A 57,671-nucleotide genomic window follows, 5' to 3' on the forward strand; every position below is an offset into this window, starting at 1 on the left:
GGCCGTTTATCGGAAGTGAATCTTGCACATAGGGTGTCGGCATGTCGCTGAGCCACATAACCCTCTCATCCGGACGTTCGATCGAGCTCACCGAGCTGCGAATGTCTTCGACCTATGGAGGGATGCTGGAGGGCTACCCGTGCAAGCCCATCAACGACATGAAGGTCAGGAGCCTTCAGCGGCAGGCTGAACGTGCGTTTCCCTCCACGCCTGTCCATCTGGTTCCTCCCTCCCGCGAGTACCAGGACCAGACTGCCGGCGCCTTCGGCCCGGTTGAGGTGCTGCCTTCCGTGGCCTGCATCGGCGCCTTCCGCTCGACAGCGGTCGCCGTTGAACTCGACCCGGTGCTGCACCGTTCCGCTCTCACCGTGATCTGGTTCCAGACCGGCGTGGATGTCCGGTCGGGCAAGGATGCCGACCTTGTGCTGCGCAGCATTCGCTGGGAGGAGCTGGCCCAGGACTAGGAGCTCTAGCGACGGATACCGATCACAGCCACTCGTTGATAGCGGCGATCAGGACGGTCGCCTCGTAGCGGACCGCGAGCTTGTCGTATCGCGTGGCGACAGCGCGGTGTCTCTTGAGCGGTTGATCCCGTACTCGACCGCGTGGCACTTGCGGTAGTCGGCCGGGGCGAAATGTGGTGGTCGGCCGCCGCGGAGCCGAGCTTCTGGCGGTTGCGGGCCTGGGCGGCCTTGTCCGGGATGGTGCAGCGGATCCCGCGGCGGCGCAGGTAAGCGCGGTTCTTGCGGGAAGCGTACGCCTTGTCAGCACGCACCCGATTGGGACGGACGCGTGGCCGGCCCGGTCCGATGCGGGGCACGCGGACTTTCCCCAGTACGGGTTCGAACTGCGGCGAGTCTCCGCGCTGCCCGGCTGTGATCACGATCGACATGGGCTTTTGGCCCTGCTCGACGGCCAGGTGCAGCTTGGTGGTGAATCCGCCGTGTGAGCGTCCCAGTCCGTGGTCTCCGGGCTCGGCGAAGACACCGCCCGGCGGTTCCTTCTGCAGGTCGCCCTGCCTTCGGGCTCCGGCCGCGTGCTGGTGGGCGCGGCAGACCGTGGAGTCGACTCTCAGGTCCCACGGGATCGCACCCTTCGCGTCAGCCAGGGACTGGAGCCGGGTGAGGATCCGGTGCCAGGTGCCGTTCCGCTGCCACCGGCGGAAGAGGTCGTAGACCCGGCCCCACGGTCCGTACGCGACGGGGACGTCCCTCCACGGAACACCTGTCCGCGACTCGGAACCGTATGCCGTCGATCAACCGCCGTCGAGATCAGACGGGGCGGCCTCCCCGTCTTCATTCCCTTCGACAGCAACGGCTCCAACACCGCCCACTGCTCGTCCGTGAGATCACCCCGCCCCATGAACTGTGATCATTCACAGCTCAAGATCCACAGAACGGGCAAAGGGGTTGGTGATCACGGATTTGGCGACGTTCTGTGATCGCTGAGGAGGCCTGTGCCTGTGCTGCCGTCATGACTGACCGAACCGCTCTGGGACCAATTCGCTGTCCTGGTGCCCGAGCGGCCGACGTACCACCCGAACCATCCACGTGACTGCCACCGCGATACCCAACCGCGACGACGAGTGGATGCCGCTCGGTGTCTTTGCCCGGCTCGAGTACATCGAGTTGGAGTCCTACGGGCGGGTCGTCCGAGCATGGACAAGCCACCGCTGGGGCGAATGCCCGAACCGCCAACCATGAGCCCACGCCTGTCCACGCGACCGCCAAGTTGGCACACCCGTCCGGGCGGGCGGCTGCCGCCTCAACCGATGTCGTCCGTCATGGTGGCTAGCCTGTCCACCACCGCCTGGTAGTGGGTCAGGCCTCGATCGACCCAGAACTGGGCACTCTCCCGCGCCGTCCTGTCGTAAGTGCCCGGCCGGTCCTCCACTCCCCGGTTCACCATGATGTCGACGAGTTCCGCGAGGTAGTCACCGGACACCTCGTGCTCGTAGTAACCAGTGACGGCGAGCAAGGCGTCCAGAGGATGGCTGTACGGCGCTCCGATGTCGAGCAAGAAGCGGGCCTGGTTCTTCAGTATGCGCAAATCCTCCTCGTAACCGTACGGGAGATGTGTGACGAGTGAGTCCACGCTCACGTTCCTGAGTTCCCGGCTGACCGCTCCCCGCTTCACGAGCCGCCGCACCTCCCCCTCCGGGTACGGTTGCGAGCTGATGGCCAGGTCCAGCAGGGTCTTGCCTGAGGTGTTGACGGCGTTGATATCCGCGCCCGCATCGAGCAGGGGCCACAGGACAGTCCAGTGCTCCTCGCCTTGGACCCGCCGGGAGACGGGGTGCGGCCGACCCTTGCGATCGGCGGCCGCGAACTGTGGCGCGTTTCCGAACGCCAGTTGGGCGCGCGGATCGGCACCCGCCGCCAGCAGCGCGTGGACGGCCTCGACGTCACACGCGGCCACGGCGTGGTGCAGGGGTGTCGCGCCATGTTCATCGAGGGCGTTGACGTCCGCACCGTCGCTGATCAAGGTGCACAGCGCCGTCGGATCTCCCGCAGCAGCGGCCAGCAGCAGAGCGCGGTCGCCCACCTCCGGCGTGCCGGCAGGCTGAAGTTCGAGAATCGCGAAAGCCAGCTCCTGGTTCGGCGGGGCGGCACTGGCGAGCATCACGAACCTCGCCCCAGGCAGATGCGCCGCCACGTGACCCAGGTAGACGTCCTCCTCGAAGTCCTCCCACACGACGTCCATCGGGCCGAAGCCACCGATCAGCAGGTGCGCGACAGCGCGGCGCCGCGGAGAGCGTATGCGTGTCAGGACAGCTGCTCTCTCGCTGCCGCGGTGCGCGTCCGCATGGCCGTCCTCATCGTCCTGCCCTTCCTGCCCGTCCATCCCGCCTTCGTCATCCTCGAAGTCCTCGTCGTCCTCGTCGTCCTCCAGGTCGAGTTCCTCGTCGAGCTCCGCCAGCGTCTCTTCGTCGCAGCCGAGCTCTTCACCGAGCACGTCCAGCGCCTCGTAGAAGGACGCGGCGATCCCGACGACGCCGAAGGAACAGCACTCTTCGTCACCGGCAGCTGCGTCTACCCTGTCGGCGCTCTCAGCCGGGTCGCCGTAGATTTCCGCGAGCTCCGCCGCACCGGAACCACCCCCAGGAACGTAAGTCACGACCAGGAACCGCCCGGAGGTCAGCTCTGGCCGCAGGTTTCCTGACTCGGCGTCCGCAAGGCATTCCAACAACTCGTCGAAGTCCATGCCGGCAGTCTGGCAGTCAGCACTGACACGGCGGCATGTAAGAGGTTGGCCTTCCGGCGTGCCTGGGCGATCAGGCGGAGCTGCGGGCCGTGTGGTAGCGGTCCTTGGTGACGGCGCACGCCCGTGTGATCCAATGGCCACGGAGCCGGGACCTCGCGAAGGGAGCACGAAGGAATGCCGACGGCCATACCCGTGCCCGACAACTGACGCCCGCTGTTCAGGAGTTGGGACGAGATCCGGCACGGCTACCACGCCAGGGACAAGGACGAGACGGTGCGCGACTGCGCTCACCGGCTCGATACGACGGCGCCGGGGCCGGAAGGCGATCCCGTGCTGTTCTGGACACTTGGCCTGCTGTTACTCGCCCCCTACGTGGCCTTCGGCAACCCCGGTCCGGGAGTCGAGGACAAGGTCGTCGCCGTACTGAGACGGGTCGCGCGCGGTGACGACGGCAGGGCATGCGCTCACGGTCGGCATCCGTACGAGGCCGCTGTGGACGATGTGCTCGAGCGCCTACCCGCCGTCCTGGAGGTGCTGAGCTCCCCCGCGAACCAGGCCCTCGACGATCTGTTTCCCGAGGATCTGCTCTTCGAGGCCTGTCTGGACGAACTCGAGGACGAGGAGGCCGAACCCGCGGACCTTTCCGGGCCCGAGATCCTCGCCCGCTGGCAGTGCCCGCGTACCGCACCGGGGTTCGCCCGCGCGGCCCTCGACTACCTGGGCGCAACCGTCCGCTGAGAGCGACGGCTTCTTGGGTACGAGCAGTCGAGCACTCACGTGGCCCCTGCTCCCCGACCTGCGCACGACCACCTTCAGGGCGGGGACGTATCGCCGTACCTCACCGGCTACGTCCGGGCGTACCCCGACAGCGGACGGCGTCATCTCGTGGGCGCGGCGGCGACAGGGAGGTGAACCTCCAGTACGACTGCTGTGCCGGCCACGGTCCGGTCCTCGTACATGCTGATCCGTTGGCCGGTTTCGACGTGCGCCCAGTGAGCGGGAGTGAGGGGAACAAGACGGACAGTGGCTCGGCCGCCCGGCTCCAGGACGGGCATGTCCTCAACCCAGAGTCCAGCGATGCTCACCGAAACACCCCCGGTGGGTGAGAGGTTCCCGATGTCCCACATGGGCCGCAGAACGCCGTGCCCGGAGATCGGTGTCCTGCGTCGCGCCTCCGCGGCCGGACGGAGCGTCAGATCCGCCCGGATCATTCCGTTTCGGATCTCGGAGGATCGCCAGTGGCACCACGCCGCGCTCCGTTCGAGGCCGAGCTGCTCAGCCGCCTCGGCAAGCTGCTCCCAGAACGTCAGAGGCAGCGGCTGCCCGTCCCCGAACTCCTCCAGCAGGCTCAGGGCGATCTGCCATTCGTCGTGGGCCAGGTAGTCCCAGACGTCTCGCACCGAGATGTCGTTCTCGGTAGCGGCCTCTTCCGGGACCAGGAGGGAAGCCGATTCAAGCAACTCGGTGACATCCATGCGGTCATGGTCTACCACACTGTCGTACCGCATCTTTCCCCTCTCGTTCGATGGCAGCAGGCCAGCGGGCTCTTGAAGCGGTAGTCGGACTGTTGGCGGAGATCACTTCTCAGCGGCCGAGGAGACGGTCGAGGACTGCGGTGGCAAGACCCCGTGCGTGTGGGAGAAGTCCGCACGGAGCGGCCAGGCCGGACAACACAGCCAACTCGGCGAGACCGCACACCGACCCGCACGCTGCTCCGGCCGTCTTCTAGGGTCGTCCCCATGATGATCGACACGGGGACCACCGGCTCGCTCTTCGACGGCCTCCGGACGGACGCCCTCACCAGCCCGGACCAGCTACGCGATCTCTACCCCCGACCGAACCCGAACTCGCTCCGCAAGGAAACCGACCGCCTGACCGAACAGACTCGCGCACTGATCGGCTGCTCCTCCCTGGTCTTCATAGGCAGCGCCGACGCCGAAGGCAGAGCGGACGTGACACCGCGCGGCGGCCCGGCCGGCTTCGTCTCCGTGCTGGACGAGCGGACCCTGGTGATCCCCGACGCGACCGGCAACAAGCGACTCGACACCATGCACAACGTGCTCCAGACCGGACGCGTCGGCCTGCTCTTCCTCATCCCGGGCCGCCCGACCACACTGCGCATCAACGGCCGCGCCTGCATCTCGGCCCGCCCGGAGCTGCTCGCACAGCTCACACCCGTCGGCAAGCCGCCCGTCACAGCACTGGTCGTACACGTCGAACAGGCCTACCCACACTGCCCCAAATCGCTCATGCGCGCCCATGCATGGCAGCCGGATGAGTGGGTGCCCACCGACGCGCAGCCGGCCAGCGCCGAAGTGACGCTGGCCCAACTCGACCTGCCGGGCCTGACGGTCGAGCAGATCGAAGAGGCCGAACGGGAGTCGCTGCGCCTGCGTTACGAGTGAACCGGAGTGAACTTCCTTACGGAGCGGGCCTGGTGGAGCGCCTCTCGCGCCGGGGAAGGCATCCGATTTGCGGACCAGGGCCTCCAGGCAACGGTCCTGACGACGGTCACGGACCATTGTGGCCACCACTGCCGCACGGCTCACACGTCACGCGCAGGCAGAGGTCAGTCAGTTCAGACAGGGTCCTGCCGGCTCATCGCGGTGACGAGCGTGGAGGAGATGTGGGCCAGGGCAGGGTCTGCGGCGATGAAGAACGTTTCGACTCCGGCCAGTTCGTGGTTCATGCGGGCCATCGGCATCTCGTAGTCCAGGTCAGGAACGCCACGGACTCCGCGGATGACGACGTCGATCCCGGCTCGGCGGCAGTAGTCGACCAGCAGGCCGCCGGTGTGGGAGTCGACCGTGACGTTGCTCAAGCCGGATGCTGCCGTGCGGAGCCGGTCCAGCCGTTCCGCGACGGGGAACCGGCCAACCTTGCTCGAATTGGACATCACGCACACAACGACCTCGTCGAACAGAAGGGCAGCGCGGCGGAGAACGTCCACATGCCCTTGAGTGACCGGGTCGAAGGATCCTGGGAAGAGGGCTCGCACGATCGGAGAGAGTAACAAACGACCACCCCTGGTAGGGAAGCAAGTGAAGCACTGGACAGCTCACGGTTGCGCTCGGCCTGCCAGTTGGCCGGCCGACCCCAGCCAGGCCCCGTGCGTGGCCGCCTTGTTCTGCTCTGCCTCTTGACGCACCGTTCCGTCACCAACCGTGCCGAGATCGGTCCCGCCCGGCTCAGGACACCGGGCCACGGCCTCCCGACCATGGGAGCATCTGAAGCGCCGTCACATAGGTGGCGAGCGCTTTGACTTGAGCGTGACGTAGCGTTGCCCCTTTGGGGGTGTTCGGAAGAGCACCGCAAGGCATCGTCGTGCCCTCAGTCATGGGGCACCGAGGGGTATTCGGATGAAGCTCTGCTTCCTCGTCGAAGAGCTGTACCGGCATGACAGCATGCCGCTTGACGTGGTCCGGCGACTGACGTCGTGGGGACACCAGGTGGACGTGGTGTGCCCCGGTGGCTCACTACTGCGGATCTCGGAAGAGGTGCGGGCGGGGACCCATGACGCCTGGGTACTCAAGACCGTGTCCGGCGGCCCCGGACTCACCCTGCTGGAGGCCGCTGCGGCCGTGGGCCTGACCACGGTGAACGATGCGCGGTCGATCCGCGCGGTGCGTGACAAGGTCCTCACATCGGTCATCGCGCGCCAGCACGGGCTGCCGGTTCCGGTGACCTATTCGGCACCCAGGGCCACGCTCTTCGCAGATGTCCCCGAGGACCTCTTCCCTCTGGTGGTCAAGCCCGCCGACGGAAGCTCGGGGCGCGGGGTCCGGCTCGTGTCGGACCCCGGGCGGCTGGCGGAGACGGAGCAGGCGGGCGAGGGTCAACTCATCGCGCAGCCCTACGTGTCCAACTCCGGCACCGACCTGAAGGTCTACTGTCTCGCAGGCGAATTCCACGCGACCTTGCGCCGCTCCCCGCTCCACCCCGACGGGCCGCTCAACGAGGGAACCGTCCCCCTGCCCGCCGAAGTCGCCGCGGTGGCGGCGCAGGTGGGCGCGGTCTTCGGCCTCGATCTGTACGGCATCGACGTGGTGCTCGGCCCCGACGGCCCCGTGATCGTCGACATCAACGACTTCCCGAGCTTCCGCCAAGTACCCGACGCCGTAACCCGGTTGGCCGGAGCCGTCCTCGACCTGGCCAGGGCGGGCGGCGCCGCCAGGACGGACGTACTCACCCCTGCTCCGCGCATTCTCACGCAGCCGCGGATCCCCCACGGACTGCCCCATCCGCACCCCGGCCTTGGCCCCGACCCCGAGGCGGGCATGCTGGCAGCCGTACCGGGAGCCGCGCAGCCATGAGAGTGTGCCTGCTGACCGACAAGCCGGACCATCCGCTGCTCGCCGCAACCTCCTCCGCGCTCATAGAGGCGGAGCACCGGGTGACGTTCCTGAACCCGGACGCCGGAACCGGATCCCCGTCGGAACTGGTGACCCCGGACGATCTCGCCGACGTCTACCTCCTCAAGGCCCATACCCCCCGGGCACTCGTGCTGGCCCGGTTCCTCGAGGCACACGGAGCCCGGGTGGTGAACTCCGCCGCCGCGACGGAGCTGTGCCAGGACAGAAGCCGGACGGCCGCCGTGGCGGAAGGCGCCGGCCTTCCGATGCCCAGGACGAGAACCCTGGACGCGCTGTCCGAAGCCCTCCACACAGCGGAGCGGCCGGAGAGCGGCTATCCGATCATGGTCAAGAGCCGCCACAACCGGCGCGCGGACCTGGTCGCCCGCGTCGACGGTCCGGCCGAACTCCGAGCCCTTGCCGTCGAGTGGTCCGACGAACCCGTCGTCCTGCAGGAGTTCGTCGCGAACAGCGGCTGGGACCACAAGCTGTGGGTGATCGCGGGTGAGGTGTTCGCGGGGGTGCGCCCCGCACCCGTGGGCGCCCCGTCAGGCGGCGCGCAGTCCGCGCCACTGATTCGTGATCTGCCGCAGTCCTGGACCCGACTGGCCCTCGACACGGGAGAGGTCTTCGGCCTGGATGTCTACGGTGTCGACGTGCTGGACCGCGAAGGGGCGCCCGTCGTCGTCGACATCAACGCCTTCCCGGGCATCCGCGGGCCGAAGGGCGCGCCGGCGGCACTGGCAGCCCTGGCACTGCGACGCCCCCGGCCCGGCCCTCCCGCCTAGGCAAGGCACCACAACTCCCGCTTCTCAGAAGGGTGGTGGGGGCTGTCTCGGCTAGCCATTGATCAACTACCTTGTGTCGTAGTTGAATCACTGACTTTGAGGGAGCCCCATGTCCACCGCGCAGCAGGTGCCCGACATCCTCTCGCCCGAGTTCGCCGCCGACCCCTACCCGGCGTACCGTCTGATGCGTGATTCTGCGCCCCTCATCTGGCACGAGGCCACACAGAGTTACATCATCTCGCGCTACGACGACGTCGAACGCATCTTCAAGGACAAGGACGGCGAGTTCACCACCGACAACTACGACTGGCAGATCGAGCCCGTACACGGCAAGACGATCCTCCAACTCAGCGGCCGTGAGCACGCCGTGCGTCGGGCCCTCGTCGCGCCCGCCTTCCGGGGCGCGGACCTCAAGGAGAAGTTCCTCCCCGTCATCGAGCGCAACTCGCGCGAACTCATCGACGCCTTCCGGGACTCCGGCTCCGCCGACCTGGTCGACGACTTCGCCACCCGTCTCCCGATCAACGTGATCGCCGACATGCTGGGCCTCGACAAGGGGGACCATGCGCGCTTCCACCGGTGGTACACGTCCGTCATCGCCTTCCTCGGCAATCTCTCGGGTGACCCCGAGGTGGCCGCGGCGGGCGAGCGGACCCGTGTCGAGTTCGCCGAGTACATGCTGCCGATCATCCAGGAACGCCGCGAGAACCTGGGCGACGACCTGCTGTCCACGTTGTGCGCCGCCGAGGTGGACGGTGTGCGGATGAGCGACGAGGACATCAAGGCGTTCTGCAGCCTGCTGCTCGCCGCCGGTGGCGAGACCACCGACAAGGCGATCGCCAGTATCTTCGCGAATCTGCTGCTCCATCCCGACCAGCTCGCCGCCGTCCGCGCGGACCGGGATCTGATCCCGCGGGCCTTCGCCGAGACCCTGCGGTACACCCCGCCCGTCCACATGATCATGCGGCAGTCCGCGACCGAGGTGAAGCTCAGCGGCGGCACCATACCCGCCGGTGTCACCGTCACCTGTCTGATAGGCGCCGCCAACCGCGACGAGAGCCGCTACCGAGACCCCGACCGCTTCGACATCTTCCGCGACGACCTGACCACCACGACCGCCTTCTCCGCCGCCGCCGATCACCTCGCCTTCGCGCTCGGGCGGCACTTCTGTGTGGGCGCGCTGCTCGCGAAGGCGGAGGTCGAGGTCGGCGTCAACCACCTGCTGGACGCCATGCCCGACATGCGCCTCGCCGACGGCTTCGACCCGGTCGAGGAAGGCGTCTTCACCCGCGGACCGCAGCGCCTTCCGGTACGGTTCACGCCCGTGACGGCCGCCTGAGCCGCCCGAACGCGCCTGAACCCGCCTGCTACCAGCACGCCACCGCCGAGGTGATGGGCCCCGTGTCAAGGGGCCCATGTGCGCGCCGCCTCACCACACCCCCGGGTGAGGCGCCCTGCCACGCAACCGGGCGCCTGCCCCACCCGGGTCGTCGGGCACCCGCCCTACTGCACCACCGGCGTGAACCGCACCGGCAGCGCCGTCAGTCCCCGCATCCAGATCGACGGACGCCAGGCCAGCGTCTCCGGGTCCACCGACAGCACCAGGTCGGGCAGCCGCTCCAGCAGCGTCTCGACCGCCGTCCGCGCCATCACGTCCGCCAGCAGCGGTGCCGGGTAGGGGCAGCGGTGCTCGCCGTTGCTGAATGACAGGTGGGCGGCGTTCTCCGCGCCCACGTGCCCCTCCGGCCAGATCTGCGGATCGGTGTTGGCCGCGGCGAGCCCCAGGACCAGGCAGTCGCCCGCACGGATCTGCCGCCCGCCCAGTTGGGTGTCCCGGACGGCCCAGCGCCCGATGAAATTCTGCGTCGGTGTGTCCAGCCACAGCGCCTCATTGAGCGCCTCGCCCACACTGAGCCGGCCGCCCGACACGTTCACCGCGAACCGCTCGTCCGTCAGCAGCAGGCGCAGGGTGTTGCAGATCCAGTTCGCGGTCGGCTGCTGCGCCGCGGCGATCACCGAGATCAGGTCCTGGACGATCTCCTCGTCCGTGAGCCCCGCCGGATCCAGCAGCATGCGCGAGGTGACGTCCGGACCGGGGCGTTCCCGCTTGTCCTTCACGAGCTGCCGCAGCCGCTCGCCCACACGCCCGTACGCCGCCACCGGGTCGTCGCCCTCCGCCGCGTCCAGCGAGATCCGCAGGTCCTCGACGAGTTGCTGGGTGTCGTCACCCGAGGTCGGCATCCCGCACATCTGCACCACGGCCCGCATCGGCAGGGCGTGCACGTATCCGGTCATCAGCTCCGCCTGCCCGCTGCCCGCGAAGCCCGCGATCAGCCGGTCGGCGATGACCTGGCAGTTGCGCGCCAGTTCGAACTGGTCGACGCCCTCCAGTGCCCGAGTGATCACTCCGGCGCGCCGCCGGTGCTCGTCGCCCTCGGTGAACAGCACCGACGGCTGGTAGCCGACGTACGGCAGCAGCGGCCAGTCCGCCGGGATGTTCTCCCACTGGTTCCAGCGCCGGGAGTCCCGCGCGAACAGCTCGTCGTGGCCGGTCACGTACGTGACCTCGGAATAGCCGAGCACCAGCCAGGCCGGGATGTCCCCGTCGAGCAACACCGGTGCGACCGCGCCGTGTTCGCGGCGCAGCGCGCGATAGAGCTGCGACGGCGTCTGCTGGTACTCGAGTCCCGCCAGGCGTACCGCGTCGGGGTGGGCGGGGCAGCCCGGCGGGGCCGGTCGCACCGCAGAGGGGTCGGTCATGGTGTCGCCTCCTGGGCCATCGCCAGTTCGTACAGGTGGTCCACGAGGGTGACCAGCACGTCCTTGCCGGACTGCCGGACCCGCGCGTCGCAGTCGAGCATCGGTACGTGCTCGGGCAGCGCGAGCGCCTGGCGGATCTCCTCCAGGGAGTACCGGTGGGTGTCGTCGTCGAACCGGTTGACGGCCACGACGAACGGCGTCCCGTGGTGCTCCAGCCGGTCTATCGCGTACCAGGAGTCGTTCATCCGGCGCGTGTCCACGAGCACCACGGCACCCAGCGTTCCGGAGAACAGCCTGTCCCACAGGAACCAGAAGCGTTCCTGGCCCGGCGCGCCGAACAGGTACAGCACCATGCGTTCGTTGAGGGTGATCCGCCCGAAGTCGAACGCCACCGTCGTGGTCGTCTTCGTCGCGACCGCGCTGGTCTCGTCGACGCCGACGCCGGCCTGCGTCATCACTTCCTCGGTGTTCAGCGGCCGGATCTCGCTCACCGAGCGGACCAGGGTCGTCTTGCCGACACCGAAACCGCCCACGACGACGATCTTCAGGCCGGTCTCCGCCGCGTCGTCCAGTGGCGTGCGGTGGGAGGGCAGCTCAGAGGTTACGGAGCCCATGGAGCACCTCCTTGAGAAGGGCGGAATCGGGGAGCGAGGCGACGGACTGCGCCGCGCGCGGGTGGCGGGCGGTGATGCGGCCCATGTCGAGCAGGTCGCCGAGCAGGATCCGTACCACCGTGATGGGCAGCTTCAGCTCCGCGGCGATCTCGACGACAGCCGTGGGGTGTTCGCACAGCTCCAGGATCCGGGCGTGCTCCGACTGCATTCCCGCCGTGGGCCGGCACTCACTGACGATCAGGGTGACCAGGTCGAAGGAGCCCTCGGCGTGGCTCCGGCCGGCTGTGACCGTGTAGAGCCGGTCGGGGTCACCTGTGTCCACGGGCCTGCGTGTCACGACGCGGCACTCCCCGGAACGGGCTCTCGGGGCTCGGCGCGCAGGTGCTCGCCGATCTGCTCCACCAGTTCCGTCATCTGATGGCCCACCACGCCGGGGTCGGCGTCCTCCTCGGCGAGGACGGCCAGATGTGCTCCCTCACCGGCCTCCACGATGAACAGCAGGCCGCCGTGGAACTCGGTCATGGACTGCCGGACGCCGCCGCTGCCGTCGCCGAACTCCATGGACGCGCCTTGGGCGAGGGCCTGGATGCCGGAGCAGATCGCCGCGAGTTGGTCGGCCTGGTCGAGCGTCAGGTGTTCGGTCCAGCACAGCTTCAGGCCGTCCCGGGACAGGGCGAGAGCGTGCCGGGTGCCGGGGGTGCGCTCCAGGAGGTTCTGGAGAAGCCAGGTGAGGCTGTTGTCGGTGGTCTGCATGAGGGGTGATGGGACGGTGGTGCGCGGTTGACCGGTCACCGGCCCGTTCCTCCAATCTCAGGAACTCGAGCGGGTAGTGGACGCAGGCGCCCCGGGCGCCGTACGGGAATGAGGGCCGACGTTACGGGGCGACCGGCGGCTCGGACCCGGGCCGGGCATCCGGTTCGGCGGTGCCGCCCGTCTCGGGCCGGGCGTCCGGCTTGGCGATGCCGCCTGCCTCGGAGCGGGCATCCGGCTTGGCCGCGCCGATCGCCGACCGGCGACCGCGGTGGAAGGCGCCGAACCGCGCGCCGGCGTCGCGTGCCGGGCGCTGCTCCCCGGCGCCGCTCTCCGGGCGGTCTTCGTCCGCCGTCCTGGACACCGACCGGCGCTGCTCGCGCTCCCGCTCCGCCTCGGCCATGGTGCGGCCGGGCGCGCGGACGGGCAGGCCGTTCGGTGTGGAGTCGGTGGCGCGCCGGGGCTGTCGCTGCTCGGGCAGCTCCGGCCGGGCGGCGGGCCGCTCCGGTACGCCGGGGCGCGAGGTGGGCTCGGGCGCCGGGGCCGGTGCGGGGGCGGGGGTGGGGTGGTCGGTCGCTGCGCGTGACACCGACTCGCGCTGCTGGGCGAGCAGTTGCGGGGGCAGCAGGACGACGACGCCGGTGCCGCCGCGCGACGAGGGGCGGTAGTTGACGCTGATGCCGTACTTCGCCGCGAGCCGTCCGACCACGGCGAGGCCGAGCCGGGTGCCCTGGAGCGAGGCGAGGTCGGTCATGCGGCCGGACACCGCCTCCTCGGCGTGACGCATGGCCGCGTCGGCCATCTTCAGGCCGCTGTCCTCGATGGTGACGACCATCCCGGCGCTGCGGTCCTCGACGTAGACGTGCACCTCGTCGATGGGCGGGGAGAAGTTCGCGGCGTTGTCCATCAGTTCGGCGAGCAGATGCATGACGCCTTCGGCGGCGAAGCCGGAGATCGCGGCGGTGGTGGAGCAGTGCAGGCGCACCCGCTGGTAGGCGGCGATGCGGCCGACGGCACCGCGCAGGATGCTCTCCATCACGATCGGCTTGTTCCAGGCGCGGCTGGACCGGCCGCCCATGAGCAGCGCGAGCCGGTCGGTCATCAGGCCGAGTTGAGAGGTGCTGTGGTCCAGCTTCAGCAGGTCGCCGAAGACCTCCTCGCCGTGCCGTTCCTGCATGTCCCGCAGGTCGGCGAGCATGCTGACGGACTTGGCCTGGACGCGGCTGAGCGCCTTGGCGGAGGCGGCCTGTCCGGCGGCGGCGCGCCGCTCGCTGCGAGCGAGTTCGCGGATGAACGACTCGGCCGGGATGCGGACCATCGGCAGCCGCGGCAGGTCGAGTTCGGCGAGCACCGTGTCGGCGGACTGGCCCTCGCGCAGTCGGGCGACCGCGGCGAGCAGGGTCTCCTGCGTCAACTGGTCCAGTGCGGCGGCCACCTCGTTCAACTCGCTCCGGGCCTGCTGGCGTTCGCCTTCGAGGGCGACCGCGTGTCGTACGTCTTCCTCGACGGCGGCGGCGAAGGTGTGCACGATCCGGCCCAGCAGCGGGTCGGACGGCAGGGGCACGCTGCTCAGCACGTCGGCCGCGCTCGTGCCGTCCCGTAGCTGCTGGGCCACGGCGGGCAGTGTCACGTTGGCCAGGCTCGTGATCTGTGCCAGCATCTGCGCCGACTGCGCCTTGAGTTGGCCGGTCTCGGAGGTCTGCGCGGCGGCCGTGCGCCGGGCCCGCTGGACGAGCTGGTGGCTGACGACGACGGTGGCGGCCACGCACACCCAGGCGACCGCCGCCACGGCCAGCGCCCAGGTCCGGGCACCGGACGGCGCCAGGGCGACGGCCCCACCACCGGCCGCGGCGCTTACCACCAGCACGGCCAGGGGCGTGGTCGGCGAGGTGCGCGGCGCCTTCGCCGGCCGGTGCTGACTGGGCGGTGCAGGCACTGACATTCCGCGGGTCCCTCGGTCCATGAGATCAGAAGAATCGGGCCGGCCGGCGCACGGCGGCCTCAGGTCGGAGAAGGGGTCGCCACGAGGACGACGATCTTCCGACCCGGTACCCGTTCATGCTAGCCACAGTGCCGCGCGAGAAGATCTGACTGACTGCATAGTGCGCCGACGACTTGAGTTCGTCGTGAACCAACCGGCTGAATGTTCGCCTGTGATAGGAGGAGTGACGCCGCATCAGTCAGGTGACGTACGGGGACAGCTCACCCAATACTGACGGCATGTCACGCCTGACGAACGTCGCCTCCACGTCAACTCCGTACACCAGTAACTGTTTTCAGCCAAACATACGCAGGTCGAAGCGAAACCGGCTCAACTTCCGGGGCTCACGGGCGAGTTGCCGCAGCACACGCAGCGTCGATCGGGAAGGGCGTTCTGGGCATGAACGCCGGCTCCTCGCTCAGCGGTGCGGTGTCGGAGGCAGGGGCTAGGGTGCGTCGCCGTGGACGCTACTGATCTTGACTACCGGGCCCGGACGCAGACTGGCTGTATTCCTCCGCATCTGGTCTCCCGGCTTCTCGAACTCGGCCATGCCGAGGTGGTGGAGAGCTGGGCCGGCCGTGGGGAGTGGTTCTGCGCACAGGAGTGGGCGCGGCTGCTCGGTGAGCGGGGCCGGCAGGCCGAGGCGCCGGCGGTGCTGGACCCGTACCTCGCGACCGGCTGGTGGACGGCCGTCAAGGCCACCGCCGAGCTGCTGGAGCTCTGGGGCCGGGCCGAGGAAGCGATCGCGCTCACCCGTGTCCGGATGGAGGCGGGGCACCCGGTGGCGCTGGAGTTCTACGCCCGGCTGCTCGCCCGCCACGGCCGCGGTGACGAGGCGTTCACCTTGCTGCGGCCACACGTGGACGACTGGTCCCTCGCCAGGGCCTTGGTCGAGGTCTCCGCGGGCGCCCGCCGCGACGAGGAGGCCGCCGTGCTGCTCGCTGCCCGGATCCCGGCCGAGCACCGGTGCGACTCTCCGTGGTGCTGCCGCTCCCTGGACCCCGACCTGGCGATCGGCTTGCTCGCCACGATCCGCGAGCGCCAGGGCCGCGTCGACGAGGCGACAGCCCTGCTGCGCACGCGCGACAAAAGCTCGTTCAACGGCCGTGACCAACTCGCCGACCTGCTGGCCCGGCACGACAGGATCGCGGAACTGCGTGCCTACGCGGCGGAAGACGATCTCGGGCACGCGGTGCAGAGGCTCGCGGAGCTGCTGGAGGAGCGCGGCGACGTGGAAGGCGCGATCGCGGCGTACCGGCAGGCCGACGGATCTTCTCCCCGCCGGCCCCACACGGAGGTGCTGCTCGCGCACCTCCTGGCCCGGCACGGCCGGGGCGACGAGGCGATCGACGTGATGCGCGCGCTGGCCGACGCCCGCAACGGCGACGACTGGATCCTCCATACCTGGAGCACCCTGTGCATGGACCAGAACCGCCCCGAGGACGGCCTGGCCCACCTCGACGCTCTGGCCGCACGCCGCGGCAGGGAGGAAGCGTGGGACCTGTTCTGGATACGGCTGCCGCTGATGGCTGCTTGTGGTCGCGTCGACGAAGCGGTCGAGCGGGCCCGTGCCCACCCCGAGGGCTCCACCTCGTACGCGGCGCCGCACATCGCCGAGCTGCTCGCCGCCGCCGGACGGACCGAGGAGGCCGTCGCGGTCCTCGAACAGCACTCCCCGGCCAACCGCCACGACCTCGCCGACCGTCTGATCAGCCTCGGCCGCGTCGACGACGCCCTGGCCGTCCTCCAGCAGACCAGTCCGCGCCCTCCCGCCGGGGAACCGGTCGGCTCCTGGCACGACGAACCCCCGTTCTGAGGTCCTGCCCGGCACGACCCGTGGGCCGGACAACCTGCCGTGCGCAGTACTCGGTCGGGTGAGCGCGGTACTCGTCGCTGTCGGCGGTGTCAGCGCGCGTCAGACGGCCGGCTTCCGTACGGAGGTCGGCTTGGTGGCGAGAAGCGCGGTGATCTCGTCCGCGAGGTGCGGGCCGAGTCGGCCCCAGCCGTCCTTGTAGCCGTAGACGCTGGCCAGCGTGCGGGCTTCGTAGTCGCCGTTCATGATCTCGATGTCGTCGGCGGTGATGAGTGCCGGGTGGGCGACACCGACAGCCGCCGAGACCTTCATCAGCTCCATGCGCAGGGTGCGCAGGTAGACAGCGGCCCGGGTGGCCTTCGAGGCCGGGTCGAGGCCGCGGGCCAGCCACGGGTTCTGGGTGGCGATGCCGGTGGGGCACTTGTCGGTGTGGCACTTCTGGGACTGGATGCAGCCGATCGACAGCATCGCCTCACGGGCCACGTTGATCATGTCGGCGCCCAGCGCGAAGGCGACCGCGGCGTTCTCGGGCAGGCCCAGCTTGCCGGAGGCGATGAAGGTCAGGTCGTCGGTCAGTCCCAGCTCGGCGAAGGTGCCGTAGACCCGGGAGAAGCCCATCCGGAAGGGCAGCGACACCGAGTCGCTGAAGATCAGCGGCGCCGCCCCGGTGCCGCCCTCGCCGCCGTCGATGGTCACGAAGTCGACGCCACGGTCACCACGCGACATCAGCGTGGCCAGCTCCTGCCAGAAGCCCATCTCCCCCACCGCGCTCTTGATCCCGACCGGCAGACCGGTCTCGGTGGCGAGCAGTTCGACGAAGTCGAGCATCGAGTCGACGTCGCTGAACGCGGTGTGCCGTGACGGGGAGGCGCAGTCCTCGCCGACCGGGATGCCGCGGATCTCGGCGATCTCCGGGGTCACCTTCGCGCCCGGCAGCATCCCGCCCAGACCCGGCTTGGCGCCCTGCGAGAGCTTGATCTCTATCGCCTTGACCGGAGCTCCGGCGACCACGTCCTTGAGCTTGTCGAGGTTGAAGGTGCCGTCCTCGTTGCGGCAGCCGAAGTACGACGTACCGATCTGGAGAACGAGGTCACCACCGTTGCGGTGGTACGGCGAGAGGCCGCCCTCGCCCGTGTTGTGCATCGTGCCGGCCAGCGCCGCGCCCTTGTTGAGCGCCGTGATCGCCGCACCGGAGAGCGATCCGAAGCTCATCGCCGAGATGTTCACCACACTTGCCGGCCGGAAGGCCTTGGCGCGCCCGCGCGGCCCGCCCAGCACCTTCGCCGAGGGCAGCGGGGCCTGCGGGTCGTGCATGTCAGGCAGGACGTCGGTGGCGAAGGTGCGCTGCTTCAGGTAGGCGTGCCCCTGCATGTGCTCGACGTCGTTGTCGGTTCCGAAGCCGAAGTAGTTGTTCTCCCCCTTCGCCGACGCGTAGATCCAGGTGCGCTGGTCACGGCTGAACGGCCGTTCCTCGTCGTTGGAGGTCACGATGTACTGCCGCAGCTCCGGGCCGACCATCTCCAGCAGGTACCGGGCGTGCCCGATCACCGGGAAGTTCCGGAGCAACGCGTGCTTCTTCTGGACAAGGTCACGGGCGGCCACCAGCGCCAGTGCTGTTGCGGTGGCCGTGGCGATGCTCCGGGCGCGCATGTACGGTCCTCTCCTCGATGCTCGACTCCATCGCCAGGCGGTGGACGTCGTCGTGCCGTGTCGGGCGTTGGGCGTTGGGCGTTGGGCGGCGGACATGATCAGCGGGTGTCATCGTTCGCCGGAGAACGCGCAATGATATTAGAGGCCCGCGGGGAGGGGTGGCGGGGCGAGGGCGATCGGGCAGTTGGACCGGCCCCGGATTGTTGATCCTCCGGAGGCGTCACGGGAATCCCGGTTGCCCGCGGTGCGACGCGGAGCGATGATCCTGCTCATGTTGGATGCTGCGTCTACGGGTTCCGGGCTGCGGCCGTATCCCAAGGTCCCCGCGGTCTCCGCGGCCTCCGCGAGAGGAGGGCTTGGTGTGTCCGGGGTCCGGGAGTGGGTCGCGGTGGAGAAGGTGCACGGAGCGCACTTCGCGGTGGTGTGTGACGGCACGGGGGTTCATCCGGCGAAGCGGCGTGAGCCGTTGGACGACGACGCGCTGGACGGCTTCTTCGGCGTGAGCCGAATCTGGCCGGTGGTGTCGGTGGCGGCGGCCCGCTTCGCCTCCGCACTGCGCGGTGTGCGGGGTGACTCCGCGGTGGTGACGATCTACGGTGAGTTGGCCGGTGGACGCTACCCGCACCCGGATGTTCCCGCTGTTGCCGGGGCCGAGCCGGTCCAGACGGGCGTGTGGTACGCGCCGGGCCTGCACTGGCTGCCGTTCGACGCGTCGGTCGAGAAGGCCGAGGGACGCTGCTGGATCTCCGACCGTGCTGTGCGCGAAGCCGCGGCGAGCGCAGGGCTCATCTGCCCTCCCGTACTCGGGTACGGCGCGTTGAACAAGCTCCAGGAGCTGCCTTGTGCTTTCCCTACAAGAGTTCCGGCTCTCTTCGGGCTGCCCGAACTGGCGGACGATCTCGCCGAAGGCTACGTCCTCAAACCGGCCGGTGAGTGGCTGGAGGCGGGTTCCACAGACACGGGCATGCGCCCGGTGGCCAAGGTGAAGCAGCGGGCTTTCGCGGAGGACGAGCGGTTCGACGGAGCACGTCCCTACTTACCACCACCGCAGGGAGCCGCCGGAGTTCCCTCCTGGCTCCTGGCCCATGCCTCGGCACTCCTCACGCCCGCTCGCGCCGCGGCCGTAGTCAGCAAGCTGGGCCCCCGCGCTCCGGTGGATGCCGTGGCCGAGGAGATCACCCGGGATGTTGCGGAAGACCTCGCCGAAGCGTTGGGAGGCCTGGAGGATGCGCTCTTGCGCTCTCTGGAGCAAGCGCTTCTCCAGGGAGCACGGTCCCTGGCGGTGTTCGACGCCAAGGACCGCGTTCCCTCCAGGAGAGGCAAGGAAGGTACGCGGTGACGACAGCAAGCAGTCGCCTCGGGGGCGCGGGCGGGGCTGGTGGCAACTCCTGGACTCGGCGGCCACGTTCACCGGGAGCCCCGGGATCTCGGGCTCCCGTGCGCGCGGCCGTGCGTGGCGTCAGCGTGCGAACTTCTCGATGGCCGCCGGGGTGACGGGGGTGAAGAAGTTGACGAGGTTGCCGTCAGGGTCGCGGAACAGCAGCGACCGGTTGCCCCAGGGCATCGTGGTGGGCTCGGTGACGAAGTCGGTGACGAAACTGGTCAGGTTCTGGTGGACGCGGTCCACGTCGTCGACGAGGAACTCGGTGATCACACTGTGGTTGTCCGCCGGGCGGGCAGAGCCCGGGGCGAACAGCGGGACGGTGCGGGTGCCGGCGATCGCGAGGGTGGCGCCCGTGGTCTTGAGTTCGGCGAAGTCCTCGGTGGCCCACGTCGCCCGCGCCCCTGTGGCTCGCTCGTAGAAGTCGACGAGGCGCGCCACGTCGCTGGTGATGATGCGGATCGAGACGAAGTCCATGGGAATCTCCTTGGCCGTGCTGAAGGTGTGCACGTCGCAGGCTAGGAGGAATAGTGGACAGAATCGGTCCTGTATTCGCGCTAGGCTGCGGATGTGCCTCGACCCACCGGCCGCGTGCTGACACTCCTGGAACTGCTGCAGTCGGGCGGCACCCGGACCGTGGCCGAACTCGCCGACCGGCTCGGCGTCGAAGGGCGCACCGTACGGCGGTATGTGGACCATCTGATCGATCTGGACGTGCCCGTGGAGTCGGTGCGTGGCCGCTACGGCGGGTACCGGCTGGCTCCCGGGTACCGCTTGCCCCCGCTCATGCTCAGCGACGACGAGGCGCTGGCCGTGCTGCTCGGCCTGGTCGCCGGCCGCCGAGCGGGGCTGACGACGGCGGAGCGCACGGCGAGCGAGACGGCGTCGGCGAAGATCCGGCGGGTGCTGCCCCAGCACGTCGCCCGTCGGCTCGACGCGCTGCTGGAAGCTCTCGCCTTCACGGATCAGCCCGGCGAGTTCGACGCGCCGGACGCCGGGGTCCTGCTTCCGATCGCCGATGCGGTGCGCCACCGCCGGCCGGTCTCGATCCGCTACACCGACCGTGACGGACGGCGCAGCGAGCGCACGCTGCACGCGTACGGGATCGTCGCCCATGCGGGCCGGTGGTACGTCACGGGCAAGGACACCGAGGTCGGCGAGGACCGAACCTTCCGGCTCGATCGCATCGCGGACGCGCGGACCCTGCCCGGTTCGTTCGAAGCGCCCGTGGGTCCCGCTCCGGCACAGCGCGTGTTGTCAGGATTCGCCACGGCCGAGTACCGGCACGAGGTGACCCTACGGATCCACGGGACAGTAGAGCAGATCCGCGCCCATCTCCCGGCCGGCGTCGCGAGGCTGGAGGAGTACGAGTCCGCGGCCGAGGAGGACCAGGCGACCGAGCGATGGCTGCGCGTCGAGCTGCGGGCCGAGCGGCTCGACTGGTTGCCTCCGGTACTCGCCGCTCTCGACCGGCCGTTCGTCATCGAGCGCCCCGATGAACTCCGCGACCTCGTCATCGCGTTCGCCGACCGCCTCACGTCCCGTGCCCGCCGAGCCTGACAGCGAGGAGCCCATGTCACGAGATGACAGCCGCTCCGGCTCCGAGACCCGCTTGCCCTCCGGCACATTCAGCCGTGCCGCCAGCGACGACGCAAGCGGGGCGGCGCGAACCCCTCGTTCACAGCGAAGACATGGGCGCGTCGGTTGTCGGACGCGGGGGCTAGGGTCGGCGGCGTACGACCAGCAACAGGAGACCCCATGCCGTCAGGGGCACACACAGCAGGACACCGCTCACGCCCGGTCGACCGGGCCGCGCCCCCTGGCGCCGATCCCGTTCGAGGTCGAGGCGGTCTTTCCGGAGCTGGCGGGTACGGCCCGCGAGGTCACGCTGCTCTACCCCCGGGCCGGGCAGCCGGGCCCAGGTGACAGCTCCATCGGCGGACCACTGCTGTGGCCGGCCGACGAGCCCTGGCCGCTGTGCGCCGAACCGGACCACTACAAGCCGCTCAGCGCGCCCGTCGGGCCCGAGCCGGTCGCGATGGTTCCCGTGGGTCCAGCTGTACGCGCGGGATGTGCCCGGCCTCGAATTCCCCGCCGGTACCGACCTGTTGCAGATCCTGTGGTGCCCGCTCGTTCACATGGACGATGAGTACGCGGCCAACCCCCGGCTCCACTGGCGCAGTTCGACCCTGATGGCCGCCGCCGCTACCGAACGACCGCCCCGCCCGCACACAGCGGAGGAGGACTACCTGCCCCGCCCGTGCACGGTGTCCCCCACACCGGCGGTGGAATACCCCAACTGGGACCTGTCGGAGGAACTCGGCGAACTGCTCGACGAACGGTTCGAGGCCCTGAAGGAGGAACGGGGCTACGACTACTACGAGGTGGCCACCACGCAGCAGAGCAAGGTAGGCGGCTATCCGGGGTGGACCCAGCCGCCCGACTGGCCCGACTGCACGGGCTGCGGCACCCGCATGGAACACCTGCTCAGCGTCACCGCCACAGAACCGGGCATGGGCCGCTGGCTCCCCTTGGACGACCGGGACCCACGCCAGGACGGTGCCGCAGTGCCGTCCTGGCAGGCCGAGGCGAACCGCGCCACCCTCGACACGTTCGGGCACGACATGTGCCTGGGCGACCTCGGCGGCATGTACTTCTTCATCTGCCGCGTCTGCCCCGACACCCCGTACACCCACCGCTACGACTGCTGAGCCCGCCCCAGTCGGCTCGCGCAGAGAGCAATGCGGCCTCGAACGGCGGTCGTACGGGGTTCGCTCAGCTAGGCGCCACGGGCTGTTCGAGGAGTTCGCCCGGTCCGTCGAAGCCGCAGCGCCGGTGGAGCGGCGTACTTCGTTCGGACGGCCACACGATCAACGTGTCCAGGTGGTGAGCGTGCGCATAGCTGCTCACTTCGTAGAGCAGGGCTCTGCCCAGGCCGCGATTGCGCTGTTCCGGGGTGACGTAGGAGTTCGTCACGTAGCCGAGGGCATCGGAGCCCGGGTAAGGGCTCGGAACCTTCTCCACAAGGCACACGAACACGTGGCCACACGCACGCCCGCCCACTTCCTCGAGCCAGACACGCCACGGCCCGGCCATCCGGGCACGCAGCCACCGCGCGCATTCCGTGGTGAACTCCGCCTCGTCCCGCGGAACTTCGTCACCGTCCTCCTCCACCTTGAACTGCCAGCGCATGGCCGCCGGCGCAGGCGACGTCGTCAAGCCCGGCTCGACGGATCACGACATCACTCATGACCACACTCTCGCAGGCCGAACCGACAGAGGCGAAAGCGATTTACGAGCATGCGGCGACCCCTTGGGATGGGCCATCCAGGCGTCCGGTGAGCCGAGTTGACGCGAGGTCGGCCGCGCCGTATGCACGGCTCCGACGCGACTGGTCTGTCGCCCTGGGAATTCCAGCCGTGTTCGAGACACCAGGCCATCACCGCCGTCAGCAGCAGCAGCAGCAGCAGCAGCAGCAGGAAGACCCTTCCACCTCGCGGCGGACTGATTCAGATACCCGCAGATTCGACCGGACAGACCTCCAAGTCGGCCGCGGAGTAGCGCTTCCTGATCTTGCGACCGGACTCGTCGCGGAGGAAGAAGTACCACCGCTGATCCCTGTAGTGCCATACCTTCTCGCCGACGGTGCCTCGATGAGGCGTGTGGTTACGGTCGTTGACCACGACGTGGACGCGCTGGCCGTGTTGGAACTCGGGTGCCGGGAGCTTGGCACCGTCGCCGGCCAGTACGGCTGCGCGAGCCTGGTCGGTGAGCCGGTCCCCGTCCAGGGCTGCCCTCAGCAGCGAACCGGCGGCTGACGCGTCGTGGACGGCTCCGCAGGGAAGCAGGTCATGGAGGTCGAAGCGGCGGCCCTGCTCCTGGTCGAGCCGGGCAGAGCCGTACATGTACATCGGTATCTCGGTCCAGCCTCCCGAGGGAAGCTCTCGGTACACCTCGTCCGATCCGCCCATCGCGGCCAGAACCTCGTACCGGGCCAGAGGATGACGGACGTAGGTCTCGACCACATGCAGGCGCAGATGCTCGGGGATGCGCCGACACAGGGAGACCAAGTCACCAGGCCTGGTGATCAAGTTGATGTACGTGTGATCGACGAACCGCTGCACATCGAGCCTCTGCGGATCGAAGTGCTGCTCCTGGCGTTCATGGAGGAGGTCGATGGCTTCGGCGAACACCTCCGCGAAGAGGTCCTCGTAGGCCCAGAGCCGGAAGGCGTGCATCCGGTCGCCGAGCAACCGGTACCTCTGGCGGCTCGGCAGCGACATCAGGTCATGGACGTCGATGTTTCCACCTCGTTCGTCGCGCTGGAGCTTGTCGGCTGTCTGGAGTGTAGGTGATCGGACGGAACCGTCGCCGTCCTGTCCGCGGGTCCTGAGGCCCTCCGCAGTCGACCGCGTACGCGCCACCCTCCGCCTCGAACTGCGTCAACTCGCCTGCGGCATCACCTACTTGAGGAAGTCCCGGACCTCGTTCTGAAATGGCCATTCAGAGCCGTCAGTTGTTCGTGCCAGGTGCAGCGTGCAGGAGGCCGTTCTCGTAGGCGACCACGACCGCGTGGGTGCGGTTGTTCGCATGCAGCTTGGCGAGGATGTTGGTGACGTGGGTCTTGACGGTCTCGACGCTGACCGCGAGCCGTCGGGAGACCTGTTGGTTGGAGAGGCCCTCGGCCATGAGGCGGAGGGTGTCCTGTTCCCGTTCGGTGAGCGCGGCGCCCTTGGGCGTGCGGTCCCGGCGCGCAGGGGCGGCGAGGGGTGGGCGACGGGCCGCGAGGCGGCGGAGGGTCTCTGGGAAGATGAGCGCATCGCCGGTGGCCACCGTACGGATGGTCTCCGCGATCTGCGTCGAGGGCGCACGCTTGCGGATGAACCCCGCGGCCCCGGCCAGCAGCGCGTCCCACACGTATTCGTCGTTCTCGAAGGTGGTGATGACGACGACCTTCGGCGGTTCGGGGATCTCGGCGCGCAGCCGCCGGGTCGCCTCGATGCCGTCCGGGCGTGGGATACGGACGTCCATCAGCACCACGTCGGGTCGCAGCCGCCTGGTCAGCGGCACGACGTCGACGCCGTCGGACGCCTCCCCCACCACCTCGATGCCGGGGCGGGCCGACAGCAGGGTGCGCAGTCCGGCGCGCGTCAACTCCTCGTCGTCCACGACAAGTACGGATACGGCTGCCGTGCCGTCGGGCGCCGTCATGCCGAGCCCGCCGGGGGCAGCGGCAGGACGACGGACAGGAGCCACTGCCCGTCCGGTGCCGGTCCGGCCGACAACTCCCCGCCCAGCAGCTCGACTCGCTCGCCGATACCGGTCAGCCCGTGCCCGGTGCGTTCCGTGCCGGACCGCGCGGCGGAGGTGGTGGACTGTCCGGGCAGTGGGTTGGTCACCTTCAGGCGCAACCGACCCGCGGAGGCGGTCACGCTCAGGCGGACCGCTGAACTGCCACCGTGCCGCAGCGCGTTGGTGAGGGCCTCCTGGAGAATCCGGTACGCCTCCCGTGAGGTGGTGGCGGGCAACCGCGTCAGGTCGCCCTCCACCTGAGTGGTCAGGTGCGCGCCCGCGCGCTCGGCCTGCGCGGTCAGTGTGTCGAGGGCGGCCAGGGTGGGTTGCGGCCGGGTGAGGGTCCGCTCGTCGCGCAGGGCGCCGACGACATGGTCGAGGTCGTCCATGGCGGAGCGGGACAGGACCTCGATACTGCTGAGCGCGCGTTTGGCCGCCTCCGGGTCCCGGTCGACCAGTTCAAGGCCCGCGGCGGCCTGGATGGTGGAGGCCGTCAGCGTGTGCCCGATGGAGTCGTGCAGGTCCTGCGCGAGCCGGTTGCGGTGCTCCAGCCGTCGCGTACGTTCCTCCGCGGCGGCGAGCCGTTCCGCCGGGCTGTGGCCCAGGAGCGACGCGGCGAGACGGCGCAGTACGAGGGTGGCACCCGCCGTCAGGTAGCCGACCGTCAGGAGGCAACCCGCGCTCAGTACCGGTGTCCACGCGCCCCGCCAGCCGTGCGGCGCGGCGGCGGTGAACCAGCCGAGGGCGATCTCGCCGCCGTCGGACAGCCAGATCCCGGGGAACACGAACGCCGCGAACAGGCCGAGCCCGGTGCCGCACATCAGCACGCCGCCGATGAGGGTGTGCGCGAGCAACCACGCCGCCGTACGCAGCTGGTCGCCCCAGGACGTGCGCGGGCGGGCCACGGGTACGGGGAGTCGGGCGTCCAGCAGCGCGCGAGCCAACGCCGCACTGCCGCGCCTGACCCAGCGGGGCAGCGCCATGAGGGCGATCGCCACGATGAACCCCAGCGGGAGAAGGCCCGCGACGCTCGACGCCGGTGCCCCGGGGCCGAGTACGGCCGCGGTGGTGGCCACCGCGAAGGCGAGCGGTGGCAGGCCCGCCACGGCGCCCAGACACGCGAGGGCCCACCCTCGGCACGAGGACCGGCTCACGGCCGGAGCAATCACGTTGCGCATGGGCGGCACTCTAGACACCGCGTCGTACGCGTACCTCCCCCAAAAGAGCGAGCGGCGCCTTACCGCAACGAGCTACTCCTCACTCGCTCCGACCAGCGATGTGCTCTCGCGTCCCGGCCGCCACGGTTGTTCCAGGCCTCCCGATCACCCAGGACCGCCGCGGCGGACGGCAGTCGGGAGATCGGTCCATCGCACCGCACGCACAGGAGGAACGGCACCATGACGAGCACCACTCGCCCCCCGGCCCAGCAGGGCAGTCCGCCCTCCTCCGACGACCGGGCGACGCGACGCAAGGGCACGATCGTCTTCCTTGCGCTGTCCTTCGGTGGTACGTGGCTGTGGCTGCTGTTCGCCTCGGCCGTCCTCGGACTCTCCGGACTGCACCCGCTGTTGCAGCTCCCGGCGTTCTGCGCGCCAGGGATCGCGGCCTTCGTCGTACGACGCTGGGTCACCAAGGAGGGCTTCGCCGACGCGGGCCTGCGGCTGCGACTGCGGGCGGCCTGGCGCTGCTACGTGGCCGCGTGGGTCGGCCCTCCCTTGCTCGCCTGGAGCACGCTGGCGCTGGCCGCCGCGCTGGGTGTGTGGCACCCGGACCTCTCCGGGCCCGGAGGGATCCTGCCCGGCGGCGACGAACTGTTGTCCCTGATCGCGATGATGCTGATCGCGCTGGTACTCACTCCGGTGTATCTGGGTGAGGAGTTCGGCTGGACCGGCTATCTGCGGCCCCGCCTGTTCGGCGGCGCGCTCGTGCCCTCCAGTATCGCGACGGGGCTGATCTGGGCGGTGTGGCACTACCCACTGGCCTTCACAGGGTACGTCGAGTTCTCCGACCTGGCGCTGGGGCTGCTGGTTTGGACGGTCTCCTTCCAACTCCAGGAGATACTCCTGCTGTGGCTCTACAAGTGCAGCGGCAGCATCTGGGTGGCCGGTCTCGCGCACGCGGGCAACAACATGGTGCTCTTCCTCATCCTGGGAACGTACTTGGGCGACGAGGACGGCGGGATCGGCACCATCTGGCCCATGGCGCTCTTGGCGGTGCCGATGGCCATGATCTGCCTCTGCCTTTGCCTCTGGCTCGTGGCGAGGCGCGCACTGGGCGCCGACACGACGGACGACCGCTACTGAATCGGCCCACGCGCCACGGACCGTGTCCGTGGCGGATTCAGCCCCTCGCATGCCCCGCGCTTCGGCCGCGTCCGCGTGCGTGCCGTAGCGTGATCGGCGGCCGTAGCCGTTCAGTGAAGTCCTGGGAGCTCGGGGCGAGTTGATGCCTGAGGTCGGCCGCTCCGGAAGCAACTTCGACGTCCGAAGGACTGATGGTGAGCAAGTACGCCGGCCCACAGATCGATTCGGCAGGGGAACGGGGACGCGAGCCGTTCAAGGGGCCAAGGCGCGGGTCGGGCGGAGCCTCGCACGCGGTGCGGCTGAGCGGGGTGAGCAAGATGTACGGTGGCGGCCGGAACAGTGTGGTGGCTGCGCGGAGTTGGCGTACGGCTCCTTCACGGCCGTGATGGGGGCCCTCGGGTTCGGGCAAGAGCACGCTTCTGCACTGTGCTTCGGGTCTGGACCGGCCGGATCGGGGCACGGTCGAGATCGGCGGGCGGGACCTCCACGGGCTCAGCGAGACGGCGTTGACGAAGCTGCTGCGCGAGCACGTCGGATTCGTCTTCCAGGGTTTCAACCTGCTGTCGGCGCTGACAGCCGAACAGAACATCACGCTGCCGGTGCGCTTGGCGGACAGAGCGCCATCATCACCGCCCAGGTGAGCTGTCCAGCGGCCAACAGCAGCGCGTGGCCGTAGCGCGTGCCCTGATCACCCGCCCCGACGTGGTGTTCGCGGATGAGCCCACGGGTGTCCTGGACACCTCTTCCGGCAAACGGATCCTGAAACTGCTACAGGGACTGGTCGACGACAGGGGCAGACGGTGCTGATGGTGACACGACCCGGTGGCCGCCTCGTACGCGGACGCGGTGCTGCTGGCCGACGGGCGTCTCAGCGACGTCATGCCGCGACCGTCGGCGGAGGCGGTCGCCGGCTCACCGCGAGCGCGACAGCCGCACAGGGCCGAGCGGAGATGACCTCCTTCGTCATGCCCTTCGGCTTCATCTGCCTGTTCGTTGCCACGTTCGTGATGGCCGGGACGTTTTCGCTGTCCGTGCAGCAACACATCCGGGAGATCGCCCTTCTGCGCGCCGTCGCCGCCACCCCGCGGCAGATACGAGCGGCTCATCGCGTACGAAGCGACCCTGGTCACCGTCATCGCCGCGGTGCCCGGAGCGGGCGTGGGGATCTGGCTGGCCGATGTGCTGCGGGCGTGGCTCGTCGGCCGGGGCTGGGTGCCGGACGCCCCTTCCCCTGGGCTTCGGGCCGCGGAGCATGGTGTCGGCGGTGGCGATCTGCTGGGTGACCGCCCAGCTCGCCGTCCTGAGGGTGCGTGCGGTGCGGGCATTGGGAGAGGCGGTCGTGCCGCGCCGGAGCGTGGGCGTGGTGCGTACGGGGTTGGGTCTGGCGGCGTTGGGCGGTGGTGTCTGGGGGTTGATGGCGATCGGCGGCTCCACGGGCTCCGATGCAGCCGATACGGCGGTCTCCATGGTCATGGTCCTGATGGTCGCCGTGGCTCTGCTGGCTCCGTGAACCGGGAAGCTGACAGGTCCGTGATGGGTGTGTCATGTCTGGCCGTGTTGCCTGTGCTCGGTCCCGTGGTCCGGGCGAACCTCGCCGCCGGTCACCGCAGGCTGGGCGCCGCGGCCGTTCCGCTGGCTCTTACCGTCGCTGTCGCCGCGGTCGCCCTGCTCGTACCGCAGATGAAGTGGCGGGAACTGGACCGGCAGGACCACGGACGGCTGACGGCCGACTACCTGGTGGAGGCCACCGGGAAGGGGCCGCCGGGGACAGCCGCTCGGCGCGTGGGAGAACTGCCGGGCGTCGCCACGGCCGTCAGCGCCCTGAGCACGTAGGCCGAGATCGTCGTGGGCGATGATCCAGAAGGCGAGGGAACGGGGGAATCGCCGACGCGGTCACCGACTGCCCGCTGAACCAGGTCCTCGACCTCGACGCGACGAAGCGCAGCGTCGCCGAACTCGGCCACCACGAGATCGCGTTGAGCCGTTCCTTCGCCCGTGAGGCACCTGTACGGGCGGGCGACGACGTGTTGCTGCGGCTGGACGACTTCCGCACCGAACGGGTTCGCTGCCGTCTACGGCCGTGATCCGGGCCTCGGCTCCGTGGTCATCCCCTGGCGGATGGCCGATGCCCACCGGGGCGACGAGCCGTCGACCCTCGACACGGTGTATGTACGTGCCGAGGCGGGACAGCAGCGTGAGACGGCGCACGCACTGGCTTCCCTGCACGGGAATCATCCCTCCTGGCGGGTGATGGACCGATCCGCGCGGATCGCTAGACGTAGTGCGGCGAACGAAGTCCGCTACAAGGTCCGGGCCCGTACCGCTTTGCGGTCCTCGTACTCGGCGCACTCGCGGCGGATGCCGTCGCCGCTGCTGCTGGGTACCGCCGGTGGAGGACCGGCCAGGCGGAGGACGAGGAGGCCTCGGATAACATGCCGTTCATCGTAGGACGGTAGGCAGCCACGTCCCGAGCCCCCGGAGTGATCACCCCTGCATGGTGTGCGAAGTACCTCCGAGAGGAGGACATCGTGGTCGACAACTCCCCGGATCGGCGGACGACATGTTGAGGGTCGAAGAGCTGGAGGCCGCGCTTCCATCGATGACACGGTGGCGCGTGCCTGGTGGGCGCAGCGTGGACTGGGCTGTCCTTGAGGCCGACCTCGGGACGGCGCTGCCCTCCGACTTCCGTTCCCTGGCGGAGGCGTACCCGGTGCTGGTCATCGATGACTTCCTGATGGTGTCCGTTCCGCTACCTGGTGCCGAGGCATCGTGGGCGTCCGGATGCCGGGAGGACGAGATCCTTCAGGATCTGTACGAGATGGGCGACACCGAGGGCTACGTTCCCTTCCCCCGGCCGGGAGGCCTGATCGGCTGGGCGGAGTCCTATTCGGGGGACTCCTTCTACTGGAGGACGAGTCCCGGGGATCCGGACGCATGGCCGGTGGTCGTCCGCACCGACAACGGAGACTGGTTGGAGTTCCCGGTCGGTGCCGTCGAGTTCCTGGCGGGCGTCTACCGGCGGAGCCTGTACGTGCCCGGTATGCCCAGGGACTTCCCCGGCGACAACGCGAAGGTGTTGGGCCTGAGCGACAACATCGACTGATCTCCAACTCAGGGGGAACCTGTGTGAGTTGGTGCCACAACGGGGCGTCGGCCTCAACGAATGCCGCCATGCTCTGCTGGTACGCCGGACGGTCCGGCAGCTTCGCAGACGACGGCGGGGGGCCACGGATCGGGCGCCATGGCCGAGGGCGAGATGCCCGCCGGCGTCCCGTTCGACGGCGGCTCACCGGCCCGCCGACTCTTCTCTCTCGCCCGGCCCTTCGACGGCAACCGGCCCGAGGTGGTGGTGCAAGGCTGAACCGGACCGCGCTCCGGCCGAACTCGCCGCCTGGGCCTGTCGCCACGGTCGCATGGGCGGGCCTTCGTCGGCGCGGGAGCGCCGGTGGCTCGGCGGTCAGTCGGTCGGTGCTGCGGCGAGTTGATCGGCCCAGTTCCGCTCGTGCGGTTCCAGGTTCAGTCGTGTGCGGCCCCACAGGTCGAGGTACAGCTCCTCGGCGGTGGCCGCGATCTGTGCGTCGTGCGGTTCGCCCGGTGTCGCCGCTCTGGTGTGCACGGTGGCCGTGGTGAGTTCCACCAGCCAGCGGTCGTCCGTGTCGGTGCTGTGCACCTCGATCCGGCCGGTACGGGTGAAGCGCCCACCGTCGCGGACCCCGGCGGCCAGGTGGACGGTGAGGATCTCGTCCACGCCGTCGGCGGCGACGTCCGCGGGGATCTGCAGTGACTGCCCCACGGCGTCGGCGACGTCCCGGCCGTGGACGAACGCTTCGTGGGTGAGGCATCGCGGCCAGAAGGAGACGACGTGCGGCCGGGTGGACCAGTTCCACGCGGGGGCCAGGGGGTCGGCCGCGGCGAGCCGGTCCAGCACCCGGTCCCACTCCTCGGCGGCCCACGGGATCAACTGGTCGTCGGGGAGCATCTCGGCGTCGGTGAACTCCGGTTCGCCGGCCCCTTGCTCGACGCAGGCGTGGATGAAGAAGGCGACGTTGCCGAGGTGGTGCACGACGTCGCGGATCCGCCACTCCGGGCAGGCGGGGACGGGGTCGTCGAGATGGTTCTCGGCCATGCGCCATACGCGCGCGCCCACCGCTCGGTTCGCCTCGATGTGGCGTGCGGTGTCCAGGAGGTTCATCGGGTCGTGTCTTTCGAAAGCGGGGGTTCGGTAACCGGTCGGGGCGAGTCGTTCGAGGACGGGGTCCGGCGTCCGAGGCGCTGGGCCACGGCCTTGCCGCCGACGATGAGCACCACCGCGCTGACGATGACGGCACCGCCGAGCAGCAGGTTCGGATCGAGCGCCTCCTGGCCGAGCAGGGCTCCCAGCGCGACCGCGACCACCGGGTTGACGTACGCGTAGGTGGCCACCGTGTCGTTGGGCAGCGTGGAGTTGGCGTAGCCGTACGCCGTGAACGCGATCATCGAGCCCGCGACCACCAGCCACAGGAACCCGGCGAGCGAGCCGGCGGAGATCGCCGCGAGGTCGAGGCGGCCGAACTCGCCCGTCACCGCGGCGGCGGTGATCAGCAGCAGCCCGCCGGCGATCATCTCCAAGGACGCCACCACGAGGGGGTGCGAGGGCAGTGGGGCACGGCGGGCGTAGACCGAACCCGCTGCCCAACAGAGCGATCCGATCAGCACGACGACGGCGCCGCTGATGTCGACGCGGGCGCCGGGACCGCCCACGAGCACACCGACCCCGACGGTCCCGAGGACGAGCGCCAGCATCATCGTGACCGTGATGCGAGTCCTCGTGACCGCCGCGTTGATCAGGATCATCCAGATCGGCACGGTCGCCACGATGAGGGCGGCCAGACCGGAGTCGACGCTCGTCTCGCCGACGCTGAGCAAGCCGTTGCCGCCGACCAGCATCAGTGCGCCTATGACGAGCGTGGAGCGCAGATGACGCGCGGTCGGGCGCCGGGCGCCGCGCGCATGGCGTGGTCCGACGAGCGCGAACATGACCGTGCCGGCCGTCAGGAACCGGAAGCCGGCCATGAGGAGCGGCGGGATCGTGTCGACGGCCAACTGGATGCCGAGGTACGTGGATCCCCAGACGATCCATACAGTGATCAACGCCAGCCAGGGGAGCAAGGGGCGGCGTACAGACGTCAAATTAGGCTCTGCTGGCATCTGAACTCATTTAGTGAGGTAAACCAGTAGGATGGTTTTCGAAAGATTAGGCTCATCGGTCGTGGAAGGCAAGCTCTCATCATGAGGCGACAGTTGGACGACATCGACCGGACGATTCTGCGGATGATGACGGCGGACGGACGGCAGACCGTCCGGGCGCTCGCTCGGGCGGTCGGGCTGTCCGAGCCGTCGGCGCGGGACCGCCTGCAGCGGCTCGAGCGCGACGGAGTGATCACCGGATACCGCGCGGACCTCGATCCCCCGAGCGTGGACGCGACCACGGCGGCGTTCGTCGCGCTGCGTTTCGATCCCGGTGAGGCCGCGCGGGCGGTGATCAACGAGCGGCTCGCACTCGAACCCTGCGTACTGGAGGTGCACGAGGTGGCGGGCGACGACTGCTACTGGCTGAAGGTGCGCGTGTCCGGGACGGACGCGCTCGCCGAGGCGCTCGACCGCATCCGCGCGATCCCTCCCGTGCACAGCACGAGCACCACCATCGTGCTGCGCACGGTTCTTGAACGACCGCTGGGTCCGGACACCGCGCATCCTCGGTGACGTACGCCGGGCTTCCTCTCGCCGGAGCCATACGGGCGCGCGCCCCGGAACACCACCGCGCTCCTCAACCGGAGTCCAGCGGGCGGGAGTTGATCCCAGGACCGAGGTCCTTCGCCAGAGCCACCGCGAGCGCCCGGAAGATCCGTACCTCCGGGTTGTCGTCATCGGCCCGCACCGCGAGATAGCTGCTCTCCCACGGAGCGTCGAGGACGGGTACGAAGACGGCGCCCGGCCACGCGTAGTACCGCGCGAAGGAGCGCAGGCCGGAGCCCGCGGCCCGCCCGGTGACGACTCCGGTCAGCACCTCCTGCGGGGTGACGGCGAATTCGGAGCTGCGGCGCTGGGCGCGGTCGTCGAAGTACAGATACTCGGTGAACGTGTGCGGAGTGTGCCCCGGGACACGGACCAGCGGCAGGTCGGCGAGGTCCGCGACGCCGACCCCGGACGTCCGGGCGTCGGCCAGGGGCGAGCGCTCGTGCACGACGACGATCCGCTGCTCGGTGGTGAGGACGTCCGCTATGAGCCGCTCGTCGTGCGGGCTCGGCCGTACGAACGCCACGTCCACCCGGTCCTCCACCAGCGCGGTCACATGCTCGGTGAAGTCCAACTGCCGGATCTCCACCCGTACTTCGGGCCGGGCTCGCCGGTAGGCGTTGATGGCCGCGGGCGTCAGCTCCGCCGAACCGTGCCCCATGATCCCCACCCGCAGCGGCCGCCCGCCGTACGTCTCCCACGCGACGTCCGCCAGGTCGTCGAGCGCGGCGTTCGCGGCGTCGAGGAGCGTGCGCGCGTGCCCGGCGAACCGCACCCCGGCTGCCGTCGGCACGACGGGAGAGCCGGACCGGTCGAGGAGTCGCGCGCCGACCTGGCTCTCCAGGCGGCGTACGTGCTGGGTGACGGCGGGCGGCGACAGGTACAGCCGCGCTGCGGCCCGTCCGAAGTGCCCCTCCTCGACGACCGCCAGGAACGACGACAGAAGCCGCAGGTCAAGCGCCATACGACCAGGGTAGACGGGAGGCCGGGCAGACGGCGCGGGCCGTTCACGAATCGTGAACGTGCGGCGCGGGCCGGACGGTCGGGCACGTACGAAGGGGCGCATGACCGCATCACCCGCCACCGCACCTGCCACCGCCGTCCCCGCGGCCACCGGCGCCCGGGGCGCCCGCGCCGCCTGGATCATGCTGGCCTCCGGCTGGAGCGCCAACCAGTTCTCGGCCCTGCTCGGCGCCTACCGCGGCCACCTCGGCCTCACCGAGTCGACGACGACCGGCCTGTTCGCGGTGTACGTCGTCGGTCTGATCCCGGCGCTGCTGATCGCGGGCCCGCTCGCGGACCGCAGCGGACGGCGCCGGGTGGCGCTCTCGGCCCTCGCCCTCAATGTCCTGTCCACCCTGCTCCTGATGACCGGCGGCGCGTGGGGCCTCACCTGGCTGTTGCTGTCCGGGCGCTTCCTGACCGGTGTCAGCGCGGGCGCGCTGCTGGCCGCGGGCAGCGCCTGGATCAAGGAACTCTCGAACGCGCCGCGCCGCTCCGGCATGTTCGTCTCCGCGGGCTTCGCGACGGGCGGCCTCGCGGCGGCGCTCATCGCTCAGTGGGCTCCCTGGCCGATGGTGACGGCGTACGTTCCGCACGTCGTTCTCGGGGCGGCGGCGGGCTTGCTCGCGTGGGCCGTGCCGGAGACGGCCGGGTCGGCCCCTACCCACAGCTCCGGAGCCGCCCACGCGCACAACAGCCACTGCTTCCGGCGTACCGTGCTGCCCCTGGCTCCCTGGGCCTTCGCCGCCACGACCATCGGCTTCGTCACGTTGCCGAGCACCCTCCACACCGGCCTGATCCTCACAGGCGTCGCGACGGCCGTCGTCCCCGGTACCGGGCTGCTCACCGCACGACGCGCCCGGTCCACGCCCACCTCGGGGCTCCTGGTCGTGGCGGCCGGCACGGCGACCGCCGCCGTCGCCGCCGCGACGGAGAGCGAGCCCCTGGCCCTCCTCGCCGCGATCGTTCTCGGCGCGGGCTACGGACTGGCCCTCGCCCACGGCCTCACCCGGACGGCGGCCCTCGCCCCGCCTCACCGACTCGCCCGCTGGACGGCCCTGTTCTGGACGGTGACGTACCTCGGCATGTTCACCCCGTACGTCCTCACGCTCCTCGGCCACGTCACGACGACACCGGTCCTGCTGGCGGCCGTCACGCTGCTCGCCCTGGCGCACGCCGGGTTCGGCGCGTATCAGACCGTACGGCCGACCCGGCACCGTACGCCGTGACTCGTTCCCGCGGTGACACCGGAGAAGCAAGGTCCGCCACCGCGTCCCACGGCGCGTCATCGCTCGCGCTCTTCGGGGCGCTCGCCGCTCAGGGTGGGGCCGTGACCCGAGACCGGGGGCACGTCTCACTGGCGTGACGACATCACCGCAGTGGCGTCCGCCTGGCGAGCGGTGTTGCTGAGACACCCCTGGGCCGCCGCCGTCCCGGCACGCCGCCGCCCGGCCATCGGCCCGAACTTCCTCGCCGGGATGGAGCTCGTGCAAGCGACGCTCGTGCGCGCCGGATTCACCGGGAAGACTCTCGGCGGCGACGTGGGCCCTGTACAACCACGTCATGGGGTCGGCGTCCGCCGAGTCCGCCGTGTACATCACCGACGAGGAACGCCGCGTGGGCCAGGAGCAGGTTGGCCGCACAGCGCGACCGCTACCCGACTCTGGCGGCCAACGGCTACCTCTACGACAACGACTGGGACGGCAGCTTCACCGACGGCCTCGACCACCTCCTCGACGGCCTCGAAGCACAGCTCGACGCCACCGAGCGGGCCGACCGGGCTCCCGCCGACGGATGAGTGCCCGGGGCCGGGCGCGGCGGCCCGGCCCCGGTACGTGGACTCACCCCGGTACGGGAGCCGGTCCCGCCGCCAGATGCCCGGCCCGGTGCAGTCGCGTCACCAGCCACGCGCACCCCAGACCCGTGGCGGCCAGCACCGCCCAGGGCAACCAGCGCACCCCGGTGTCGAACAGCGCTCCGACGGCCAGGTTGCCCAGGAAGACGGCGATGCCGGAGACGGTGTTGTAGGCGCCGTAATACGTCGCCACGAGCCGGTCACCGGAGAGCCGTACGACGGTGTCCATCTCGAAGGGATAGAGCAGCGCGCCGCCCCAGGCCAGCAGGGCGGCGCACAGGACGAGTGCGAGGACGCTCGCGGTGCGGCCCAGGGTTCCCGGGTACGGGCCGGGCAGCAGCGGGGCGAACGCGGCCCCCATCACCATGAGGCCGTAGGCGATGGCCTGCGGTCCGGCCAGGGTCCGTTGCGCCCACGTGGTCAGTCTCAGTTGACCGGACAGCGCGGCCAGCGCGGAGACGGCGAAGACCGCGCCGGTGACCATCCCGGTCCGGTCGCCGAAGAGAGCGCGGGCTCTCAGCGGCAGCGCGAGATAGACCTGGAAGGCCAGAACGTACGAGCCGGTCATCGCGGCGGTGAAGAGCAGGAAGGGCCGGTTGGCGACGACGGTGCGCCAGTCGGCGGCCACCGCACGCCAGGCCGGCTCCGCGCCCCGGTCGGCCGGGGCGCGGGCGGGCAGGGCGCGGGCCTGGAGCATGGCCAGGACGCCGAAGACGGTGGCAGCGACCGTGCACACGGCGGCGAAGTCCCAGGCCAGCAGGGCGAGTCCGGCGAGCGGGCCGACGAGGATGCCCGCCTGGTAGAAGACGTTGAAGGCGGCGAAGGCTGCCACCCGCCGCTCTTCGCCCGCGTCCGCGGCGAGATAGGCACGCACGGCGGGGTTGAACAGCGCCCCGGCCAGACCTGTCAGTGCCGAGGCGCCGATGAGGGCGGGTAGGGAACCGGCCACCGCCAGCAGCCCGAAGGCGGCCGTGCGCAGCACGCACCCGGTCAGGATCATGGGCTTGTAGCCGTAGCGGTCGGCGAGGGTGCCGCCGATCAGGAACATGCCCTGCTGAGAGAAGTTCCGGACGCCGAGGACCAGGCCGACCGCCCAGGCGGCGAGCCCGAGCCCGTGGGCGAGATGGTCGGCCAGGTAAGGCATGAGCATGTAGAAGCCGAGGTTGATGGCGAACTGATTGGCCATCAACAGACGTGCCGGCCGGTCGAACGAGGCCACCTGGGCCCGCAGTCCCCTCATCGCGGGCCCGCCTTCGTCACCTTCGCCAGATCGCGACCCAACGGGTCGCGGACCTGGCCGCATCGGGTCCAACGGGTGACCACACTCGTGCCCGGCTCGGCGATCTCGTCGGGTTCCTCGGACGGTTGCCGGCCGAGGAGTCGGTGCTCGCGGCACCAGGCGTCGTTGTAGACGGTCTCCAGGTAGCGGTGCGGGCCGTCGGGGAAGACGGCGACGATCCGGGTACCGACCGGGAACGTACGTGCGACCCATCCCGCGACGAGCGCGACCGCGCCCACGCTCCAGCCGCCGGAGGCGTAGTGGCGCCGGGCGAGCCTGCGGCAGGCCCACACCGCCTCGGCCGGGGCCACCCAGTGGACCTCGGCGAAGGCGCCGTAGTCGACGTTCTCCGGGTGGATGCTGGAGCCGAGGCCACGCATGAGCCGGGGAGCGGCGGGCTGCCCGAAGATCGTCGAGCCGACCGAGTCCACCCCGATCAGCCTCAGCTCGGGAAGGGACGCGCGCAGCGCGGCCGTGACACCGGCCGAGTGGCCGCCCGTGCCCACGGCCGCCACCAGGACATCGATGCGACCGAGTTGAGCGAGGAGTTCGGCGGCCAGTGGGCGGTAGGCGGCCACGTTGTCGGGGTTGCGGTACTGGTCCGTGCAGTACGCGCCCGGGGTGCGCGTCAGCCATTCGGCCACGCGCTCGCGGCGGGCCTCCTGCCAGCCGCCCTCCGGATGCGGGGCGGTGACCTGGTCGACGCGTGCGCCCAGGGCGGCGAGGAGGCGGACCACGGAGGGTTCCATGCCGGGGTCGGTGACGACGGTGACCGGATGGCCGTAGGTCAGCGCGGCCAGGGCCAGGCCCAGACCGAGTGTGCCGCTGGAGGACTCGACGATCGGCGCACCCGGCGCGAGGTCACCGCGCCTGCGCGCTGCGCAGACCATGTGCAGGCCGGGACGGTCCTTGATGCCACCGAGGTTGGCGCCTTCCAGCTTGGCGTAGAAGCCGCGGCCGGGTGGGGCGAAGGGTTCGTCGATCCACAGGACGGGGGTGTTGCCCACGAGTTGGGCGGGGCGGCGGGCGATCACAGGCAGCGGGGCGTGCGCCCCGAGGGGTTCGAGCAGGGGGAGATGCATGTGCGTACGGCTCCTTGGCACCGCGCCCCGTTCAGGCGGGTGCGGTCGTGGCTGATTCAGCAGGACGTGCGGGCACGCCTCGACCACGAAGTCCGTGCGAGGTCGGGGCGTGCGGGCGGTGCCTACTGACGCAGGACACAGTGGAGCGCGAGGGTGGCGCGGCCGTCCGGTACCGGGAAGAGACGGGGCGGAAGGGTCCAGGCGGCGTGTGCCGCCTCAGCCCGTGCCGTGGTCGGTGGTGCCGTGTCCGGTGTGTCGTGTCCCGGTTCGCTGACCGCGCCGTCGACAGTGTCCCGGGGCCGGTCCACGGCGTGATCGATGTGGCCGTCGGCCTTGTGGTCGTGCCCGGGAGCCGGATTGAACCCGTGATCGGCGTCGGCTGTCGCGGGCCGAGAGCGGTCGACGTCCGCGCTGGCCGAGTGGGGCCCACCGAAGGAGGCGGCATGGATCGAGCCCGCCAGATGAGCGGTGACCAGCATGACGAGCCCCAGGAGCAGGCCGATGCGGCCCGCCCGCCCGGGGGGCCATGTCTGCAACCGCACACCGATCACGCACGTAGGGTATTCGATCAGTCGCGGAACGTCACTCCTGAGCGCCACCGGCTCGCTGACCCCACTGCCCCCGCCATCCCTGCCGGGCGTGAGCGCACAAGCCCCCGGGCCGCCCAACGGAATCGCGTACGGTCATGCCGTGGGCGCGGCGCTCGCCGATCGCTCATCTGCCGAGCGCACGACCGGTTCGGCTGAAGTGGCAGCTCGCACTGCGCCGGGACAGCAGTTCGGTCATCCTTCTGCCGGGGACCGCCAAGGGCGCGGCCCGCGCCGTGGCGTCCGACTACGACACGGGTCCGCTCGCCTTCCCACTGGAGGGTGACGCGCCCGTGCGAACGCCTGTCCGTCGACGCCTCGCTCCCCGGCGCACTGTCCCGATTCGCCGACTTGACGGAGGTCGTCGTGCAGGGCGACCGGCTGGTTGTGTCGAGCGAGGCGGACCACGGCCTCGCCGCGTTCCCGTACGCCCCACCGCGGTGAGCCCCCACCGGCCGGCACCCTGTGGGGTGCCGGCCGGTGTGTCCTGTCGACGGCTCTCGGCCCGATCAGAGGGCCGCCTTGGCGAGGTCGGGGGCGGTCAGGCGCAGGATGGTGGGCAACTCCCTTGCCGTGGGCTCCAGATGGAGGCGCTGCAGGCCCTCCATGTCCGCCGCCGGGATGGTCGCCCGGCAGTCGCAGGACTGGTCGTCGAAGCCCGCGAAGCGGTAGGCGACCTCCATCATGCGGTTGCGGTCAGTGGGCCTGAAGTCCGCGACCAGGTGGACTCCTGCCCGATGGGCCTCGTCCACCAGCCAGTTGAGGAGGGTCGCACCGGCACCGTAGGACACCACCCGGCAGGAGGTTGCCAGCAGCTTGAGGTGCCAGAGGTCAGGGTGGCGCTCCAGCAGCAGGACGCCCACCGCGCCGTGCGGGCCGAACCGGTCGGCCATGGTGACGACCAGGACCTCGTGCCGCGGGTCGTCGAGCAGATCGCGCAGTTCGGCGTCGGAGTAGGGCACCCCGGTGGCGTTCATCTGGCTGGTGCGCAGGGTCAGTTCCTCGACGCGGGCGAGTTCCTCCTCGGTGGCGCGGCCGATGCCCATCTCCAGTTCCAGTGTGCGCAGGAACTCCTCGTCCGGGCCGTCCGACCGGGCGCGCTCGGCTTCGCGCCGGAAGCTCGCCTGGTACATCTCGCGGCGGCGGCGGGAGTCCACGGTCCGTACGGGCGGGGTGAATTCCGGCCGGGAGAGCATGCCGGACACGTCCTCGGCCGGGTAGCAGCGGACCTCCGGCAGATGATGGGCGACCTCGGCACGTTCGGCGGGCTGGTCGTCGATGAAGGCGATGGCGGACCGGGCGAAGTTCAACCGCTCGGCGATGGCGCGCACCGCGTCCGATTTCGGGCCCCAGTTGATGTGCGGGAGGATGAAGTAGTCGGCGATGCCGAGTTCTTCGAGCCGGGCCCAGGCCAGGTCGTGGTCGTTCTTGCTGGAGACGGCTTGCAGGATGCCCCGCGCGTCCAGCTCGGTCACCACCCGGCGCACCTCGTCGCCGATCCGGACTTCGGGGTCCTCCAGCAGGGTGCCCTGCCACAGGGTGTTGTCCAGGTCCCAGACCAGGCACTTGACGGTCACTGTCATATCGATCCGTTCACCGCGTGCTCGGCCAGCATCAACTGGCACATCTCATGGCTGCCTTCGATGATCTTCATCAGCTTGGCGTCCCGGTAGGCGCGTGCCACCAGGTGTCCGTCCCGGGCCCCGGCCGAGGCGAGCACCTGGAGCGCCGTTTCGGCACCGCGTGTCGCCTGGTCGGCGCTGACATGCTTGGCCAGGACGGTCGCCATGACCTGCTCGGGCGAGCCGCTGTCCCAGCATCGGCTGGCGTGTTCGGACACCCGGGTGGCGAGCTGCTCGGCCACCAGCAGCTCGGCGAGGTGGCGGGCGACCAACTGGTGTTCCGCCAGCGGCTTGCCGAACTGCTCGCGTGTGGAGGCGTGTTGAGCGGCGGCGGTCCGGCAGCCGCGCAGGATGCCCACGCATCCCCAGGCCACCGAGATCCGTCCGTAGGCCAGGGCCGTGGTCACCAGCAGTGGCAGCGACAGGCCGACACCGCCGAGGACGGCGTCGGCCGGCAGCCGTACGGAGTCCAGGGTGATGCCCGCGTGCCCCGCGGCGCGGCAGCCCAGCGGATCGGCGACCCGCTCGACGCGCACCCCGGGGGCGTCGCTGGGGACCACCACGGCTGCGGCCCCGTCCTCGTACCGGCCGAACACCACCAGCAGGTCGGCGTAGTGGGCGGCGGTCACCCAGACCTTGCGCCCGTCGATGACGACCGAGTCGCCGTCGCGGCGGATGCTGGTGGCGATCGCGGACAGATCGCTGCCCGCGCCCGGTTCGCTGAAACCGGCAGCCGCCAGCTCGCCGCCGGTGAGCCGGGGCAGCCAGGCCGCGCGCTGCTCGGCGGTGCCCAGCCGTTCGATGGTCCAGGCGGCCATGCCCTGGGAGGTCATCACGCTCCGCACAGAGCTGCACAGGCTGCCGACCCGGGCCGTGAACTCGCCGTTCTCCAGGCTGCTCAGTCCCCGGCCGCCGTACTCGGCGGGCACTTGGGCGCACAGCCTGCCGTCGGCGCCCAGCTTGCGCAGCAGGTCCACCGGCAGCAGGCCCGCCCGGTCCCAGTCGTCGGCCTGGCCGTCGATGAGCCCGGTGACGGTGTCCCACGCGTGCTCGGTCATGTCACTCACCGCCGCTCCCGGTGGCCGCGTCCGTGAGGCGGAGCACCAGGGCCGTCATCGCCTGCACGGTACGGAAGTTGTCGAGCCTGAGGTCGGCGCCGCGGATGGCCACGCCGAAGGACTTCTCCAGGTGCACGACCAGCTCCATGGCGAACAGGGAGGACAGGCCGCCGGAGGCGAACAGGTCCTGCTCCGGTTCCCAGGAACGCTTGGTCTTCGTCTCCAGGAAGCGCAGCACCTCCTTCGCCACGGCGTCGGCGTCCGGGGCCGCGGTGCGGTGGGTGGCGTCCATCAGTTCTCCTCCTGGTAGTCGTAGAAGCCCCGGCCGGTCTTGCGGCCGAGTTCGCCGCGCCGGACCTTCTCCAGCAGCAGCTCGCAGGGGCGGCAGCCCTCGTCCCCGGTGCGCTCGTAGAGCACCTGGAGCGAGTCCGCCAGGTTGTCGATGCCGATCAGGTCGGCGGTGCGCAGCGGGCCCGTGGGGTGTCCCAGGCAGCCCTCCATGAGGGCGTCGACCGCCTCCACACCGGCGGTGCCTTCCTGCACCACCCGGACCGCGTCGTTGATCATCGGGTGCAGTACCCGGCTGGTGACGAAGCCGGGGGCGTCGCGGACCACCACGGGCTGCCGGTCGAGCACGGTGAGCAGGGAGCCGATCCGGGTCATGGTCTCCTCGCCGGTTCCGGTGCCCCGGATGACCTCGACCGTGCGGATCAGATACGGGGGGTTCATGAAGTGGGTGCCGACCAGCTCCGCCGGTCGGTCGACGAACTCGGCCAGTTCGTCGACGGGGATGGACGAGGTGTTGGTGATCAGCGGGGTGCCGGGGGCCACCCGTGCCGAGACGTCGGCCAGGGCCTTGGCCTTCAGCTCGGTGTTCTCCGTGATGGCCTCGATCACGGCGGTGGCCTCGGCCACGCCCTCGGGCGAGGTCGCCGTCGCCAGCTCGCCGAGGATCCGCTCGGCCGGGATCCTGCCCATCAGTTGGGCCATTCGCAGCTCGTCGTCGATCCTGCGGCGGGCCCGGTCGAGTTGGGCGCCGTCGATGTCGATCAGCAGAACGGGCAGGCCCTGCGCGAGGGCCAAGGCGGTGATCCCCACGCCCATCACTCCGGCTCCCAGCACGGCAAGCCGGTGCGCACCTGTGGTCATGCGGCGCTCCTCATGTATGTGACTCTCATTCATTACTGGTCTCTGTGGAAGGGGAGTTGGGGTCTGCGGCGGGAGGGGGGCCGAGGACGGTCTCCAGCCAGCGGGAGACCGCTTGCCCGGTGGTGGCCACGTGTTGCTCCATGAGGGAGAAGTGGTCTCCGGGCACGTCCACCACCTGCTGTGCGGTGGGCCAGGTGGCGCGCCAGTCCGGGGCGTCGGGGGCGGGTTCACCGAGGGGGGTGGAGGCGCGGACGAGCAGGACGGGGGCCTGGACGGCCGGTGGCTGCCAGTCGTCCAGGAGCCGGAAGTAGCGGCCCATCGCGGTCAGTCGGGTGCCGTCCATGGGTGCGCCCCTGTTCTCGCGGGCGAACATCCCGCCGACGAGGGTGTCGTTGAACTGGGTCATGCCCTTGTTGTCCGAGAGGTAGGTGTCGAGCAGCACCACGGCAGCCGGTCGTACGCCTCGTCGCTCCAGGGTGGCCGCCACACCGTGGGCCACGGTTCCGCCCGAGGAGGAGCCCATGAGCACCAGCGGACGGTCGCCCAGGTCGCGCAGCAGGGTCTCGGCCTGGAAGTCGAAGAGCGCGGACAGGTCGGCGGGTACCGGTTCCCCTTCGGCGAAGCCGGGGGCGGCCAGGGCGCTGACCCCGTAGCGGCCTCGGAACCGTGCGGCGAAGCGGGCGTACTGCACGGCCCCGCCCAAGGCGACGATGGAGCCGAAGCACACCAACTCCGGTACGTTGCCGTCCTGTTCGCACAGGCGCAGCAGTCGCGGTCCGGTGCCGGCGGCCAGGAGTTCGGCGCCGGTGTGGAACTCGGGGCGGAGTGCGGCGGCGTTCTTCAGCAGGGCCAGGCCCTCGTCGATCCTGCCCGCCTCGAAGGCCTGCCGGAACAGGGTGCTGACCGGGTCCTCGGCGGGCGGCGCGGGCTCGGGTGCGTGCCGCGTCGGGGACGCGTCGTCGGCCGGGGCCGACTCCAGTTGTCCGCCGAGGAGTTCGGCGAGACGGCCCGGGGTGCCGCTGTCCAGGACCACGGTGGGCCGCAGGCGCAGTCCGGTGCGGTCGGCGAGCCGGTTGCGCAGTTCGACGGCGGTCAGTGAGTCGAAGCCGACCGAGAGGAAGGGGTCTTCGGCGCCGATCGCGTCGGTCTCGGTGTGGCCGAGCACCTCGGCGGCCTGGGTGCGGACCAGGTCGAGCAGCAGCCGGACCCGCTCGGCGGCGTCGGCCCCGGCCAGGTGTGCCCGTAGTGTGCCTTCGGTGGTCGTCGGCCGGGTGCGGGCGGTGGGCCGCACCAGGGAGCGCAGCAGGTGGGGCACCGGCTGGTCGCGGTAGGCGGCGAGGTCGAGGTGGACGGGCACCAGCGCCGCCTCCCCGGTGGCCAGTGCCGCGTCGAACAGTGCGGTGCCCTCGTCGGCGGTCAGTCCGCGCACTCCGCTGCGGGCCATGCGCCGCAGGTCGGTGTCGGAGAGTTCCGCGGTCAGTTCGCTGCGCTGCTCCCACAGGCCCCAGGCCAGGGAGGTGGCGGGCAGCCCCGCCCGGTGGCGAGCGGTCATCAGGGCGTCGGTGCAGGCGTTGGCCGCCGCGTAGGCGGACTGGCCGGGGCTGCCGAACACACCGGCGGCGGAGGAGAAGGTGACGAAGGCGGACAGTTCGCTGTCCCGGGTCAGCTCGTGCAGATGCCAGGCGCCGTCCACCTTGGGGCGCAGTACGCCGCTCAGCCGCTGCGGTGTCAGCGCTTCCAGCAGGCCGTCGTCGAGGACGCCCGCGGTATGCACGACGGCGCGCAGCGGGTGCCGTTCGGGGACGGTGGCGAGCACCGCCGCGAGTGCCTGCCGGTCGGCCACATCGCAGGCGTGCACGGTGACTTGGGCGCCCGCCGTGGTGAGTTCCGTGACCAGTTCGGGCATCCCCGGTCCGTCGGTTCCGCGCCGCCCGAGCAGTACCAGGTGTCGTACGCCGTGCCGGGTGACGAGGTGGCGGGCGAGGATTCCGGCGAGGGTGCCTCCGCCGCCGGTCAGCAGGACCGCGCCGTCCGGGTCGAAGGGGCCTGTCTCCGGCGTGATCGCGTGGGCGCGGGCCAGCCGGGGTGCGTACAGCGCTCCGTCGCGTATCGCCGACTGCGGTTCGCCGGAGGCGAGTACGGCGGGCAGGAGCCGGGCGGTGGCCTGTGCGTCGTCGGTGTCCAGCAGCAGGAAGCGGCCGGGGTGTTCGAGTTGGGCGGAGCGCAGCAGGCCCCATACGGCGGCACCGGCCGGGTCCACCGGCTCGCCGCCCGTGTCGGCCGCTCCGCGGGTCAGGACCACCAACGGTGTGGTGTCCCGGCCCGGTTCGGCCAGCCATGTGTGCAGGGCGTCGAGCACCTCGGCAGTGGTGCGGTGCACGGTCTCCGGTCCGTCCGCTCCCCGTGGCGGGCAGGGCAGCAGGACGGCGTCGGCGGGGGCGTCCTCGGGTACGGTGCCGATGTCCTCCGGCAGCAGTCGGGCATCGGGGGCGCCGAGCAGCGCCCAACGACTGTCGGGGAGTGGGGTGTTGGGCTGTGGCGCCGGGGTCCACTCCACCCGGTACAGCGAGCGGGTGGGGGTGCGCAGCGCCGCGAAGGAGGCGGTGCGCAGGGCCAGCGATCCGACGGCGGCGACCTGGCGGCCCTCGGGGTCGCTGATCCGCAGGGAGAGGGCGTCGGGTCCGTCGGGCCGCAGGGTGACCCGCAGGGCGCGTTCGGCTCCGCCGCCGATGGTCACCCGGTGCCAGGAGAACGGCAGCGGTACGCCGTCCGTGGGCCCGCTTCGCTCCAGGCCCGCCCGTTGCAGACTGACGGTCTGCACGGCCGCGTCCAGCAGTGCGGGGTGCACCGCGAAGGCGTCCGGATGCCCGTCGGACACGCCGTCGGGCAGGGTCACTTCGGCGAACACCTCGGCGTCGCGGCTCCAGGCGCGGCGCAGCCCGCGGAAGGCGGGGCCGTAGAAGACGCCGCCGTCCTCCAGGGTGTCGTAGAGCCGGTCGAGGTCCAACTCCCGCGCGTCGGCCGGTGGCCAGGGGGCCGGGTCGGGCGCGGGCGGCTCCGTGGCCGCCGCGAGCAGGCCGTCGGCGTTCCGGGTCCAAGGTTCGCCGGGTTCGGCGTCCTGGGGGCGGGAGTGGAACTCCACGGTGCGTCGGCCGTCTTCGTCGGCCGGTCCCACGGTGAGCCGGAGCTGCATCGCGTCACGGGGCTCGGCGGGCAGGGTCAGGGGCGCGGCGAGGGTCAGCTCCTCGATCATGTCGCTGCCGAGTCGGTGGCCCGCGTGGGCGGCCATCTCCAGGTAGGCGACGCCGGGGAGCAGGACGGTGCCGCCCACGGCGTGGTCGGCCAGCCAGGGGTGGTCGGCGACCGACAGCCGCCCGGTGAACACCACGCCGCCCGCGTCGGGCAGGTCGACCGCGGCGCCGAGCAGGGGGTGCCCGCCGTCGCGCTGTCCGGCCGAGGCGGGATCGCCGCCGGGCGGGCGGGCGTCGAGCCAGTACCGCTGCCGCTGGAAGGCATACGTCGGCAGGGGGACCCGGCGGCCCCCGGAGTGCTCGGTGACCCGCGCCCAGTCGACGGGCAGACCCGCCACATGGGCCTCGCCCAGGGACAGCAGCAGTCGGCGCAGGTCTCCCTCGTCGCGGCGCAGTGTCCCGAGTACGTCGACGTCGTCGGCGTCGGCGTCCGCTGCGGTGTCCTGGATCCCGTAGGCCAGGGTGGGGTGCGGGCTGACCTCGATGAAGGACCGGTGGCCCGCGTCCAGCAACTGCCGTACGGCGTCGGCGAACCGGACTCCCTGGCGTAGGTTGCGGTACCAGTACTCGGGGGTCAGGGTGTGGGGGCCGACCCAGTCGACGTCCACGGTCGACAGCCAGGGGACGTCGGGGGTATGCGGGGTGATCCCGGCGAGGCCCGCGATCAGGTCGTCGCGTACCGCGTCGACACCGGCCGAGTGCGAGGCGTAGTCCACCGGCATCGGCCAGGCCATCACGCCCTCTTCGCGGAGGTCGTCGAGGAGGGCGCTGACCGCCTTGGCCTCGCCCGCGACCGCCACCACGCGCGGCCCGTTGACCGCGGCGATGGACAACTCGCCCTCGCGCCCGGCCAATCGGTCGTTGACCTCCTGCGGCGAGAGCATCAGGGTGGCCATGGCGCCCTCGCCGCCGACGGCGCCCAGCGCGCGCCCGCGCACCGCCGCGACCCGGGCCGCGTCTTCGAGGGACAGCGCTCCCGACACACAGGCGGCGGCCACCTCGCCCTGGCTGTGCCCGACCACCGCGGCGGGCTCCACTCCGTAGGAGCGCCATACGGCGGCCAGCGACACGAGGACGGCGAACAGGACCGGCTGGAGCACCTCGACGGACTCCAGGGAGGGTGCGCCGGGTGCGCCGCGCAGGACGGCGGTCGGCGACCAGTCCAGGTGCGCGGCCAGGGCGCGTTCGCAGTCGGCCATCCGCCGGGCGAACGGCTCGCAGTCATCCAGCAGTCGGGCGGCCATGCCGGGCCACTGGGCGCCCAGGCCGGGGAAGACGAACACGGCCTTGCGCCCACCGCGCGGGGCGGTGCCCACGGCGGTGTCGGCGGCCGTCTCGCCGCGGGCGAGGGCGGCGAGGGCGTCGAGCAGCTCGGTGGGGTTCTCGCCGACCAGGACGGCGCGGTCGGCGAAGCGGGACCTGCCCAGGGCCAGCGAGCGGCTGATGTCCACAGGGCGGATCGCCGGGTCGGCTGTCAACCGGGCGTGGAGTGCGGCTGCTTGGCCGCGCAGGGCGGCGGCGCCCTTGGCCGAGAGGATCCAGGCGACGGGTCCGGCCGGGACCTCGTCAGGAGTGTCCGCCTGCGGATGTGCCGGGGCCGCTTCCAGGACGAGGTGGGCGTTGGTGCCGCTGGCGCCGAAGGAGGACACCGCGGCCCGCCGCGGCTCGCCGGTGTGCGGCCAGGGGGTCGCCGCGGTGAGGAGGCGGACCGCGCCCTCGGTCCAGTCGACCTGGGTGCTGGGCCGGTCGAGGTGGAGCGAGCGGGGCAACAGCCCGTGCCGCATGGCCAGTACGGTCTTGATGACGCCGCCGACTCCCGCGGCTGCCTGGGTGTGGGTGAGGTTGGACTTGAGCGAGCCCATCAACAGCGGCCGGTCCGCGGGCCGGTGACGGCCGTAGACCTCCAGTACCGCCTGGGCCTCGATGGGGTCGCCCAGCACGGTGCCGGTGCCATGGGCCTCCAGCGCGTCGATCTCGGCGGCGGTCAGGCCTGCGTTGTCCAACGCCTGGGCGATCAGCCGCTGTTGGGCCGGTCCGTTGGGTGCGGTCATGCCGTTGCTGGCGCCGTCCTGGTTGACGGCGGAGCCGCGGATCACGGCCAGCACCGGGTGGCCGTTGCGGCGGGCGTCGGAGAGCCGCTCCAGCACGACCACTCCCACGCCCTCACCGAATCCGGTGCCGTCGGCGTCGGCGGAGAAGGACTTGCACCGCCCGTCGGCTGCCAGTCCGCGCTGACGGCTGAAGCCCACGAACAGGCCCGGGGTGGACATGACGGTGACCCCGCCGGCCAGCGCCAGATCGGCGTCCTCGGCGCGCAGCGCCTGGCATGCCAGGTGGATGGCGACCAGCGAGGAGGAGCAGGCGGTGTCCAGGGTGACGGCGGGTCCTTCCAGGCCCAGGAGGTAGGCGACCCGGCCGGAGACCACGCTGGGGATGCTGCCTGTGCCCAGGAACCCTTCGAGTTCCCGGGGCACTTGGCCGAGCCGGGAGCCGTAGTCGGTGTTGAGGACGCCGGTGTAGACCCCGGTGCGGCTGCCGCGCAGCGACAGCGGGTCGATGCCCGCGCGTTCGACGGCCTCCCACGAGGTCTCCAGGATCAGCCGCTGCTGGGGGTCCATCGCCAGGGCCTCGCGGGGGGAGATCCCGAAGAAGGCGGCGTCGAACTCGCAGGCGCCGTCGAGGAATCCGCCCTGCGTGGTGTAGGTGGAGCCGGGTGCGTCGGGGTCCTCGTGGTAGAGGCCCTCGCCGTCCCAGCCGCGGTCGGTGGGGAAGGCACCGACCGCGTCCCGCTCCTTGACCAGCAGCTCCCACAGCTCTTCGGGAGAGCGCACTCCGCCGGGGTAGCGGCAGGCCATGGCCACGACGGCCACGGGTTCCCGCATCCGTCCGGTGAGCCTGCGGTTCTCGGCGCGCAGTCGCTGGTTGTCGAGCAAGGAGGTGCGCAGCGCCTCGACCACTTGGTCCGCGGGCATGCTCGTCCCTTCTTCCGGTGCGGTGTTCTCAGTCACGCTCGCCGCCCAGCGCCATCCGCACGAGGTCGGTCACGTCCATCTCCCTGATCGCGTCGATCTGTTGCTGTTCCTGTTGCTGTTCCTGTTGCTGTTCCTGTTCCCGTTCCTCCCGCGCCGCCGGGGCCGTCCGGACGCCTGCCTGTACGGCGGCCGGTGCCGAGGGCAGCAACCGCCCGTCGAGATACGCGGCGACCGCGAGCGGGGTGGGATGGTCGAAGACCAGCGTCGCGGGCAGCCGGAGTCCGGCCGTCGCGGCCAGCCGGTTGCGCAGTTCCACCGAGGTCAGCGAGTCGAACCCGAGGTCCTTGAAGGGCCGTTCGGGGTCGACGGCACCGGCACCGGTGTGGCCGAGGACATCGGCGACCCTCGCGCACACCAACTCGGCGAGCGCGTCGAGGCGTTCGTCACCACCCAGCGCGGCCAGCCTGCGACGCAGCGAGTCGGCCTCGGCGATGTCGGCTCCGGAGGCGGTACGGCGGACGGTGCGCACCAGGCCGCGGAGCAGCGGCGGTACGGTCGCCGGGTCGGCCGACCGCAGCCGGGCGAGGTCCAGCCGTACGGGGACCAGCAGCGCCTCGGGTGAGCGCAGCGCGGCGTCGAACAGGGCCAGTCCCTCCCGGTCGGAGAGGGCCGCGACACCGCCGCGGGTCATCCGCCGCCGGTCGGTCTCGTCCAGGGAGCCGGTCATCTCGCTGCGCTGTTCCCACAGCCCCCAGGCCAGCGATCGGGCCGGGAGCCCTTCGGCCCGGCGACGGCAGGCCAAGGCGTCCAAGTAGGCGTTGGCAGCGGTGTAGTTGCCCTGGCCCGCGTTTCCGATGGTGGCGGACGCCGAGGAGAAGAGGACGAAGGCGGACAGCGGCAGATCGCGGGTCAGCTCATGCAGGTGCCACGCCGCGTCGACCTTGGGACGCAGCACCCGCTCCACTCGCTCGGGGGTCAGCGATTCGACGGTGGCGTCGTCCAGCACTCCGGCGGCGTGCACCACGGCGGTGAGCGGATGTTCCTCCGGTATCCGCGTCAACAGTGCGGACAGCGCGTCCCGGTCGCTGGTGTCACAAGCGGAGATCTCCGCCTCGACCCCCAACTCTGCGAGTTCGTCGACGAGTTGCTTGGCTTGCGGGGCCTGGTCTCCTCGGCGGCTGACCAACGACAGCCGACGTACCCCGTATTCGGCCGCCAGGTGCCGGGCGACCAGTCGGCCCAGCACACCCGTGGCCCCGGTGATCAGTACGGTGCCGGACGGGTCCAGCGGCGTGGAACGTACGGCATCGGCGGCGACCGCACGGGTCAGCCTGGCGGCCAGCAAGGTGCCCTTGCGTACGGCGAGTTGAGGCTCGTCGGAGGCCAGTACGGCGGGCAGCAGGGCGAGGAGCACGGCCGGGTCATCGGCGGGTTCCGCGTCCAACAGGACGATTCGGCCGGGGTGTTCGGACTGAGCGGCACGCATCAGCCCGCGGACGGCCGCGCCCGCGAGGTCGGTGACCGTCTCGTCCTCCGCCGTGCTGACGGCGCCCTGCGTGACGAACACCAGCCGGGCGTCGGCGTAACGGTCGTCGGCCAACCAGTCCTGCAGCAGCCGCAGCGCCTCGGCCACCGCCTGGTGCACTGCCGGTGCGTCGTCTCCGCCCGGCCGGCCGGTCACCACGACCGCTTCGGGTACGGCCATGCCGTCGGCCACGGCTGCCGTCAGTTCGGCGAGGCCGGGGTAGGACCGGGGCAGCAGTCCGACAGGGCCGAGTTCGGCCCACTGCTCGGTGTCGGGCGCCCGGGAGGCCGCGGGGACAACCGTCCATTCCACCCGGAACAGGGAGTCGGCGGCCGGGTCGGCCGGGGCGCGCAGCGCGTCCCGGGCGACCGGCCGGACCACCAGGGAGTCGACCTTGACCACCGGCCGACCGGCCGGGTCGTCCGCGGTGAGCGACACCGAGCCGTCGCCGTGGAAGGCGAGCCGCACGCGCAGGGCGGTGGCGCCCGACGCGTAGAGGGTGACCCCGGACCAGGAGAACGGCAACCTGGCGGTGCCTGACGGCAGTTCCGTTCCGGCACCGTCCGAGCCGCCCAGCCACAGCCCCTGCAGCGCGGCGTCCAACAACGCGGGGTGGAGTCCGAACGCGCCCGCGTCCGTGGACCGTTGCTGCGGCAGCCGTACCTCGGTGAAGACCTCGCCGTCGCGCCGCCAGGCCGAGCACAGGCCCTGGAACAGCGGCCCGTAGCCGTAACCGGCGGTGGCGAAGCGGTCGTAGAGGTCCTCGACGCCGATCGGGACCGCGCCGGCAGGCGGCCAGGCGTCGTCGTGCGCGGGCGGCTCCGGCTCGGGGTCGTCCGTGACCAGCACCCCGGTGGCATGAGCGGTCCAGCTCGGGTCGGTGGCGTCCTGGAGCCGGGAGAACACGTCGAGAGCGCGACGGCCGGAGTCGTCCGGAGCACCGATGCGCAACTGGACCTGCACGGCATCGGACTTCGGCAGGACGAGGGGTGCCTGGAGGGTGAGTTCCTCTACGGCGGCGCACCCGGCCTCGTCCGCCGCCCGCAACGCCAGCTCCACGAAGCCCGTGCCGGGCAGCAGGATCACGTCTCCGACGGCGTGCTCGGCCAGCCAGGGATGCGTACGCACCGACAGGCGACCGGTGAGCAGCAGTTCACCCGTGTCGGCGACCTCCACCGCCGCCGCGAGTAGCGGATGTCCGATCGTTCCGAGACCTGCGGAAGTCACATCCCCGCTGGTGGTGGGCGCATCCATCCAGTAGCGCTGGTGTTGGAAGGGGTAGGTGGGCAACTCGACGCGGCGGGCGTCGACGCCGTCGAAGGCGGGCGCCCAGTCCACGTTCACGCCATGGGTCCATGCCTCGCCCAGGGACAGCAGGAAGCGTTCCATGCCCCCGTCGTCACGGCGCAACGTGCCCACCGCTACCGCGTCCGCGTCGGTCTCCCCTACCGCCATGGTGAGTACGGGGTGCGGGCTGGACTCGATGAACACCCGGTAACCGTCGGCCAGTAGTGCTTGGGTGGCCTGCTCGAACTCCACCGTCTGACGGAGGTTGCGGTACCAGTACTCGCCGTCCAAGCCAGAGGTGTCCAGCAGTCCACCCGTCACCGTCGAGTAGAACGGCACCTCCGCAGCCTGCGGTGTCAGACCGGCCAACGCCTGCGCCAACTCTTCCTGAATTCGCTCCACTTGGGGCCCATGGGAGGCGTAGTCGACGGGGATCCGGCGCGCACGTACGCCCTCCGACGCGCACCACATCATCAACTCGTCCAGGGAGTCGGTGTCACCGGAGACCACCACCGAGGACGGGCCGTTGACCGCTGCGAGCGAGAGTCCAGCCGTCAGATGTTCACGCATCTCTGCCGCAGGCAAGGCCACCGACACCATGCCTCCACGCCCCGCCAGGGCACCCAATACCTGGGAACGCAGAGCCACCACACGCGCGCCGTCCTCCAGCGACAGACCGCCCGCCACCACAGCAGCAGCGATCTCACCCTGACTGTGACCCACCACCGCATCCGGCACCACACCGAACGACCGCCACACCTCCGCCAACGACACCATCACCGCGAACAGAACCGGCTGCACCACATCCACCGGGCTGAGATCCGTGGAGTCGTCGCGCACCACATCCAGCAGCGACCACTCCACATAAGGCTCGAGCGCATCGGCGCACTCGACCATCCGCTGCCGGAACACCTCCGAGGACTCCAGCAACTCCCGCGCCATCCCCACCCACTGCGACCCCTGCCCAGGGAACACGAACACCGTCCGCGCATCCGCCACCGCGGTACCCGTGACCGAGTGGGAGGTCGGGATTCCGGCCGTGGCCTGGTCCAGTTCGGCGGGGAGCAGGCTCGGGTCGGCGACGATGACCGTGCGGTGCTCGAAGGCGGTGCGGCCGGTCAGGGACAGGGCGATGTCCGCCGGGTCCGCGCCGTGGTCCGTGGTCAGGTGTGCCCGGAGTCGCCCGGCCTGGTCACGCAGTGCCGGTGCGGTCCTGGCGGACAGCGGCCAGGGCAGCGCGGCCCGCGCCCCCGACGGCACCGGACGCCTCACGGGCTCCGGCTCGGGGGCTTGTTCCAGGATCACATGGACGTTGGTGCCGCTCAGTCCGAAGGAGGACACTCCGGCGCGGGGCGGATGCCCGCCCTCCGGCCAGGGCACCAGGTCGGTGTTGACCGCCACCGCGCCCTGGTTCCAGTCGACATGGGTGGTGGGCCGGTCGACGTGCAGGGTCGGCGGCACCTGCCGGTGGCGCAGGGCCAGCACCATCTTCATCATTCCGGCCACGCCCGAAGTGGCCTGTGTGTGGCCGATGTTGGACTTCAGGGAGCCGATCAGCAGCGGACGCTCCGCGGGCCGGTCCTGACCGTAGGTGGCCAGCAGTGCCTGTGCTTCGATGGGGTCGCCGAGCGTGGTGCCGGTGCCATGGGCCTCGACCACGTCCACGTCGGCGGCCGACAGCCCGGAGTTGGCCAACGCGGCGCGGATGACCCGTTGTTGGGCGGGTCCGTTGGGTGCGGACAGGCCGTTGCTGGCGCCGTCCTGGTTGATGGCCGAGCCTCGGATCACGGCCAGTACCGGGTGGCCGTGGCGCTGGGCGTCCGAGAGCCGTTCGACGAGGAGCACGCCGACGCCCTCGCCCATGCCCATGCCGTCGGCGGCCTCGGCAAACGTCTTGCAGCGCCCGTCGGCCGCCAGTCCCCGCTGCCGGGAGAAGCTGACGAGGGCACCGGGGGTGGACATCACGGCGACACCGCCGGCCAGCGCCAGCGAGCAGTCCCCGGCCCGGAGCGCCTGGGCGGCGAGGTGCAGGGCGACCAGTGAGGAGGAGCAGGCGGTGTCCACGGTGACGGCCGGGCCTTCCAGGCCCAGGGTGTAGGCGACCCGCCCGGAGACGATACTGGGGGCGCTGCCGGTGAGCAGGTGGCCCTCGGCCTCCGCCGAACCGGCCACCGCCGAGGCGTAGTCCCCGTAGTTGACCCCGGTGAACACCCCGGTCCGGCTCCCGCGCAGCGCTTCCGGGTCGAGTCCGGCCCGTTCCAGGGCCTCCCAGGTGGTTTCGAGGAGCAGCCGCTGCTGCGGGTCCATGGCCATCGCTTCGCGCGGTGAGATGCCGAAGAAGTCGGCGTCGAACTCGCCCGCGTTGTGCAGGAAGCCGCCGCCTCGGGTGGTCACGGTGCCGGGCCGGTCGGGGTCCGGGTCGTAGAGCGTCTCCAGGTCCCAGCCGCGGTCCGTGGGGAAGTCCGAGACCACGTCGCCGCGTTCGACGAGCAGCCGCCACAGGTGTTCGGGCGTGCTGATGTTGCCGGGGAAGCGGCAGGCCATGGCCACGACGGCGATGGGTTCACCGCTGTCGGCGGCCTGGGCGGGGCGAGGTGTGGTGGCAACTTCCTCCGTGTGGCCGAGGAGTTGGGTGCGGATGTGCTCGGCGAGTACGTGGGCGGAGGGGTGGTCGAAGATCAGGGTGGAGGGCAGCCGGAGGCCGGTGGCGGTGTTCAGCCGGTTGCGCAGTTCCACCGCGGTCAGTGAGGCGAAGCCGAGTTCCTGGAAGGCCTTGCCGGGGCGGATGGCCTCGGGCGAGTCATGGCCCAGTACCGCCGCGGCGTGCCGGGTGACGAGGTCCAGTATCAGGCGGGTCTGCTGGGCCGACGGCAACCCGGTGAGGCTGTCGCGCAGTCGGGAGGCCGCATGGGACGACTCCGGCGGTGCGGTGTCGGTCTGTTCCAGGGCCTGGCGTGCCTGCGGTACGGAGGCGATCAGCGGGCTGGGCCGGGCGGAGGTGAAGACGGGGGCGAACCGCTCCCAGTCGACATCGGCCACACATACCGCGGTCTCGTCGTCGTCGAGGACCTGTTGCAGGGCGGCGACCGCGAGTTCGGGGTCCATCCTCGGCAGGCCCTGTTCGGCGAGCTTGAAGGGGTCCTCCAGGGTGAGGACACCTGTGTCGTCCGCGGCGTCCGGCCGCAGCCAGGGGTTGTCGGCCTGCCAGACGCCCCAGTCGATGGTGGTGGCCCGCAGTCCTCGGCCGCGTCGGTGGTGGGCCACCGCGTCCAGCAGGGCGTTCGCTGCGGAGTAGGCGCCGTGTGCGCCGCTGCCCCAGAGACCGGCGATCGAGGAGAACAGGACGAACGCGTCCAGTTCACGGTCGAGCAGGGCGTCCAGGTGCAGGGCACCGGCCGCCTTGGCGGCGACGATCCGCTCGAACGCCTCCAGGGGCATGGTGTCCAGTGAGGCGAGGGCGATGAAGGCCGCGGCGTGCACCACCGCGGTCACCGGGGTGCCCTGTCGGTCCAACTCGTCCAGCAACCGCTCCAGTTGGCCGCGGTCGGTGACATCGCAGGACACCAGGGTGAGCCGGGCACCAAGTGCTTCGATCTCGTCGGTCAGTTCGGCCGCTCCGGGGGTGTCCGCGCCGCGGCGGCCGGGCAGGACCAGGTGCTCGGCTCCGCCGCGGGCCAGCCAGCGGGCCAGATGCGGGCCGACCGCGCCGGTGCCGCCGGTGACCAGGACGGTGCCACGGGGCTTCCAGGGCCGGTCGGGGGTGGCGGTGCGCGGGGCGCGTACCAGGCGGCGCGCGTACAGGCCGGACGGGCGGACCGCGAGCTGGTCCTCGTCGGAGGAGCCCGCCGTCCGGGACAGTGCCGCGCCCAGTCGCAGCCGGGCGGAGGCGTCGAGGTCCACGGGCAGATCGATCAACCCGCCCCAGCGGTGCGGTTGTTCCAGGGCGGCCACCAGGCCCGTGCCCCAGACGAGCGCCTGTCGGGGGGCGGTGAGCGGGTCGGTGTCCCCGGTGGTCACCGCGCCGGTGGTGGCGCACCAGAGCGGGACACGGCTGCCGAGGTCGCCCAGGGCCTGGACGAGGGCGAGGGTGAGCGCGCTGCCTGTGGGCAGGGACGGGTGCGCGGGGTGCGGTCGCTCGGCCAGGGCCAGCAGGGACAGTACGCCGGACAGGTCGCCGGACGGATGGGAGGCGAGGGTGGCTGCCATCCGGGTCCGGTCGGTGTCGGCTTCGGTCAGCCCGATCGGGGTGACGTTCGCGCCGAGTTCGGTCAACGCCTCGATGACGCTGGTGACTTGGGGGCTGGTGCGCTGCTCCTCGGGGAGGACGACCAGCCAGCGGCCGGACAGGGTCACGGCCGGTGGTTCGGCGACCGGCTGCCACTGGACGCGGTAGCGCCAGGAGTCCAGGACCGAGGACTGTCGTCGCTGTCGGCGCCAGGAGTCGAGGGCGGGCAGTACCCGGGCGAGCGGTTCCGGGTCGACGGCCAGGACACCGGCCGCCTCGGCCGCGTCGCCGCGCTCCACCAGGTCCCAGAACTCGCCGTCCTCGGCGGCCACGGCATCCGCGTCGCCGGTCGCGTCGAACCAGAAGCGTCGGCGCTGGAACGGGTACGTCGGCAGGTCGATCCGGCGGGCGCCGGAGCCGTCGAACACCGCGCGCCAGTCCACCCGTACGCCCCGGACCCACAGGTGGGCCGCAGCGGTCAGCACCCGGTCCAGACCGCCCTCGTCGCGGCGCAGGGTGCCGATGACCACGGCGTCCTGCGCGCCCGCGGCCTCGGCGCTGTCCTGGACCGCCATGGTGAGCACCGGATGGGGCGATGCCTCGACGAACACGTCGTGGCCCTGCTCGGCCAGGGCACGTACGGCGGTGTCGAAGCGCACCGTGTGCCGCAGGTTGCGGTACCAGTACGCGGCGTCCATCGTGGCGGTGTCGAGCCAGTCGCCGGTGACGGTGGAGAACACCGGGACGCGGCCGGTCCTGGGCGTGAGGCCGTCCAGGGCGGTCAGCAGTTCCGTCTCGATCCGCTCGACCTGTGCCGAGTGGGAGGCGTAGTCGACGGGCACGGTCCTGGCCCGGATGCCACGCTCGGCGCAGCGGTTCACCAACTCTGCGAGCGCCTGCGGTTCGCCGGAGACCACCACGGCGGCGGGGCCGTTGAGCGCGGCGATCGAGAGCCGTTCGCCCCAGGGGGCGATCTCCGTCTCCGCCGTCTCGCGGGGCAGTGCCAGTGACACCATGCCGCCCTGACCGGCCAGTGCGCCGAGGGCCCGGCTGCGCAGGGCCACCACCTTGGCCCCGTCGGAGAGCGAGAGTCCTTCCGCGACCACCGCGGCGGCGATCTCCCCCTGGCTGTGTCCGACCACGGCGTCAGGTTCCACTCCCCAGGAGCGCCAGAGCGCGGCCAGCGACACCATCACCGCGAACAGCGCGGGCTGCACCACGTCCACGCGCTCCAGCGAGGGCGCGTCCGGCTGCCCGCGCACCACGGACAGCAGCGACCAGTCCACCCACTCGGCCAGCGCGCGGTCGCAGTCGGCCATGGAGCGGGCGAACTCGGGTGCCTGCTCCAGCAGTTCGCGGGCCATTCCCTGCCATTGGGCGCCCTGGCCGGGGAAGACCAGCACGGTCTTGCCCACGGTGGGCTCCGTGCCGCCGGTCACCGTCCCGGGGGTGGGTTCGTCGCGGCCCAACGCGGCCAGGGACGCGGCCAGTTCGGCGGGCTCGCGGGCCATCAGCACGGCTCGGTGGTCCAGCGCCGTACGGGTGGTGGCCAGCGCATGGGCGAGGTCCAGGGGGCGTACGGAGGGGTCCGCCGCCACGTGGGCGCTCAGCCGCGCAGCCTGTTCGCGCAGGGCGGCGGCGGTGTGCCCGGACACCGCGCAGGGGACGACGGCCGGTTCCGGGCCTGTGACCGCGCCCGGCCGCTCGGACGGCTCTTCGAGGGTGTCCTGCTCGATGATGACGTGGGCGTTGGTCCCGCTCATGCCGAACGAGGAGATGCCCGCCCGGCGCGGCCGGTTCACGTCCGGCCACTCCCTGGCCTCGGTGAGCAGTTGCACCGAGCCCGCCGCCCAGTCGGCGTGCGGCGTCGGCCTGGTCACATGCAGGGTGCGCGGCAGGGTGCCCGCACGCAGCGCCAGCACCATCTTGATCACACCCGCCACACCGGCAGCCGCCTGGGTGTGTCCGATGTTGGACTTCAACGACCCCAGCCACAGCGGCCGTTCGGCGTCCCGTTCCCGGCCGTAGGTGGCCAGCAGCGCGTCGGCCTCGATCGGGTCGCCGAGTGTGGTGCCGGTGCCATGGGCCTCCACGACGTCGACGTCCGCGGTGGA

General features: G+C 70.9%; 44 protein-coding genes and 4 pseudogenes (1 of these 48 running past the window's edge). 21 read left to right on the forward strand and 27 right to left on the reverse strand.

Annotation, left to right across the window (positions count from 1 at the left end):
* The first annotated feature begins 41 nt into the window (after positions 1–41).
* Positions 42–464, forward strand: coding sequence for a hypothetical protein (locus NGF19_RS25240; RefSeq protein ID WP_252427676.1), 423 nt, complete (start codon positions 42–44; stop codon positions 462–464).
* A gap of 22 nt (positions 465–486) precedes the next feature.
* On the opposite strand, the pseudogene NGF19_RS25245 reads toward NGF19_RS25240, so the two are convergent.
* A pseudogene (locus NGF19_RS25245) lies at positions 487–1,362 on the reverse strand (IS5 family transposase).
* Between the two features lie 115 nt (positions 1,363–1,477).
* On the opposite strand from NGF19_RS25245, the pseudogene NGF19_RS25250 reads away from it, so the two are divergent.
* Positions 1,478–1,652 (forward strand): annotated as a pseudogene (locus NGF19_RS25250) (IS5/IS1182 family transposase); the annotation flags it as partial.
* A gap of 112 nt (positions 1,653–1,764) precedes the next feature.
* Here the strand turns inward: NGF19_RS25250 and NGF19_RS25255 are convergent.
* Complete coding sequence (locus NGF19_RS25255) at positions 1,765–3,204, reverse strand: ankyrin repeat domain-containing protein (protein WP_252427677.1); 1,440 nt, start codon at positions 3,202–3,204, stop codon at positions 1,765–1,767.
* 273 nt (positions 3,205–3,477) lie between these two features.
* Here NGF19_RS25255 and NGF19_RS25260 point away from each other — a divergent pair, with 273 nt between their 5' ends.
* Positions 3,478–3,942, forward strand: a complete 465-nt coding sequence (locus NGF19_RS25260; protein WP_252427679.1) for a hypothetical protein — start codon at positions 3,478–3,480, stop codon at positions 3,940–3,942.
* A 140-nt stretch (positions 3,943–4,082) separates the two neighbouring features.
* Here NGF19_RS25260 and NGF19_RS25265 read toward each other — a convergent pair whose 3' ends face one another.
* Entirely contained in the window at positions 4,083–4,679 is a 597-nt protein-coding gene (locus tag NGF19_RS25265; RefSeq protein ID WP_252427681.1) for a hypothetical protein, read from the reverse strand.
* A 264-nt stretch (positions 4,680–4,943) separates the two neighbouring features.
* Between NGF19_RS25265 and NGF19_RS25270 the strand changes: the two genes are divergently transcribed.
* The gene (locus NGF19_RS25270) at positions 4,944–5,609 is read left to right on the forward strand and encodes a pyridoxamine 5'-phosphate oxidase family protein (RefSeq protein WP_252427682.1); all 666 of its coding nucleotides are present in this window, start codon (positions 4,944–4,946) and stop codon (positions 5,607–5,609) included.
* 173 nt (positions 5,610–5,782) lie between these two features.
* Here NGF19_RS25270 and coaD read toward each other — a convergent pair whose 3' ends face one another.
* A complete protein-coding gene (gene coaD / locus NGF19_RS25275) occupies positions 5,783–6,202 on the reverse strand; it encodes a pantetheine-phosphate adenylyltransferase (protein WP_308288536.1) in 420 nt (139 codons plus the stop codon).
* Between the two features lie 361 nt (positions 6,203–6,563).
* On the opposite strand from coaD, the gene NGF19_RS25280 reads away from it, so the two are divergent.
* From NGF19_RS25280 to NGF19_RS25290, 3 genes are all read left to right on the forward strand, one after another.
* A complete protein-coding gene (locus NGF19_RS25280; protein WP_252427684.1) occupies positions 6,564–7,517 on the forward strand; it encodes an ATP-grasp domain-containing protein in 954 nt (317 codons plus the stop codon).
* Positions 7,514–8,344 (forward strand): ATP-grasp domain-containing protein, encoded by an 831-nt coding sequence (locus tag NGF19_RS25285; RefSeq protein ID WP_252427685.1) that lies wholly within the window; start codon positions 7,514–7,516, stop codon positions 8,342–8,344. Before NGF19_RS25280 ends, NGF19_RS25285 begins: the two co-directional genes overlap by 4 nt.
* Positions 8,345–8,453: 109 nt before the next feature.
* On the forward strand, positions 8,454–9,683 hold the full coding sequence (locus NGF19_RS25290) for a cytochrome P450 (protein WP_252427687.1): 1,230 nt from the start codon (positions 8,454–8,456) through the stop codon (positions 9,681–9,683).
* Positions 9,684–9,847: 164 nt separating this feature from the next.
* Here NGF19_RS25290 and NGF19_RS25295 read toward each other — a convergent pair whose 3' ends face one another.
* The 5 genes from NGF19_RS25295 to NGF19_RS25315 all read right to left on the reverse strand — a co-directional run bounded on the left by NGF19_RS25295 (position 9,848) and on the right by NGF19_RS25315 (position 14,410).
* On the reverse strand, positions 9,848–11,104 hold the full coding sequence (locus NGF19_RS25295; RefSeq protein WP_252427688.1) for a cytochrome P450: 1,257 nt from the start codon (positions 11,102–11,104) through the stop codon (positions 9,848–9,850).
* A complete protein-coding gene (locus tag NGF19_RS25300; protein WP_252427689.1) occupies positions 11,101–11,718 on the reverse strand; it encodes a GTP-binding protein in 618 nt (205 codons plus the stop codon). The genes NGF19_RS25295 and NGF19_RS25300 overlap by 4 nt, the downstream gene beginning before the upstream one ends.
* Complete coding sequence (locus NGF19_RS25305) at positions 11,699–12,055, reverse strand: DUF742 domain-containing protein (protein WP_252427690.1); 357 nt, start codon at positions 12,053–12,055, stop codon at positions 11,699–11,701. The genes NGF19_RS25300 and NGF19_RS25305 overlap by 20 nt, the downstream gene beginning before the upstream one ends.
* Positions 12,052–12,471 (reverse strand): roadblock/LC7 domain-containing protein, encoded by a 420-nt coding sequence (locus NGF19_RS25310; RefSeq protein WP_252427691.1) that lies wholly within the window; start codon positions 12,469–12,471, stop codon positions 12,052–12,054. Before NGF19_RS25310 ends, NGF19_RS25305 begins: the two co-directional genes overlap by 4 nt.
* Before the next feature lie 121 nt (positions 12,472–12,592).
* The gene (locus tag NGF19_RS25315) at positions 12,593–14,410 is read right to left on the reverse strand and encodes a sensor histidine kinase (RefSeq protein ID WP_252427692.1); all 1,818 of its coding nucleotides are present in this window, start codon (positions 14,408–14,410) and stop codon (positions 12,593–12,595) included.
* A gap of 499 nt (positions 14,411–14,909) precedes the next feature.
* Here NGF19_RS25315 and NGF19_RS25320 point away from each other — a divergent pair, with 499 nt between their 5' ends.
* Positions 14,910–16,265, forward strand: a complete 1,356-nt coding sequence (locus tag NGF19_RS25320; RefSeq protein ID WP_252427694.1) for a tetratricopeptide repeat protein — start codon at positions 14,910–14,912, stop codon at positions 16,263–16,265.
* A gap of 99 nt (positions 16,266–16,364) precedes the next feature.
* Here NGF19_RS25320 and NGF19_RS25325 read toward each other — a convergent pair whose 3' ends face one another.
* The gene (locus NGF19_RS25325) at positions 16,365–17,912 is read right to left on the reverse strand and encodes an FMN-binding glutamate synthase family protein (RefSeq protein ID WP_252427696.1); all 1,548 of its coding nucleotides are present in this window, start codon (positions 17,910–17,912) and stop codon (positions 16,365–16,367) included.
* 361 nt (positions 17,913–18,273) lie between these two features.
* On the opposite strand from NGF19_RS25325, the gene NGF19_RS25330 reads away from it, so the two are divergent.
* Positions 18,274–19,251 carry an RNA ligase family protein gene (locus NGF19_RS25330; RefSeq protein ID WP_252427697.1) on the forward strand — a complete coding sequence of 326 codons (978 nt, stop codon included), beginning with the start codon at positions 18,274–18,276 and terminating at the stop codon, positions 19,249–19,251.
* Between the two features lie 120 nt (positions 19,252–19,371).
* Here NGF19_RS25330 and NGF19_RS25335 read toward each other — a convergent pair whose 3' ends face one another.
* Positions 19,372–19,770 carry a VOC family protein gene (locus NGF19_RS25335; RefSeq protein ID WP_252427699.1) on the reverse strand — a complete coding sequence of 133 codons (399 nt, stop codon included), beginning with the start codon at positions 19,768–19,770 and terminating at the stop codon, positions 19,372–19,374.
* Positions 19,771–19,863: 93 nt separating this feature from the next.
* Between NGF19_RS25335 and NGF19_RS25340 the strand changes: the two genes are divergently transcribed.
* Positions 19,864–20,853, forward strand: coding sequence for a helix-turn-helix transcriptional regulator (locus NGF19_RS25340; protein ID WP_252427700.1), 990 nt, complete (start codon positions 19,864–19,866; stop codon positions 20,851–20,853).
* 578 nt (positions 20,854–21,431) lie between these two features.
* Positions 21,432–22,004 (forward strand): hypothetical protein, encoded by a 573-nt coding sequence (locus NGF19_RS25345; protein WP_252427702.1) that lies wholly within the window; start codon positions 21,432–21,434, stop codon positions 22,002–22,004.
* 64 nt (positions 22,005–22,068) lie between these two features.
* Here NGF19_RS25345 and NGF19_RS25350 read toward each other — a convergent pair whose 3' ends face one another.
* The 4 genes from NGF19_RS25350 to NGF19_RS25365 all read right to left on the reverse strand — a co-directional run bounded on the left by NGF19_RS25350 (position 22,069) and on the right by NGF19_RS25365 (position 25,763).
* On the reverse strand, positions 22,069–22,485 hold the full coding sequence (locus tag NGF19_RS25350; RefSeq protein ID WP_252427704.1) for a GNAT family N-acetyltransferase: 417 nt from the start codon (positions 22,483–22,485) through the stop codon (positions 22,069–22,071).
* A gap of 317 nt (positions 22,486–22,802) precedes the next feature.
* Entirely contained in the window at positions 22,803–23,576 is a 774-nt protein-coding gene (locus tag NGF19_RS25355) for a DUF6960 family protein (protein ID WP_252427706.1), read from the reverse strand.
* A 229-nt stretch (positions 23,577–23,805) separates the two neighbouring features.
* Positions 23,806–24,504: a response regulator transcription factor gene (locus NGF19_RS25360; RefSeq protein WP_252427708.1), complete on the reverse strand. Its 699-nt coding sequence runs from the start codon at positions 24,502–24,504 to the stop codon at positions 23,806–23,808.
* Complete coding sequence (locus NGF19_RS25365; RefSeq protein WP_252427709.1) at positions 24,501–25,763, reverse strand: sensor histidine kinase; 1,263 nt, start codon at positions 25,761–25,763, stop codon at positions 24,501–24,503. The genes NGF19_RS25360 and NGF19_RS25365 overlap by 4 nt, the downstream gene beginning before the upstream one ends.
* A 219-nt stretch (positions 25,764–25,982) precedes the next feature.
* Here NGF19_RS25365 and NGF19_RS25370 point away from each other — a divergent pair, with 219 nt between their 5' ends.
* From NGF19_RS25370 to NGF19_RS25390, 5 genes and pseudogenes are all read left to right on the forward strand, one after another.
* Entirely contained in the window at positions 25,983–26,888 is a 906-nt protein-coding gene (locus NGF19_RS25370) for a CPBP family intramembrane glutamic endopeptidase (RefSeq protein WP_252427711.1), read from the forward strand.
* 317 nt (positions 26,889–27,205) lie between these two features.
* Positions 27,206–27,842 (forward strand): annotated as a pseudogene (locus tag NGF19_RS25375) (ABC transporter ATP-binding protein).
* A gap of 310 nt (positions 27,843–28,152) precedes the next feature.
* Complete coding sequence (locus tag NGF19_RS25380; protein ID WP_252427712.1) at positions 28,153–28,398, forward strand: hypothetical protein; 246 nt, start codon at positions 28,153–28,155, stop codon at positions 28,396–28,398.
* A 65-nt stretch (positions 28,399–28,463) separates the two neighbouring features.
* On the forward strand, positions 28,464–28,721 hold the full coding sequence (locus tag NGF19_RS25385) for a hypothetical protein (protein WP_252427713.1): 258 nt from the start codon (positions 28,464–28,466) through the stop codon (positions 28,719–28,721).
* Positions 28,722–29,520: 799 nt separating this feature from the next.
* Positions 29,521–29,991: a hypothetical protein gene (locus NGF19_RS25390; protein ID WP_252427715.1), complete on the forward strand. Its 471-nt coding sequence runs from the start codon at positions 29,521–29,523 to the stop codon at positions 29,989–29,991.
* A 354-nt stretch (positions 29,992–30,345) separates the two neighbouring features.
* Here the strand turns inward: NGF19_RS25390 and NGF19_RS25395 are convergent, their stop codons facing one another.
* Positions 30,346–31,080, reverse strand: a complete 735-nt coding sequence (locus tag NGF19_RS25395) for a maleylpyruvate isomerase family mycothiol-dependent enzyme (RefSeq protein ID WP_252427716.1) — start codon at positions 31,078–31,080, stop codon at positions 30,346–30,348.
* A complete protein-coding gene (locus NGF19_RS25400) occupies positions 31,077–32,018 on the reverse strand; it encodes an EamA family transporter (protein WP_252427717.1) in 942 nt (313 codons plus the stop codon). Before NGF19_RS25400 ends, NGF19_RS25395 begins: the two co-directional genes overlap by 4 nt.
* A gap of 138 nt (positions 32,019–32,156) precedes the next feature.
* On the opposite strand from NGF19_RS25400, the gene NGF19_RS25405 reads away from it, so the two are divergent.
* Positions 32,157–32,630: an Lrp/AsnC family transcriptional regulator gene (locus NGF19_RS25405; protein WP_252427718.1), complete on the forward strand. Its 474-nt coding sequence runs from the start codon at positions 32,157–32,159 to the stop codon at positions 32,628–32,630.
* Between the two features lie 64 nt (positions 32,631–32,694).
* Here NGF19_RS25405 and NGF19_RS25410 read toward each other — a convergent pair whose 3' ends face one another.
* Complete coding sequence (locus NGF19_RS25410; protein WP_252427719.1) at positions 32,695–33,627, reverse strand: LysR family transcriptional regulator; 933 nt, start codon at positions 33,625–33,627, stop codon at positions 32,695–32,697.
* Between the two features lie 100 nt (positions 33,628–33,727).
* On the opposite strand from NGF19_RS25410, the gene NGF19_RS25415 reads away from it, so the two are divergent.
* The 3 genes and pseudogenes from NGF19_RS25415 (at position 33,728) to NGF19_RS25425 (ending at position 35,463) form a co-directional block, all read left to right on the forward strand.
* On the forward strand, positions 33,728–34,894 hold the full coding sequence (locus tag NGF19_RS25415; RefSeq protein WP_252427720.1) for an MFS transporter: 1,167 nt from the start codon (positions 33,728–33,730) through the stop codon (positions 34,892–34,894).
* Positions 34,895–35,065: 171 nt separating this feature from the next.
* Positions 35,066–35,128 (forward strand): annotated as a pseudogene (locus NGF19_RS25420) (hypothetical protein); the annotation flags it as partial.
* 170 nt (positions 35,129–35,298) lie between these two features.
* Positions 35,299–35,463 carry a hypothetical protein gene (locus NGF19_RS25425; protein WP_252427721.1) on the forward strand — a complete coding sequence of 55 codons (165 nt, stop codon included), beginning with the start codon at positions 35,299–35,301 and terminating at the stop codon, positions 35,461–35,463.
* A gap of 43 nt (positions 35,464–35,506) precedes the next feature.
* On the opposite strand, the gene NGF19_RS25430 is transcribed toward NGF19_RS25425, so the two are convergent.
* The 3 genes from NGF19_RS25430 to NGF19_RS25440 form a co-directional block, all read right to left on the reverse strand.
* A complete protein-coding gene (locus tag NGF19_RS25430; protein ID WP_252427723.1) occupies positions 35,507–36,760 on the reverse strand; it encodes an MFS transporter in 1,254 nt (417 codons plus the stop codon).
* The gene (locus NGF19_RS25435) at positions 36,757–37,881 is read right to left on the reverse strand and encodes a PLP-dependent cysteine synthase family protein (protein WP_252427724.1); all 1,125 of its coding nucleotides are present in this window, start codon (positions 37,879–37,881) and stop codon (positions 36,757–36,759) included. Before NGF19_RS25435 ends, NGF19_RS25430 begins: the two co-directional genes overlap by 4 nt.
* Before the next feature lie 122 nt (positions 37,882–38,003).
* On the reverse strand, positions 38,004–38,432 hold the full coding sequence (locus NGF19_RS25440; protein ID WP_252427726.1) for a hypothetical protein: 429 nt from the start codon (positions 38,430–38,432) through the stop codon (positions 38,004–38,006).
* 318 nt (positions 38,433–38,750) lie between these two features.
* On the opposite strand from NGF19_RS25440, the gene NGF19_RS25445 reads away from it, so the two are divergent.
* The gene (locus NGF19_RS25445; protein WP_252427727.1) at positions 38,751–38,912 is read left to right on the forward strand and encodes a hypothetical protein; all 162 of its coding nucleotides are present in this window, start codon (positions 38,751–38,753) and stop codon (positions 38,910–38,912) included.
* A gap of 65 nt (positions 38,913–38,977) precedes the next feature.
* Here the strand turns inward: NGF19_RS25445 and NGF19_RS25450 are convergent, their stop codons facing one another.
* The 6 genes in view from NGF19_RS25450 to NGF19_RS25475 are tightly spaced (at most 28 nt apart) and all read right to left on the reverse strand, a layout consistent with a single transcriptional unit that may run on beyond the window.
* Complete coding sequence (locus NGF19_RS25450) at positions 38,978–40,051, reverse strand: HAD-IIIC family phosphatase (protein WP_252427729.1); 1,074 nt, start codon at positions 40,049–40,051, stop codon at positions 38,978–38,980.
* The gene (locus NGF19_RS25455; protein WP_252427739.1) at positions 40,048–41,148 is read right to left on the reverse strand and encodes an acyl-CoA dehydrogenase family protein; all 1,101 of its coding nucleotides are present in this window, start codon (positions 41,146–41,148) and stop codon (positions 40,048–40,050) included. Before NGF19_RS25455 ends, NGF19_RS25450 begins: the two co-directional genes overlap by 4 nt.
* Position 41,149: 1 nt before the next feature.
* Positions 41,150–41,440: an acyl carrier protein gene (locus NGF19_RS25460; protein WP_252427730.1), complete on the reverse strand. Its 291-nt coding sequence runs from the start codon at positions 41,438–41,440 to the stop codon at positions 41,150–41,152.
* Positions 41,440–42,297 (reverse strand): 3-hydroxyacyl-CoA dehydrogenase family protein, encoded by an 858-nt coding sequence (locus tag NGF19_RS25465; protein WP_252427732.1) that lies wholly within the window; start codon positions 42,295–42,297, stop codon positions 41,440–41,442. The genes NGF19_RS25460 and NGF19_RS25465 overlap by 1 nt, the downstream gene beginning before the upstream one ends.
* Before the next feature lie 25 nt (positions 42,298–42,322).
* Entirely contained in the window at positions 42,323–48,520 is a 6,198-nt protein-coding gene (locus NGF19_RS25470; protein WP_252427733.1) for a type I polyketide synthase, read from the reverse strand.
* Positions 48,521–48,548: 28 nt separating this feature from the next.
* Positions 48,549–57,671, reverse strand: partial view of a type I polyketide synthase gene (locus NGF19_RS25475; RefSeq protein WP_252427735.1) — the 3' portion only. The gene runs 966 nt beyond the window's last position; 9,123 of the gene's 10,089 nt are visible here — the last part of the coding sequence; its start codon lies off the right edge, out of view — the gene reads right to left on this strand; it ends in the stop codon at positions 48,549–48,551.

Origin of the sequence: Streptomyces macrolidinus (assembly GCF_023887685.1) — a bacterium.
GTDB lineage: Bacteria > Actinomycetota > Actinomycetes > Streptomycetales > Streptomycetaceae > Streptomyces > Streptomyces macrolidinus.

What these genes read in the sequence shown, in the direction of transcription:
- NGF19_RS25290 (WP_252427687.1), top strand. Translation starts at nt 8,454, where the DNA reads ATGTCCACCGCGCAGCAGGTGCCCGACATCCTCTCGCCCGAGTTCGCC.
- NGF19_RS25460 (WP_252427730.1), bottom strand. Translation starts at nt 41,440, where the DNA reads ATGGACGCCACCCACCGCACCGCGGCCCCGGACGCCGACGCCGTGGCG.
- NGF19_RS25240 (WP_252427676.1), top strand. Translation starts at nt 42, where the DNA reads ATGTCGCTGAGCCACATAACCCTCTCATCCGGACGTTCGATCGAGCTC.
- NGF19_RS25410 (WP_252427719.1), bottom strand. Translation starts at nt 33,627, where the DNA reads ATGGCGCTTGACCTGCGGCTTCTGTCGTCGTTCCTGGCGGTCGTCGAG.
- NGF19_RS25335 (WP_252427699.1), bottom strand. Translation starts at nt 19,770, where the DNA reads ATGGACTTCGTCTCGATCCGCATCATCACCAGCGACGTGGCGCGCCTC.
- NGF19_RS25405 (WP_252427718.1), top strand. Translation starts at nt 32,157, where the DNA reads ATGAGGCGACAGTTGGACGACATCGACCGGACGATTCTGCGGATGATG.
- NGF19_RS25325 (WP_252427696.1), bottom strand. Translation starts at nt 17,912, where the DNA reads ATGCGCGCCCGGAGCATCGCCACGGCCACCGCAACAGCACTGGCGCTG.
- NGF19_RS25430 (WP_252427723.1), bottom strand. Translation starts at nt 36,760, where the DNA reads ATGAGGGGACTGCGGGCCCAGGTGGCCTCGTTCGACCGGCCGGCACGT.
- NGF19_RS25315 (WP_252427692.1), bottom strand. Translation starts at nt 14,410, where the DNA reads ATGTCAGTGCCTGCACCGCCCAGTCAGCACCGGCCGGCGAAGGCGCCG.
- NGF19_RS25280 (WP_252427684.1), top strand. Translation starts at nt 6,564, where the DNA reads ATGAAGCTCTGCTTCCTCGTCGAAGAGCTGTACCGGCATGACAGCATG.
- NGF19_RS25355 (WP_252427706.1), bottom strand. Translation starts at nt 23,576, where the DNA reads ATGTCGCTGCCGAGCCGCCAGAGGTACCGGTTGCTCGGCGACCGGATG.
- NGF19_RS25470 (WP_252427733.1), bottom strand. Translation starts at nt 48,520, where the DNA reads ATGCCCGCGGACCAAGTGGTCGAGGCGCTGCGCACCTCCTTGCTCGAC.
- NGF19_RS25300 (WP_252427689.1), bottom strand. Translation starts at nt 11,718, where the DNA reads ATGGGCTCCGTAACCTCTGAGCTGCCCTCCCACCGCACGCCACTGGAC.
- NGF19_RS25370 (WP_252427711.1), top strand. Translation starts at nt 25,983, where the DNA reads ATGACGAGCACCACTCGCCCCCCGGCCCAGCAGGGCAGTCCGCCCTCC.
- NGF19_RS25360 (WP_252427708.1), bottom strand. Translation starts at nt 24,504, where the DNA reads ATGACGGCGCCCGACGGCACGGCAGCCGTATCCGTACTTGTCGTGGAC.
- NGF19_RS25270 (WP_252427682.1), top strand. Translation starts at nt 4,944, where the DNA reads ATGATGATCGACACGGGGACCACCGGCTCGCTCTTCGACGGCCTCCGG.
- NGF19_RS25395 (WP_252427716.1), bottom strand. Translation starts at nt 31,080, where the DNA reads ATGAACCTCCTGGACACCGCACGCCACATCGAGGCGAACCGAGCGGTG.
- NGF19_RS25365 (WP_252427709.1), bottom strand. Translation starts at nt 25,763, where the DNA reads ATGCGCAACGTGATTGCTCCGGCCGTGAGCCGGTCCTCGTGCCGAGGG.
- NGF19_RS25295 (WP_252427688.1), bottom strand. Translation starts at nt 11,104, where the DNA reads ATGACCGACCCCTCTGCGGTGCGACCGGCCCCGCCGGGCTGCCCCGCC.
- NGF19_RS25310 (WP_252427691.1), bottom strand. Translation starts at nt 12,471, where the DNA reads ATGCAGACCACCGACAACAGCCTCACCTGGCTTCTCCAGAACCTCCTG.
- NGF19_RS25450 (WP_252427729.1), bottom strand. Translation starts at nt 40,051, where the DNA reads ATGACAGTGACCGTCAAGTGCCTGGTCTGGGACCTGGACAACACCCTG.
- NGF19_RS25455 (WP_252427739.1), bottom strand. Translation starts at nt 41,148, where the DNA reads ATGACCGAGCACGCGTGGGACACCGTCACCGGGCTCATCGACGGCCAG.
- NGF19_RS25465 (WP_252427732.1), bottom strand. Translation starts at nt 42,297, where the DNA reads ATGACCACAGGTGCGCACCGGCTTGCCGTGCTGGGAGCCGGAGTGATG.
- NGF19_RS25435 (WP_252427724.1), bottom strand. Translation starts at nt 37,881, where the DNA reads ATGCATCTCCCCCTGCTCGAACCCCTCGGGGCGCACGCCCCGCTGCCT.
- NGF19_RS25415 (WP_252427720.1), top strand. Translation starts at nt 33,728, where the DNA reads ATGACCGCATCACCCGCCACCGCACCTGCCACCGCCGTCCCCGCGGCC.
- NGF19_RS25285 (WP_252427685.1), top strand. Translation starts at nt 7,514, where the DNA reads ATGAGAGTGTGCCTGCTGACCGACAAGCCGGACCATCCGCTGCTCGCC.
- NGF19_RS25345 (WP_252427702.1), top strand. Translation starts at nt 21,432, where the DNA reads ATGGACGATGAGTACGCGGCCAACCCCCGGCTCCACTGGCGCAGTTCG.
- NGF19_RS25265 (WP_252427681.1), bottom strand. Translation starts at nt 4,679, where the DNA reads ATGGATGTCACCGAGTTGCTTGAATCGGCTTCCCTCCTGGTCCCGGAA.
- NGF19_RS25255 (WP_252427677.1), bottom strand. Translation starts at nt 3,204, where the DNA reads ATGGACTTCGACGAGTTGTTGGAATGCCTTGCGGACGCCGAGTCAGGA.
- NGF19_RS25350 (WP_252427704.1), bottom strand. Translation starts at nt 22,485, where the DNA reads ATGCGCTGGCAGTTCAAGGTGGAGGAGGACGGTGACGAAGTTCCGCGG.